The 55,877-nt window shown below is 71.2% G+C and carries 51 protein-coding genes (1 of these 51 only partly in view); 22 read left to right on the top strand and 29 right to left on the bottom strand.

Going from position 1 to position 55,877, the window contains the following annotated elements; translation table 11 throughout:
- Positions 1–23 precede the first annotated feature (23 nt).
- The 6 genes from ACZ4Z4_RS11485 (at position 24) to ACZ4Z4_RS11460 (ending at position 5,925) form a co-directional block, all read left to right on the top strand.
- Positions 24–1,265, top strand: a complete 1,242-nt coding sequence (locus ACZ4Z4_RS11485) for an FAD binding domain-containing protein (RefSeq protein WP_468325808.1) — start codon at positions 24–26, stop codon at positions 1,263–1,265.
- A 145-nt stretch (positions 1,266–1,410) separates the two neighbouring features.
- Positions 1,411–2,709 (top strand): VWA domain-containing protein, encoded by a 1,299-nt coding sequence (locus ACZ4Z4_RS11480; RefSeq protein WP_468325478.1) that lies wholly within the window; start codon positions 1,411–1,413, stop codon positions 2,707–2,709.
- Positions 2,709–3,500, top strand: coding sequence for a hypothetical protein (locus tag ACZ4Z4_RS11475; protein WP_468325475.1), 792 nt, complete (start codon positions 2,709–2,711; stop codon positions 3,498–3,500). Before ACZ4Z4_RS11480 ends, ACZ4Z4_RS11475 begins: the two co-directional genes overlap by 1 nt.
- A gap of 110 nt (positions 3,501–3,610) precedes the next feature.
- Positions 3,611–4,216, top strand: a complete 606-nt coding sequence (locus ACZ4Z4_RS11470; protein WP_468325472.1) for a histidine phosphatase family protein — start codon at positions 3,611–3,613, stop codon at positions 4,214–4,216.
- A gap of 107 nt (positions 4,217–4,323) precedes the next feature.
- Positions 4,324–5,229, top strand: coding sequence for a TIGR03619 family F420-dependent LLM class oxidoreductase (locus tag ACZ4Z4_RS11465; protein ID WP_468325469.1), 906 nt, complete (start codon positions 4,324–4,326; stop codon positions 5,227–5,229).
- Between the two features lie 60 nt (positions 5,230–5,289).
- The gene (locus tag ACZ4Z4_RS11460; protein ID WP_468325466.1) at positions 5,290–5,925 is read left to right on the top strand and encodes a hypothetical protein; all 636 of its coding nucleotides are present in this window, start codon (positions 5,290–5,292) and stop codon (positions 5,923–5,925) included.
- Between the two features lie 260 nt (positions 5,926–6,185).
- On the opposite strand, the gene ACZ4Z4_RS11455 is transcribed toward ACZ4Z4_RS11460, so the two are convergent.
- The 6 genes from ACZ4Z4_RS11455 to ACZ4Z4_RS11430 all read right to left on the bottom strand — a co-directional run bounded on the left by ACZ4Z4_RS11455 (position 6,186) and on the right by ACZ4Z4_RS11430 (position 13,971).
- Complete coding sequence (locus tag ACZ4Z4_RS11455) at positions 6,186–7,784, bottom strand: class I adenylate-forming enzyme family protein (protein ID WP_468325463.1); 1,599 nt, start codon at positions 7,782–7,784, stop codon at positions 6,186–6,188.
- Positions 7,785–7,797: 13 nt separating this feature from the next.
- Positions 7,798–9,711 (bottom strand): anthranilate synthase family protein, encoded by a 1,914-nt coding sequence (locus ACZ4Z4_RS11450; RefSeq protein ID WP_468325460.1) that lies wholly within the window; start codon positions 9,709–9,711, stop codon positions 7,798–7,800.
- On the bottom strand, positions 9,708–10,331 hold the full coding sequence (locus ACZ4Z4_RS11445) for an isochorismatase family protein (RefSeq protein ID WP_468325457.1): 624 nt from the start codon (positions 10,329–10,331) through the stop codon (positions 9,708–9,710). Before ACZ4Z4_RS11445 ends, ACZ4Z4_RS11450 begins: the two co-directional genes overlap by 4 nt.
- A gap of 86 nt (positions 10,332–10,417) precedes the next feature.
- Positions 10,418–11,188 (bottom strand): 2,3-dihydro-2,3-dihydroxybenzoate dehydrogenase, encoded by a 771-nt coding sequence (locus tag ACZ4Z4_RS11440; RefSeq protein ID WP_468325455.1) that lies wholly within the window; start codon positions 11,186–11,188, stop codon positions 10,418–10,420.
- A 29-nt stretch (positions 11,189–11,217) separates the two neighbouring features.
- Positions 11,218–12,372 (bottom strand): 3-deoxy-7-phosphoheptulonate synthase, encoded by a 1,155-nt coding sequence (locus ACZ4Z4_RS11435; protein ID WP_468325805.1) that lies wholly within the window; start codon positions 12,370–12,372, stop codon positions 11,218–11,220.
- A 144-nt stretch (positions 12,373–12,516) separates the two neighbouring features.
- Positions 12,517–13,971 carry an MFS transporter gene (locus tag ACZ4Z4_RS11430; RefSeq protein WP_468325453.1) on the bottom strand — a complete coding sequence of 485 codons (1,455 nt, stop codon included), beginning with the start codon at positions 13,969–13,971 and terminating at the stop codon, positions 12,517–12,519.
- A gap of 285 nt (positions 13,972–14,256) precedes the next feature.
- On the opposite strand from ACZ4Z4_RS11430, the gene ACZ4Z4_RS11425 reads away from it, so the two are divergent.
- A complete protein-coding gene (locus ACZ4Z4_RS11425) occupies positions 14,257–16,110 on the top strand; it encodes a LuxR C-terminal-related transcriptional regulator (protein ID WP_468325450.1) in 1,854 nt (617 codons plus the stop codon).
- 39 nt (positions 16,111–16,149) lie between these two features.
- On the opposite strand, the gene ACZ4Z4_RS11420 is transcribed toward ACZ4Z4_RS11425, so the two are convergent.
- From ACZ4Z4_RS11420 to ACZ4Z4_RS11410, 3 genes are read right to left on the bottom strand one after another with little or no spacing between them, the layout of a single operon-like run.
- Positions 16,150–16,398 carry a hypothetical protein gene (locus ACZ4Z4_RS11420; RefSeq protein WP_468325447.1) on the bottom strand — a complete coding sequence of 83 codons (249 nt, stop codon included), beginning with the start codon at positions 16,396–16,398 and terminating at the stop codon, positions 16,150–16,152.
- On the bottom strand, positions 16,395–16,967 hold the full coding sequence (locus ACZ4Z4_RS11415) for a sigma-70 family RNA polymerase sigma factor (protein ID WP_468325444.1): 573 nt from the start codon (positions 16,965–16,967) through the stop codon (positions 16,395–16,397). Before ACZ4Z4_RS11415 ends, ACZ4Z4_RS11420 begins: the two co-directional genes overlap by 4 nt.
- Positions 16,968–17,025: 58 nt before the next feature.
- Entirely contained in the window at positions 17,026–18,597 is a 1,572-nt protein-coding gene (locus tag ACZ4Z4_RS11410) for a sodium:solute symporter family transporter (protein ID WP_468325441.1), read from the bottom strand.
- 173 nt (positions 18,598–18,770) lie between these two features.
- Here ACZ4Z4_RS11410 and ACZ4Z4_RS11405 point away from each other — a divergent pair, with 173 nt between their 5' ends.
- Both ACZ4Z4_RS11405 and ACZ4Z4_RS11400 read left to right on the top strand, forming a co-directional pair.
- Positions 18,771–19,193 (top strand): acyl-CoA thioesterase, encoded by a 423-nt coding sequence (locus ACZ4Z4_RS11405; RefSeq protein ID WP_468325438.1) that lies wholly within the window; start codon positions 18,771–18,773, stop codon positions 19,191–19,193.
- Between the two features lie 199 nt (positions 19,194–19,392).
- Positions 19,393–20,202 (top strand): endonuclease I family protein, encoded by an 810-nt coding sequence (locus ACZ4Z4_RS11400; protein ID WP_468325435.1) that lies wholly within the window; start codon positions 19,393–19,395, stop codon positions 20,200–20,202.
- Here ACZ4Z4_RS11400 and ACZ4Z4_RS11395 read toward each other — a convergent pair.
- Positions 20,165–21,094, bottom strand: coding sequence for an aldo/keto reductase (locus ACZ4Z4_RS11395; RefSeq protein WP_468325802.1), 930 nt, complete (start codon positions 21,092–21,094; stop codon positions 20,165–20,167). The genes ACZ4Z4_RS11400 and ACZ4Z4_RS11395 overlap by 38 nt on opposite strands.
- A 155-nt stretch (positions 21,095–21,249) precedes the next feature.
- Here ACZ4Z4_RS11395 and ACZ4Z4_RS11390 point away from each other — a divergent pair, with 155 nt between their 5' ends.
- Both ACZ4Z4_RS11390 and ACZ4Z4_RS11385 read left to right on the top strand, forming a co-directional pair.
- Positions 21,250–21,927 (top strand): helix-turn-helix transcriptional regulator, encoded by a 678-nt coding sequence (locus tag ACZ4Z4_RS11390; RefSeq protein ID WP_468325432.1) that lies wholly within the window; start codon positions 21,250–21,252, stop codon positions 21,925–21,927.
- 68 nt (positions 21,928–21,995) lie between these two features.
- Positions 21,996–22,808, top strand: a complete 813-nt coding sequence (locus tag ACZ4Z4_RS11385; RefSeq protein WP_468325429.1) for an SAM-dependent methyltransferase — start codon at positions 21,996–21,998, stop codon at positions 22,806–22,808.
- A gap of 22 nt (positions 22,809–22,830) precedes the next feature.
- Here the strand turns inward: ACZ4Z4_RS11385 and ACZ4Z4_RS11380 are convergent, their stop codons facing one another.
- The 5 genes from ACZ4Z4_RS11380 to ACZ4Z4_RS11360 all read right to left on the bottom strand — a co-directional run bounded on the left by ACZ4Z4_RS11380 (position 22,831) and on the right by ACZ4Z4_RS11360 (position 29,863).
- Positions 22,831–23,457: a hypothetical protein gene (locus ACZ4Z4_RS11380; protein WP_468325426.1), complete on the bottom strand. Its 627-nt coding sequence runs from the start codon at positions 23,455–23,457 to the stop codon at positions 22,831–22,833.
- A gap of 18 nt (positions 23,458–23,475) precedes the next feature.
- Positions 23,476–23,943: an SMI1/KNR4 family protein gene (locus ACZ4Z4_RS11375; RefSeq protein ID WP_468325423.1), complete on the bottom strand. Its 468-nt coding sequence runs from the start codon at positions 23,941–23,943 to the stop codon at positions 23,476–23,478.
- Positions 23,933–28,279 (bottom strand): DUF6531 domain-containing protein, encoded by a 4,347-nt coding sequence (locus tag ACZ4Z4_RS11370; protein WP_468325799.1) that lies wholly within the window; start codon positions 28,277–28,279, stop codon positions 23,933–23,935. Before ACZ4Z4_RS11370 ends, ACZ4Z4_RS11375 begins: the two co-directional genes overlap by 11 nt.
- A gap of 49 nt (positions 28,280–28,328) precedes the next feature.
- On the bottom strand, positions 28,329–28,643 hold the full coding sequence (locus ACZ4Z4_RS11365; RefSeq protein ID WP_468325420.1) for a hypothetical protein: 315 nt from the start codon (positions 28,641–28,643) through the stop codon (positions 28,329–28,331).
- Between the two features lie 101 nt (positions 28,644–28,744).
- Positions 28,745–29,863, bottom strand: coding sequence for a serine hydrolase domain-containing protein (locus ACZ4Z4_RS11360; RefSeq protein WP_468325417.1), 1,119 nt, complete (start codon positions 29,861–29,863; stop codon positions 28,745–28,747).
- A 211-nt stretch (positions 29,864–30,074) separates the two neighbouring features.
- On the opposite strand from ACZ4Z4_RS11360, the gene ACZ4Z4_RS11355 reads away from it, so the two are divergent.
- Positions 30,075–31,049, top strand: a complete 975-nt coding sequence (locus ACZ4Z4_RS11355; RefSeq protein WP_468325414.1) for a GbsR/MarR family transcriptional regulator — start codon at positions 30,075–30,077, stop codon at positions 31,047–31,049.
- 59 nt (positions 31,050–31,108) lie between these two features.
- Here ACZ4Z4_RS11355 and ACZ4Z4_RS11350 read toward each other — a convergent pair whose 3' ends face one another.
- Positions 31,109–31,501: a winged helix-turn-helix transcriptional regulator gene (locus ACZ4Z4_RS11350; protein ID WP_468325411.1), complete on the bottom strand. Its 393-nt coding sequence runs from the start codon at positions 31,499–31,501 to the stop codon at positions 31,109–31,111.
- A gap of 103 nt (positions 31,502–31,604) precedes the next feature.
- Between ACZ4Z4_RS11350 and ACZ4Z4_RS11345 the strand changes: the two genes are divergently transcribed.
- On the top strand, positions 31,605–33,059 hold the full coding sequence (locus ACZ4Z4_RS11345) for an MFS transporter (RefSeq protein ID WP_468325408.1): 1,455 nt from the start codon (positions 31,605–31,607) through the stop codon (positions 33,057–33,059).
- On the opposite strand, the gene ACZ4Z4_RS11340 is transcribed toward ACZ4Z4_RS11345, so the two are convergent.
- Positions 32,963–33,478 carry an ATP-binding protein gene (locus tag ACZ4Z4_RS11340; RefSeq protein ID WP_468325405.1) on the bottom strand — a complete coding sequence of 172 codons (516 nt, stop codon included), beginning with the start codon at positions 33,476–33,478 and terminating at the stop codon, positions 32,963–32,965. The two genes, ACZ4Z4_RS11345 and ACZ4Z4_RS11340, sit on opposite strands and share 97 nt — an antisense overlap.
- A gap of 155 nt (positions 33,479–33,633) precedes the next feature.
- On the opposite strand from ACZ4Z4_RS11340, the gene ACZ4Z4_RS11335 reads away from it, so the two are divergent.
- Positions 33,634–34,464, top strand: a complete 831-nt coding sequence (locus tag ACZ4Z4_RS11335; RefSeq protein ID WP_468325402.1) for a helix-turn-helix domain-containing protein — start codon at positions 33,634–33,636, stop codon at positions 34,462–34,464.
- Positions 34,464–34,709, top strand: coding sequence for a DUF397 domain-containing protein (locus ACZ4Z4_RS11330; protein ID WP_468325398.1), 246 nt, complete (start codon positions 34,464–34,466; stop codon positions 34,707–34,709). Before ACZ4Z4_RS11335 ends, ACZ4Z4_RS11330 begins: the two co-directional genes overlap by 1 nt.
- A gap of 3 nt (positions 34,710–34,712) precedes the next feature.
- Here ACZ4Z4_RS11330 and ACZ4Z4_RS11325 read toward each other — a convergent pair whose 3' ends face one another.
- Both ACZ4Z4_RS11325 and proP read right to left on the bottom strand, forming a co-directional pair.
- Entirely contained in the window at positions 34,713–35,999 is a 1,287-nt protein-coding gene (locus tag ACZ4Z4_RS11325; protein ID WP_468325395.1) for a phytase, read from the bottom strand.
- 184 nt (positions 36,000–36,183) lie between these two features.
- Positions 36,184–37,653, bottom strand: a complete 1,470-nt coding sequence (gene proP, locus ACZ4Z4_RS11320) for a glycine betaine/L-proline transporter ProP (RefSeq protein WP_468325392.1) — start codon at positions 37,651–37,653, stop codon at positions 36,184–36,186.
- 380 nt (positions 37,654–38,033) lie between these two features.
- Between proP and ACZ4Z4_RS11315 the strand changes: the two genes are divergently transcribed.
- From ACZ4Z4_RS11315 to ACZ4Z4_RS11305, 3 genes are all read left to right on the top strand, one after another.
- Positions 38,034–40,250, top strand: a complete 2,217-nt coding sequence (locus ACZ4Z4_RS11315) for an alpha-N-acetylglucosaminidase (protein WP_468325796.1) — start codon at positions 38,034–38,036, stop codon at positions 40,248–40,250.
- A 252-nt stretch (positions 40,251–40,502) separates the two neighbouring features.
- On the top strand, positions 40,503–41,348 hold the full coding sequence (locus ACZ4Z4_RS11310; protein ID WP_468325389.1) for a chitosanase: 846 nt from the start codon (positions 40,503–40,505) through the stop codon (positions 41,346–41,348).
- Positions 41,349–41,490: 142 nt separating this feature from the next.
- A complete protein-coding gene (locus ACZ4Z4_RS11305; protein ID WP_468325387.1) occupies positions 41,491–42,417 on the top strand; it encodes a hypothetical protein in 927 nt (308 codons plus the stop codon).
- A 4-nt stretch (positions 42,418–42,421) separates the two neighbouring features.
- On the opposite strand, the gene ACZ4Z4_RS11300 is transcribed toward ACZ4Z4_RS11305, so the two are convergent.
- Entirely contained in the window at positions 42,422–42,871 is a 450-nt protein-coding gene (locus ACZ4Z4_RS11300) for an SgcJ/EcaC family oxidoreductase (RefSeq protein WP_468325384.1), read from the bottom strand.
- A 220-nt stretch (positions 42,872–43,091) separates the two neighbouring features.
- Here ACZ4Z4_RS11300 and ACZ4Z4_RS11295 point away from each other — a divergent pair, with 220 nt between their 5' ends.
- On the top strand, positions 43,092–44,030 hold the full coding sequence (locus ACZ4Z4_RS11295) for a scabin-related ADP-ribosyltransferase (RefSeq protein ID WP_468325381.1): 939 nt from the start codon (positions 43,092–43,094) through the stop codon (positions 44,028–44,030).
- An 85-nt stretch (positions 44,031–44,115) separates the two neighbouring features.
- On the opposite strand, the gene ACZ4Z4_RS11290 is transcribed toward ACZ4Z4_RS11295, so the two are convergent.
- From ACZ4Z4_RS11290 to ACZ4Z4_RS11255, 8 genes are all read right to left on the bottom strand, one after another.
- Positions 44,116–45,567 (bottom strand): nucleobase:cation symporter-2 family protein, encoded by a 1,452-nt coding sequence (locus tag ACZ4Z4_RS11290; RefSeq protein WP_468325378.1) that lies wholly within the window; start codon positions 45,565–45,567, stop codon positions 44,116–44,118.
- Positions 45,568–45,810: 243 nt separating this feature from the next.
- Positions 45,811–47,196 (bottom strand): 8-oxoguanine deaminase, encoded by a 1,386-nt coding sequence (locus ACZ4Z4_RS11285; RefSeq protein ID WP_468325375.1) that lies wholly within the window; start codon positions 47,194–47,196, stop codon positions 45,811–45,813.
- 45 nt (positions 47,197–47,241) lie between these two features.
- Entirely contained in the window at positions 47,242–48,660 is a 1,419-nt protein-coding gene (locus tag ACZ4Z4_RS11280; protein WP_468325372.1) for a nucleobase:cation symporter-2 family protein, read from the bottom strand.
- A 70-nt stretch (positions 48,661–48,730) separates the two neighbouring features.
- Complete coding sequence (pucL, locus tag ACZ4Z4_RS11275) at positions 48,731–49,663, bottom strand: factor-independent urate hydroxylase (protein WP_398309376.1); 933 nt, start codon at positions 49,661–49,663, stop codon at positions 48,731–48,733.
- 5 nt (positions 49,664–49,668) lie between these two features.
- Positions 49,669–50,076, bottom strand: a complete 408-nt coding sequence (uraH, locus tag ACZ4Z4_RS11270; RefSeq protein WP_468325369.1) for a hydroxyisourate hydrolase — start codon at positions 50,074–50,076, stop codon at positions 49,669–49,671.
- A complete protein-coding gene (gene uraD, locus ACZ4Z4_RS11265) occupies positions 50,073–50,585 on the bottom strand; it encodes a 2-oxo-4-hydroxy-4-carboxy-5-ureidoimidazoline decarboxylase (protein WP_468325366.1) in 513 nt (170 codons plus the stop codon). The genes uraH and uraD overlap by 4 nt, the downstream gene beginning before the upstream one ends.
- Positions 50,586–50,751: 166 nt before the next feature.
- Positions 50,752–51,129 (bottom strand): helix-turn-helix domain-containing protein, encoded by a 378-nt coding sequence (locus ACZ4Z4_RS11260; RefSeq protein ID WP_468325364.1) that lies wholly within the window; start codon positions 51,127–51,129, stop codon positions 50,752–50,754.
- Positions 51,126–51,404, bottom strand: coding sequence for a YkoF family thiamine-binding protein (locus ACZ4Z4_RS11255; protein WP_468325361.1), 279 nt, complete (start codon positions 51,402–51,404; stop codon positions 51,126–51,128). The genes ACZ4Z4_RS11260 and ACZ4Z4_RS11255 overlap by 4 nt, the downstream gene beginning before the upstream one ends.
- A 125-nt stretch (positions 51,405–51,529) precedes the next feature.
- On the opposite strand from ACZ4Z4_RS11255, the gene ACZ4Z4_RS11250 reads away from it, so the two are divergent.
- The 3 genes from ACZ4Z4_RS11250 (at position 51,530) to ACZ4Z4_RS11240 (ending at position 54,926) form a co-directional block, all read left to right on the top strand.
- Positions 51,530–52,354: a TIM barrel protein gene (locus tag ACZ4Z4_RS11250; protein WP_468325358.1), complete on the top strand. Its 825-nt coding sequence runs from the start codon at positions 51,530–51,532 to the stop codon at positions 52,352–52,354.
- Positions 52,355–52,402: 48 nt separating this feature from the next.
- Positions 52,403–53,293 carry a 2-hydroxy-3-oxopropionate reductase gene (locus tag ACZ4Z4_RS11245; RefSeq protein ID WP_468325355.1) on the top strand — a complete coding sequence of 297 codons (891 nt, stop codon included), beginning with the start codon at positions 52,403–52,405 and terminating at the stop codon, positions 53,291–53,293.
- A 175-nt stretch (positions 53,294–53,468) separates the two neighbouring features.
- Positions 53,469–54,926, top strand: a complete 1,458-nt coding sequence (locus tag ACZ4Z4_RS11240; RefSeq protein ID WP_468325352.1) for a catalase — start codon at positions 53,469–53,471, stop codon at positions 54,924–54,926.
- 421 nt (positions 54,927–55,347) lie between these two features.
- Here ACZ4Z4_RS11240 and ACZ4Z4_RS11235 read toward each other — a convergent pair whose 3' ends face one another.
- On the bottom strand, positions 55,348–55,877 hold the 3' portion of the coding sequence (locus tag ACZ4Z4_RS11235; protein ID WP_468325349.1) for a YdeI/OmpD-associated family protein. The gene runs 49 nt beyond the window's last position; only the last 530 of its 579 coding nucleotides appear in the window; its start codon lies off the right edge, out of view — the gene reads right to left on this strand; the stop codon is at positions 55,348–55,350.

Raw genomic sequence — 55,877 nt, 5'->3', positions numbered from 1 at the left:
GGGGGTGCCAGGATGGCGGGATGATGCGTGGAGGCAGCGTCGCCGTCGTCGGGGGCAGCATCGGTGGGTGCGCCGCGGCGCTGGCCGCGCACCGCGGCGGCGCGGGCGAGATCACCGTGTACGAGCGGGCCGCCGGGGACCTCGCCGACCGTGGTGTGGGGCTCGCCGTGCACGACTCCCGTTATGCAGAGCTGGAGTCGGCCGGGTACCTGGACGCGCGCATGCCGTGGGTGCAGCTCGTGCGGCGGCGCTGGTACGTGCGGGACGGCTCGGCCGCGTCCCCGCTGGGCCGGGAGATCGCCGTGATGCCGTTCCCCTTCCGTACGTACAACTGGGGCCCGCTGTGGAGGGAGTTGCGGGGGCGCCTCCCCCGGAGCGTGGACTTTCGCGCGGGCGCGGCGGTGCGGGCCGTGCGACCCGGCGACGGGGGCGTCGAGGTGACCACCGACGCGGAAAGCGCGGAACACGACCTCGTCATCGGCGCCGACGGTTACCGCTCCGCCGTGCGCGCCGCCGGCTTCGGCGACGTACGTCCCGCGTACGCGGGGTATCTCGCCTGGCGCGGCGCCTTCCCCGAGGCACGGCTGGGCGATCCGGGGCCGTGGGCCGAGGAGGACTGCGTGTACGCCGTCTTCCCCGGCGGGCACGTGATCATCTACCGCATCCCCGACGGCGCGGGCGGCCACCGCGTCAACTGGGTCCTGTACACCGCGCCGCCCCCGGAGCTCGACCTCGGGCTCGGCCTCGACCTGCGGCTCACCGGTCCCACCAGTCTGCCGCCCGGCGGCCTCACGGAGGCGCTCGCCACCCACCTCGGGTACGTGGCGGACGAGCTTCTGCCGCCCTACTGGGGCGCGCTGCTGCGGCAGACGGCGCCCGGCGAGCTCTTCCTCCAGCCCATGTACGACTTCACCGCGCCGCGCTGCACCGCGGGCCGCGTCCTGCTGGTCGGTGACGCGGCGGCGGTGGCCCGGCCGCACACGGGCGCGGGCGCGGTCAAGGCGCTCCAGGACGCCACGGTCCTGGAGGCCGCCCTCACCTCGGCGGACACGTGGGCGGACGCCCTGGCCGCGTACGACGCCGACCGCACCGTCTCCGGCCGTTCGATGGTCGACCTGGGGCGGCGGCTCGGCGGGGCGCTCGTCCAGGCGACACCGGACTGGCGGGCCATGGACCAGGCGGCGATGGAGGCCTGGTGGAAGCAGGCGGACGGGAGCGGGGCGTTCGGCGGCCGGGGGCTCGGGCGCCACCGGCCCGCGGACTGACCCACGGTGCGCCCCGAGGACTGACCCACGGAGTGCCCCGAGGACTGACCCACGGAGTGCCCCGGGGACTGACCCACGGAGTGCCCCGCGCACCGGTTCCGGCGTCGTTTTGGGGATGCGCGCCGAAGATCAATAGTATCCGGCGATGATCACAAGACAACGGCCGGCGGCCTGGGTCATCGCCCTGCTCGCCGCCCTGACCGCCGGGCTCGTCACGGCAGGCCCCGCCGCCGCCGCCGATGACGACGACGAACCGGCACAGCCCGCCCCCAAGGTCGAGCTGGTCCTCGACGTCAGCGGCTCCATGCGGGCCCGCGACATCGACGGCAAGTCCCGGATGGCCGCCGCGAAGCAGGCCTTCAACGAGGTACTGGACGCGACCCCCGACGAGGTCGCGCTCGGCATCCGGACCCTCGGCGCCAACTACCGCGGCGACGACCGCAAGACGGGCTGCAAGGACACCGAGCTGCTCTACCCCGTGGAGCAGCTCGACAAGGCGGGCCGCACCGACGCCAAGACCGCCGTGGCGACGCTCGCGCCGACCGGCTGGACCCCGATCGGCCCGACGCTCCTCAAGGCCGCCGACGACCTGACGAAGGACGACGACGCCGAGCGCAGCCGCCGCATCGTGCTGATCTCCGACGGCGAGGACACGTGCCAGCCGCTCGACCCGTGCGTGGTCGCCCGGGAGATCTCCGCCAAGGGCATCCACCTCACCATCGACACGCTCGGCCTGGTCCCCGACGCCAAGACCCGCGACCAGCTGAGCTGCATCGCGGAGGCCACCGGCGGTACGTACACGTCGATCCGGCACACCGACGAACTCTCCGGCCGCGTCAAGCAGCTGGTGGACCGGGCGGCCGATCCGGTCGTCACGCCCGTGGCGGTGCAGGGCGCCGAGCAGTGCACCGAGGCGCCCGAGCTGAAGTCGGGCCTCTACACCGACCGTGAGAAGTTCGGCGAGCACCGCTGGTACCGCGTGGAGGTCCCGGCGGGCAAGGAGCTGCGCGCCTCCGTGAGCGTGGCCGCCGACCGGGCCGTCAACAAGGACTACGGCGTGCTGCTGCGCGCCGAGACGCCGCGGGGCCGCGAGCTCGTGCGGGGCCAGGAGTCCGGCGACGGGCGCACCGACGTGATCTCGACGGGCCTGCGCCACCCGCGGCCCGAGGCCGCCGACGAGGAGGACGAGGGCGCCGCGGAGACCGTCTGTCTGCGCGTCAGCAACTCGTTCTCCGCGCCGGCCTCCGTGAAGACCACGCCGGGCCTGCCGGTCGAGCTCGCCGTGGACCTGGTGGACTCCCCCGACGAGGCGTCGGACGTCGCCTCCTTCGGGCTCGGCCACGGCTGGTGGCTGCTCGGTGTGCTCGTCCTCGTCGGCTTCCTCGCCGGTCTGGTCTGGGGCTGGCTCTCGCGCTGGCGCTTCGCGGTCTGGAGGACCAACTGATGCGTACGACACGTGCAGCACAGCGCATCGCCGCCCTGACCGGTGCGGCTTCGCTCGTCCTCCTCGGCGCCGCGGGCCTGGCCGCCGCGGACGACGACAAGCCCGCCGAGGTGACGGAGGCGGGCACGTCCTTCCGTACGGCGACCGCGATACGCCCCGACCAGCGGGCCACGGCGGAGGCGTCCACGGGTGACTACCTGTACTGGGCGTTCCCCGTGGACACCGGGCAGCGCGCCACCGTCCACGCGACGGTGAAGCTGCCCGAGGCCGCGGCCCGGCACGCCGCGTCCACCTGGCAGGTCGACGTGTACGACGGGCTGCGGCGCCGCCAGGCCTGCCGGCTCGGCACGCCCACGAAGACGGCCGCCCAGGACGCCGCGTCGGTGTCGCTGTCCTGCACGCTGCGTACCGTCAGGGCCTGGTCGGAGCAGTGGGCGAACGACCCGCTGCCGGGCACCTACTACCTGCGGCTCACGGTCACCGACCTCAAGGCGGACGACCTGGGGCTGCCCGTGCGGGTTGAGGCGAAGGTCACCACGACCGACGCGGGCGGCGCGCAGGCGGTGGACGGGGCGCTCGCGGAACCGCTGGTGCCGGGCGCCGGTGCGGACGGCTCGGACGAGCGGCGGACCGCCGCCGCGGAGCCGGAGGACGGCTGGTCGGGCGGCTGGTGGTCCTCGCGCTGGCTCTGGACGGCGGCCGGCGGTGTCCTCGCGGCGCTCGCGGGCGTCGGCGGTTACGCGCTGACGCGTGGTGCGGGACGGCCCGCCCGGGTGCCGCAGGGCATGTAGTGCCCCGCTTGCCGGGTCCCGCCGGGCGCGGGATCCGGGCGGCGTGGCAGGCTCGGTGGTGGCGGTGCCGGACGGCCCGCCACCACCGGGAGAACAGGAACGGCGCGACCATGGGTGATCTGCTGCTCGTCCGGCACGGCGAGACGGAGTGGTCCCTCTCGGGACAGCACACCAGCTGGACGGACATCCCCCTGACGGACAACGGCAGGGAGCAGGCCCGCTCGCTGGCCCCCCTCATCAGCAGGTTCCGGATCGGGGCGGCGTTCACCAGCCCGCGGCAGCGCTCGCGGGAGACGGCGGAGCTCGCCGGGTTCGGGGACGCGCGGGTGGACCCGGACCTGAGCGAGTGGGAGTACGGCGCGTACGAGGGCGTCACGACCGTCGAGATCCACCGCACCCGGCCGGACTGGTACCTCTTCACGGACGGTGTCGCGCCGGGTCCGCCGGAGCATCCCGGCGAGAGCCCGGAGCAGGTGGGCGAGCGGGCCGACCGCATGCTGGCGAAGGTGGACGCGGCGCTCGCCGACAACGAGGGCAGCGTCGTCCTCTTCGCCCACAGCCACTTCCTGCGCGTCCTCGCGGCCCGCCGCCTGGGCCTGCCCGCGTCCGGCGGTTCGATGTTCCTGCTCGCGACCGGCACCGTGAGCCGGCTGAGCACGGAGCACCGGCGGCATGTGGTGGCGAGCTGGAACCTCCGCCCGCAACTGCTGAAGTGACATCACGTGATCCGCCATCACGTGATCCGCCATCACGTGATCCGCCGTCACGCGCGTCTGCTCCGCGGCATTCGACAGGCCCGATGATGATCATCAAGACTGCGGTCATGCGATACGGCGTGAATCTCCTCAACTTCGGCTCCGGCACCACCCCCGACTCGCTCGTGCGGCAGGCGACCGACGCCCGTGAACTCGGCTTCGAGTTCGCGATGATCTCCGACCACATCGCGGTCACCCCCGACGTGCACGAGGTCTATCCGGCGCCGTTCTACGACCAGTTCGTGCTCGCCGCACACCTCGCGGGGCGTGTGCCGGGGCTGCGGCTCGGCACGACGATCACCGTGATCCCCTACCGGCACCCGCTCCAGACGGCGCGCCTCGCCGCGAACATCGACCGGCTGAACGCCGCGGGCTTCATCCTCGGCGCCGGGGTGGGCTGGTCCGCCACCGAGTACGAGACGCTGGGTGTGTCCTTCCGCGAGCGCGGCGCGATCACCGACGAGTACCTCACCGCGATCCGCGCCGCGTGGCGCGAGGACCCGACGTCCTTCCACGGCACGTACGTGGCGTACGACGGTGTCCGCACCGCGCCCGCCCCCGCGACCAGCCCCTGCCTCCCCGTCTGGGTCGGCGGCAACTCCCCCGCGGCGCAGCGCCGCGCGGCCCGTCTGGGCGAGGGCTGGCACCCGTTCATGCCGACGCTGCCGCTGTTGGCCGAGGCGCTGCCCCGCATCGCGGCGGAGGCGGAGGCCGCGGGCCGCCCCGCGCCGGACCTGGTGCCGCGCCTCCAGATCCGGCTCGGCCATCAGCAGGACATTCCGGAGCGGCCGCTCGGCCACGGCAGCGCCGACCAGATCCGGGGCGACTTGGAGGCGCTGGCGGAGCTGGGCGCGACGGACGTACTTCTGGACACGTACCCCGGCAGCCCGGCGGAACGGGCGGACGCGGCCGACGACCGCCGCGTTCTGGAGCTCCTGATGTCAGTGGCACAGGGCACCATCGACAGCAGGTGATGGTTGACGGGGTCGGCCGGTGAGCGGGGTCCGGCCGGGTGTGGGGAAGGAGTGCGTGCGGTGAAGCCTTTGACAGCCGCTCAGCGACGGATCGTCGAGGCCGCGGATCCGGAGACCGGGCGTCTGTCCGGCACCGAGGCCCAGTTGGCGGCCCTGGTGCGGGCGCGCCTCGCCTTCCGCCATCCCCGGCCGCCGCACGCGTGTTTCCTGACCCCCGCCGGTCATCGCGTACGCGACGGGGGCGCCCCGGACGCCGCCGCTCCGGAGCCGTCGCCGCCCCCCGCGGCCTCGGCGGGGTTCGCCGCCCGCACCGGCGCGGAGACGGCACCGCCCGCCGTCGAGGGTCCCGCCCGCGCGCGCGAGGTGCGCAGCGCGTGGGAGGGCCTGATCGAGCTGCGCCGCATGACGAACCCCGACGGGGCCACGGACCGCCCCTGCGCGTGGGAGCGCACGCACCTCGTGCGCGCGGCGGCGCTGGCCCTGGAGGCGGCGGGCTGCCGCCCCGCGGGCCCCGGCCACGAGGGCTACCGGGTCGACCCGACACCACAGCCGGAGGCGGTCGCCGTGCGGGAACCGACGCAGGAGGGGCTGCGGGCGTGCGCGGCCGCCCTGGAGCGGGCCGGCTGGCAGGTCGGCGAACACGCGGAGCCGCGCGGCGGCGGCCGCTATGCGCTGGCGTCCCCGCGGAGGACGTGACCGGGGACTCCGGGCAGCCCCGGCCCCCGGGTCGGGCACCGCGTCGTCGCGGCCGCTGAGTTCGGTGGCGTCCTCGGCCGGCGCCAGGGCGGCGCGCCCGGCGCCACCGACGGCGCCCGTGCCGTCGCCCCCCGCAGCGTCGACGTCCGCCCCGACGTCGCCCGTACCGACGCCCCCCGCACTGTCGTCACCCGCACCCTCTCCGCCCGCACCCTCGCCACCCGCACCGACAGTCCCGGTGCCCTCAGCCCGCCTTGCCCTCAGCCCGCCTTGCCCGCCTTGCCCGCCGCGGGCCGGTCTCCCGTGGTCAGCAGTCTGGCCAGTTCCAGTCTCTTGATCTTTGTGGTGGCCGTCTGCGGGAGGTCTTCCAGGCGCCACTGCACGGGACGCGCCATCGGGGCGAGTGTCGCCGCGGCCGCGTCCCAGGCGGCGTGGTCCAGCGGCGCGTTGCCCTTCGTGCAGACCACCGGCACCGCCGTGCCGTCCGCGCCCCGCACGATGATGACCTCGGCCAGCTGGTCGAGCCGGCCGATGAGGGTGTCCTCCGCGGCCAGGGTGCTGCCGAACCCCTCGATGAGGTCGACCTCGCGGTCCAGGAGGTGGACGCAGCCCCACGCGGTGCGGTAGCCCACGTCGCCCATGCGCCACCAGCCGTCGTGGGAGACCTGCTGGTCGTAGCGGTCCTGCTCGCCGAGGTAGGTGAGGATGCGGCCGTCGCTGCGTACTTCGATGTGTCCGGGGTTGGTCGCGGAGACCGGGTTCCCGTCGCGGCTGACGACCCGTACGTCCGTCATGCCGGGGAACGGCATGCCGACACAGCGCCCGTCGTCGTCCAGGGTGCGCCGCCTGGTGAAGGCCCGCACCACCGCGGGGCCGACCTCGCTCTGGCCGTAGAGCTGGCCGAAGAGCGGGGCCCTGCGCCGCGTGGCGTGCAGGAGACGGTGCACGGTACGGGGATGGATCGCGTCGAACGTGCTGCTGAACAGCTTGACGTTGGCCAGGGGCCGCCTCGGGTCGTCCGCCAGCTCCTCCCACTCCATGAACGAGTTGGGGTGGGCCTCCAGAATTCCGGGGCGCAGCCGGGCGAAGAGGTCGGCGACCTGCCGCGGGTCGGACTCGGCGAGCACGAGGACGGGGAAGCCGCGCAGCAGTGAGATGGCGAGGGCGGTGAAGAGCCTGGAGTGCACGAACGAGACGTGCAGGGCTGTCGTCTCCCGCTTCGGCACGAGCGGCGCGAGGGCCGCGGCCTGCGGCCGGTAGCGGGCCTGGAGGGTCCGTCCCGTGTGGACGGCCAGCTTCGGGGTGCCTGTCGTCCCCGAGGTGTGGGTGATCAGCGCCGGCTGCCCGGCGGGCATGGTGACCGGGGGGACACGCTCGGCCCCGGCCAACGAGGTGAGCGACAGGGCGGATTCGTGGTCCCCCGAGACGAGCAGCACCCGCTGGGCCGCGTCGAAGACGGCGGCGGGCAGCTCCCTCGCGAGTTTGGCCTCGTCCGTGATCAGGAACGGCCGGCCGGCCCTGGCGACCAGTTCGGCGACGGTCCCGCCGTCCAGCGTCGGCGACAGCAGCACCGGCACCGCGCCGACGCGGGCCACCGCGCAGGCCAGGAGGGTGATGTCGAAGCTGTTCGACTTGTGGACGACGACGCGTTCGCCGGGGCGGACCCGCGCGGCCCACAGCCGGGCGGCGAAGTCGTCCACGAGGTCCGCGATCTCGGCGACGGTGGCCCTGCGGCCGAGGCCGGGCGCGATGTCCAGGTCGTGGTCGAGGATCAGGACGTTCGTGGGGTGCCGGGACGCCGCTCGTTCGAAGAGCGTGCCCAGGCGGATACCTCGGTTGGCGAGGCGTTGGAGCAGCATGTCGTACTCCTCATCAGGAGAGGGAGAGGGGGGCGGGGGTGGCGGCGGGGGTGAGGAGTGCGCCGAGCAGCGCGCCCATGATGCGCGGGCCGTCCTTCGTCAGGACCGATTCGGCGTGGAATTGCAGGGACGCGAAGTGCTCACCGCGCAGGGCGTGGATCTCGCCCGTCACCGGGTCCCTGCTCACCTGGACCCGGCCCGCGCCGCCGCACTCCGCCTCGTCGACCGGGCTCCGCGCGGCGAACGTGTTGTAGAACCCGACCAGTTCGGTGGCGCCGAAGAGATCGATCTCCCGCTGCACGCCCTGGTTCGGGACGCTTCTGCGCCCGAGGTCGAATCCGAGTTCCGCGCTGAGCACCTGGTGGCTCAGGCAGACCGCCAGGAACGGTGTGCGCCGCGCCAGCAGCTGCCGCACCCCGGCCCGCAGGCTGTCGATCTTCGGGTGCCGGATGTCGCGCGGGTCGCCGGGCCCCGGCCCCATCACCACCAGGTCGTAACGGTCGAAGGCGTACGTCTCGTCGAAGCGACGGACCGTCACCTCCAGGCCGAGCGACCGGAGTTGGTGTCCGATCATGGCGGTGAAGGTGTCCTCGGCGTCGACGACCAGGACCCGGCTTCCCATGAGGAGCGCGTCGTCCCTGCGCCGTTCGCTCTCCGCGGCGAGCCAGAAGTCGGCGATGCCGTCGTTGCGCCGCTCCAGTGCCGCGCGGATGCTCGGGTGGGAGCCGAGGTGTCCCGGGCGGCTGCCGCTGAGCGCGTCGATGAGGCCGGCCGCCTTGGCGCGGGTCTCCGCCGCCTCCGCCGCCGGGTCGGAGTGGCGCACGAGGGTGGCTCCCACGCCGATTTCCAGCCTGCCCGTGCTGTCGATGTCGGCCGTGCGGATCAGGATCGCCGAGTCGAGCGTGCGGCCGCCCTGTCCGTCCCTGCCGATGAGTGCGGCGATCCCGCTGTAGAAGCCGCGCCCGGCGGGCTCGTGGCGTCCGATGACGCGGCAGGCGCTCTCCAGCGGGCTGCCGGTGACGGTGGGGGCGAACATCGTCTCGCGCAGGATCTCGCGGGGGTCCCTGGTGCTCTCGCCCTCGATGAAGTACTCGGTGTGGGCGAGCCGTGCCATCTCCTTGAGGAACGGGCCGACCACGCGGCCGCCCCCGTCGCAGATCCGCGCCATCATCTTGAGCTCTTCGTCCACGACCATGTAGAGCTCGTCGGCCTCCTTGCGGTCGGCGAGGAAGGCCATGGCTCCGCTCAGCGTGGGCCCGGATCGGGGGAAGCGGTAGGTGCCGCTGATGGGGTTCATCACCGCGGTGCCGCCCTGGAGGCTGACGTGCCGTTCGGGTGAGGCTCCGACGAAGGCGCGCTCCCCGGTGTGGATGAGGAACGTCCAGTACGCGCCGGACTCCCGCTCCAGGAGGCGCCGGAAGACCGCGAGGGCGCTGTGCGGGCCGTAGTCGGTGATGTCCGCGACGAACGCGCGCTTGATGACGAAGTTGGCGCCCTGTCCGGTGCCGATCTCGTCGGCGACGACGCGGCGCACCGTCTCCGCGTACGCCTCGTCGTCCACGTCGAAGTGCCCGTCGGACAGTTCGACCGAGGTGTCCGGGATCCGGGCGAGCACCTCGGCGACCGGCAGCGTGTGCTGGCCGGTGACGGACAGGGCGATGAGCGGCGAGCCGTCGTCGGCGCAGGTGAACCCGCGTTCGGCGAGCTGCCGGTAGGGCACGACCGTGAGCACTTCGTGGCGGGGCCGGCCGGTTCCCGGCGCTGCCTCGTCCTCGCGGAGGGGGAGGTCGAGCAGCGAGGCGGGGAACGAGACGGTGCCGAAGAGGAGATCGAGCACTTCGGGGCCCGTTCTCTCGGGCCGGTGCAGGAGGGCGAAGGGAGGCGTGCCGGGCGCGAGTACGCGGGTCAGGGGGTCGGTGTCGCTCATGCGAGGGTCTCCTTGGCGGTGGTGACCACGGCGCAGCATCTGGCCGCGTGGGCGAGGGCCTGCCGGTGGAGGTCCTCGGCGAAGTCGGCGACGGCGTCGGCCACCAGGAACGTCTCGATGTCGTGGCTGTACGCCTCGACCGCCGTGGTCAGGACCCCCACGTGCGCGTACACGCCGCAGACGACGAGCTGGTCCCGTCCTTCGGCGCGCATGCGCTCCAGGAGGTCGGTACGGAAGAACGCGCTGTAGCGCCACTTGGTGAGCCGCCAGTCCCCGGCGGCCGGGGCGAGTGGCCCGACGACTTCGCGGTCGGCGGGGTCGACGCGCATGCCGGGCCCCCAGAAGTCCTTGAGCAGGCCTCGCTGCGCGTCCGTCATGCCTCCGGGCTGGGCCGTGTAGGCGACCCGGACGCCCTGTCGGCGGGCCCGCTCGCGCAGCAGCGTCACATTGCGTACGAGTTCCTCGCGCAGTCCCTCGGGCAGGGGGTGAAGGAAGTACCGCTGCATGTCGTGGATGAGCAGGACCGCGCGGTGCGGGGCCACGGTCCACTCGGGGACACCGGCGGGCAGCTCACCTGCCGTCGGCATGGGGTAGGGCGCGATGGGCGGTATGCCGGCCATGGCTCTCCTCGGCTCTCCTGATGGGTGGGGGGCGTCTTGCCGCTGGGTCGTCGTGCCGCTGGGGGGCGCGTCGTCGCCGGGCGCCGTCAGGCGCCGAGCGTCGCGCCGCCGTCGACGGTGAGCTCGTGCAGGGTGATGTGGGCCGCCCGGTCGGACAGCAGGAAGACGACGGCTTCGGCGACGTCGCGCGGCTGCGCGATCCTGCCGAGCGGGATGCCCAGTCGGAACGCCTCGGGCCGGCCTTCGATGGTCGCCCGGGGGCCGGTGTCGTCGTGCCACATCGAGCGGAGCATGGGGGTGTCGGTCGATCCGGGTGCCACGACGTTGCTGCGGATGCCGTGTGCGGAGACTTCGAGGCCCAGCGATTTGGTGAACATCGCGGCGGCGGCCTTCGACGCGGCGTAGGCGGCCATCCCGGCGCGCGGGGTGGAGGCGGCGTTGGAGGCCACGGTGACCAGCGCGCCGCGGCCGCGGGGCGCCATGCGGGCGGTCACGGCCCGGGAGACCTGGAACACGCCGGTCACGTTGACGGCGAAGGTGGCGTGCCAGTCCTCGTCGGTGAGGTCCGCGACCGGTCCCTGCCGCAGGACGCCCGCGGCGTTGACCAGGTGGGCGATGGGCCCCAGGCGGCGCTCGACCCCGTCGACCAGTGCCCGCACGGCCGCGCGGTCCGTGACGTCGGCGGGGAAGGCCTCGACGGCAAGACCGTCCGCCGTCAGTTTCTCCACGGCTTCGTCGAGCCGTCCGGCGTCCCTGTCGACGGCGGCGACGACCACGCCGCGTTCTCCCAGTGCCCGTGCCACGGCGGCGCCGATGCCGCCCGCCGCTCCGGTGACGAGAGCGATGGTGTGCTCCATGGGGGTCTCCTCGCTTCGGTTGGGGTGCGTCAGTGCTGCCAGGCGGCGACCACCGTCAGCGCCTGGGCCGGGTTGAGGCGCGGGTCGCACAGCGTCGTGCAGCGCTCCGCCGCCCGGTCGGTGCGGGTGGGGTCGGCCAGGCACTCGTGCACGTCGTCCGGTGTGGTCTCCAGGTGCAGGCCGCCGGCGACGCCGCCCGCTTCCCGTACCGCGCGCCGGAAGGCCGTGACCTCGCGCGCGGCGGTGGTCACGAACCGGGTCTTGCGCCCGTCGGGGGCGGTGACGGTGTTGCCGTGCATCGGGTCGCAGAGCCAGCTGACCGGGTGTCCCGCCGAGCGGACCGCCGCGACCAGGCCGGGCAGCAGGTCGGGCGCCGCGTCCGCGCCCATGCGGGCGATGAGCGTGAGCCGGCCGGGCTCCCTGCCGGGGTCGAGGCGTTCGCAGAGGGCGAGCAGCCCGTCGGCCGTCATGGTCGGGCCGACCTTGCACGCGACGGGGTTGGCCACCCGGGCCAGCAGGGCGACATGGGCGCCGTCCAGCTGCCGGGTGCGTTCGCCGATCCATGGCCAGTGGGTGGAGGACAGGAACAGCGTGCCCTCTTCGTCGTGGCGCAGCATCGGCACCTCGTAGTCGAGGAGCAGCGCTTCATGGCTGGTCCAGACGACCGGGTCGAGGCGGGCGGTCCGGGCCGCGGCCGCACGCCACCCGAGGTGGTCCGTGACGTCGCTCGCGGCCATGTAGCCGGTGAGGATGCGCAGCGGGTCCGGGCGTCGGCTCTCGGCGTCGGGTTCGGGGCCGTTGACCATGTGCCCGCGGAACACGGGGAGTTCCTCGCCGTCGAGGAACTCGGTCGTGTTCGAGCGGGGCTTGGCGAACTGGCCGGCGATGCGGCCCACGCGCAGGACGGGTTTGTGGGTGGCCAGTTTCAGGGTGCCTGCGAGGATCTCCAGCAGGGCGGCCTTGCGGGCCACGTGGGACGGCGCGCACTCGTCCGGGTCCTCGGCGCAGTCACCCGCCTGAAGCACGTGGGCCTCTCCCGCGGCGACACGGGCCAGTTGGGTGCGCAGCGTGCGGACGTCGTCCGCCCGTACCAGCGCGGGACGGCCCGCCAGTTCCTGCCGCACCCGCAGCACCTGCGAGGGGTCCTCCCACAGTGGCTGCTGGAGCGCTGGTTCCGCGCCCATGACACCGGGCCGTGCGGTGCCGGGCCATGCGGTGCCGGGCAATATGTCGTCGGGCAACGTGCCGTCCATCGAATTCTCCTGTTCCATTCCGGAAAATGGCATGGGGGTGCCGCGGGACGTACGGATGAAGCATCTGCAAATGCGTCAGGCGCGCGCGGATTCGGTGATGCGTTTGATGACCCAGCACATGCACATGACGGCGATCACGAGCACCAGGTCGATCAGCGCGGAACTCGCCATGGCGCGTGTGTAATCCGCCGCGGAGGGCTTCTCGCCGAGCAGCGCGAAGAACGTGGCGCCGACGAGGGCGACGCCCGCCGAACTCGCGAACTGCTGGGTGGTGGTGAGTACTCCGGAGGCCGCGCCGGCCTTCTCCGGCCGCACCTTGACCAGGGCGGCACCGATCAGGGCGGGCAGTACGAGGCCGTTCCCGAAACCGATGAGGCAGAGGCACGCCACGACCGGCGGCACCCCGACGTCCCGCCCGGACGTGTGGAGCAGGACGGCCAGGAGCAGCAGCCCGGTCCCCGTCACCGCGCTCCCGGCGACGAGGACCTTCGTGCCGAACCGGTCCGCGAGCCCGCGGCCCAGCAAGGAGCTGCCCGCGAAGAGCACTCCCATGGGGGCGAAGACGAGGCCGGCGCCGAGCGGGCCGAGGCCGAGCCCGGACTGGAGCAGCATGGTGAGGGTGAACATGAAGCTGCCGAAGTAGAGCTGGAACGCGATGCCAGCGATCATTCCGGAGCTGAAGGACGAGCTGCGGAACAGGGTCAGGTCGAGGACGGGGCTGCCCGATCGGCGGGTCAGCGCGCGCTCCCGCAGCAGAGTGCCGGCCGCCACCGGCACGGCCGCGCCCAGGCAGATCCACGACCAGGCGGGCCAGCCCTCGGTCCTGCCCAGGGAGAGCGGCAGCAGTACGAGGACGAGCGCGAGGGACACACCGGCCGCGCCCGCCGGGTCGAGCCCGACGTCCCGGCGGGGTCCCGGGGCCGGGGCCGGCAGCCGGCGCGCGGCGAGCAGGGCGGCGACCGCGCAGACCGGCACGTTGATCAGGAAGATCAGCCGCCAGCCGGGCACGAAGAGGTGCAGCTCAAGGAGCCCGCCGCCGAGCACCTGCCCCGCGATGGAACCCAGGCCGCTCGCCATTCCGTAGCCGGCGAGCGCCCGCGGCTTGGCGGCGGCCGGGAAGTGGGCGGTGATGACGGCCAGCACCGGCGGGACCATCAGCGCGCCCGCAGCGCCCTGCACGAGGCGTGCGGCGACCAGCTGTCCGGGTGTGGCCGTGATGCCGCACAGCAGGGAGGAGAGGCCGAAGGCGGTCATGCCGATGACGAAGAGGCGGCGGTGTCCGTAGATGTCGCCGAGCCTGCCGCCCGTGATCATTCCGCTGGCGAAGGCGAAGGCGTATCCGCCCACGACGAGTTCCAGCATTCCCGCACTGGCGTGCAGGTCGCTCTCCAGCGAGGGCGCGGCCACATTGACGACGAAAAAGTCGAACTGGACGATGAACATCGCCGAGAGCAGCACTCCGAGGACGAGTCCACCGCTGGGTTCCGACGATTTCCTTCCCGATCCGGTGACGGAGTGTAGGTCAGTCAATGTGGCTCCTTGGAATATCTCCGGTACGCGTTCCCGCATGTCTCCGTCGGCAACTCCCTGCGGCTTGAAACTATCTGCCGCCGGGCGTTCGCGTAACTACTCGACCGAGTAGTCCGGGCGCCCGGACCAGCCACTCGGACGGTCTCGTGGCTCACGTCACACGAGTCGGCGGTGTCCGGCGGTAAACCGTTCCGCCCGGCCGGGCAACCAAGGGGGACCGCCGGACCGGCGGGCGGCCCCCGTCCGTCGGCCCGGTGTCAACCAGCCGACGCTGATGGGTACTTCATGTTCAAGAACGAAACATGGGCCGCCGCACACACCGGTCTCGGTGAACTGTCGGAAGGGGCCCGGCAGTTCGTGCGGGGCGCGGCCCTGGTCGGGGAGACCTTCGTGCTGCACGACGTGGCGCAGGTGCTCTCGGTGACGACCCTTTCGCTCCTGCCCGCGCTCGACGAGGCCGTCGCCGCCTCCCTGATCCGGTTCGCCGGGGACCGGCTGGCCTTCCGGTCGGCCTGCCTGCGCAGACGGCTGAGTGAGGACATCCCGGCCCCGCTGCGGGAGATGCTGCGGCCCGAGCCGCCCCTGGCGCCCTTCCTCCTCCTGGCACAGGAGAGCCCTTCCGGCCCGCTCCCCTCGCCGACGAGGGCTCGCCTGCGGGACGCGCTCGGCGCGGCGCTGCCCTCCCGTCCAGCCGATGCCGACCGGATCCTCGGGCTGTTCCTGGTCGACGAACGGGGGCGGCGGGAGCGGGCGCGGGCCGTCCTCGCCGGGCAGGGCAGCGGCCCCGCGGCCGTCGTCGCGGCGACGGTCCTGTCCCACCTCGAATGGGTGGCGGGCCGCCTGGACGCGGGGTTGCTGTGGGGGCGTATGGCTGTCCGCATGGCCGAAGGCTCACTGCCGGCCGGGCGCTCGCTGCCGGCCGAAGGCTCACTGCCGGCCGAGGGCCCACCGCCGGCCGACGGTTCGCTGCCGGCCGACGGTTCACCGTCGAGCGACGGTTCGCTGCCGGCCGACGGTTCACCGTCGAGCGACGGTTCGCTGCCGGCCGACTGGCGGCCGTATCCACGGCTGGCCCTGTCCGTCAAGCTGATCCAGGCGGGACGTGTCGGCGAGGGGCGGGCGGAGCTGGCACGGCTGCGGGTGGAGGCGGAGCGGGCAGGCAACCGGCAGGCGATCGCCGACTCGACGATCGAGCACGGCCGGCTGCTGCTCGGCACGGGCCGGCTGGCGGAGGCCGAGACGGACCTGGCGCGAGGGGTCGCCCTGGCCGGCCGGCTCGGCGTCGGCACGACGGTCTCGGAAGGCCTCTCGCTCCTTGCCGTGGCGGCGCTGCGGCGCGGGGCGGTGGACGAGGCGAGGGCACACATGCGCCGAGCCCGCGATGAACTGGCCGCCGAGCAGGCCGAGTTCCCCTCCCCTCCCTCACTGCGGCACGTCTGGGCCGACTTCCTCGTGGCGACGGCGGGGGCGGATCCGCGCAGTGCCGGACAGCTGCTGGCCGGACGGCACGACGTACTCGTGAGGCCCTCGCTGTTCCTGCGGGATCCCGGAGCGGCGGCGCGGCTGGTCCGTCTGGCTCGGGCCGCCGGGAACCCGTCCCTCGCCTCCGCCGTCGTGCGCGAGGCGGAAGGCCTCGCGGCACGGAACGCGGCGCAGCCCGCGCTGTCCGCCACGGTCGCGCACGTGCGGGGGCTGTTGCACGGCGACGCGGCGGCACTTGAGCACGCGGCGCGCGAGCACGGCGACCCGTGGGCCGCCGCCCTGGCCAGTGAGGACCTGGGGATGCTGGGGACGGGAGACCCCGTCGAGGCGCGGCGGTGGTTGCGAGCGGCCCGCGAGCGCTACTCCGGCATCGGGGCGTGGGCGGACGCCACACGGGTCGAGAATCACCTGCGCACCCTCGGGGACGCGGGCGACCCGCCCCCCGAGGCGTCGCCCTCCCCCGAACCGGCGCTCACGGAGGCGGAGTTGCGCATCGCGCGCCTGGTGGCCGAAGGGCTGACCAACCAGCAGGTGGCCAAGCAGGTGGCGCGCTCGCCGCACACGGTCAACTACCACCTGCGCCAGATCTACCGGAAGCTCGGCGTGGGCTCACGGGTCGAGCTGGCGCGGACCTTCACCGCGCCGCGGTCGGCCTGAGTGCCCGCCTTTGCGCCCCCGCCTGCGCCCCGAAGCGCGTCACCGGCCGCCGCCCCGCTCCTGGAAGATCACATGCTCGGCCGGGGAGGCACCGGAGAGCGCCCACACGCCGGCCGCGCAGGCGAGGGCGACCAGGACGAGGACGACCGTGACCGTGACGGTCCGGCGCCTCGTCTCCAGACGCCGCCAGTGGCGCTGTGCCCGCTGGTACGCGTCGGGGGCTTCGTCGACCGTCTCCGCGACGTCCGAGAGCGCGGCCCGCAGCCGGTCCTCGGCGGAGGTGTTCACGCCTCGGCCCCTTTCATGACGCGGCCCAGTTTCGCCATCCCCCTGGCGGCGTGGGACTTCACCGCGCCGGTCGAGATACCCATGGTCTCGGCGATCTCGGACTCCTTGAGGTCGAGCCAGTAGCGCAGCACGAGCACCTGATGCTGACGGACGGGCAGCGAGCGCAGCGCCCGTACCACCGAACGGTGTTCGTCGCGCAGGATGGCCTGCTGTTCGGCGGAGGGTTCCACTCTGTCGACGTGGCGCTGCGCGTGCCTTCGCACCACGCGGAGGTGGCGCAGGCGCATGCGGACCAGATTGCAGACCGTGCCTCTGAGATAGCCGAGCGCCCCCTTCGGCGTGTCCAACCGGTGCCACCTGCGGTGCAGTTGGTAGAACGCCTCGGCCACGACGTCCTCCGCGTCCCCGTCGGCGCCCAGCAGGAAGGCGAGCCGCAGCAGGCCCTGGTGGTGCGCGACGAAGAGCCGGGCGATGGCGTCGTCCCGGTCGGCCCGTCCCGGGCCGGCACCGTCCCGCGCCGCGGCGTTCTCGCCGTCCGCGCCGCACCGCACATCTTTGGTGGTGGTCATGCTCTTCGCCTCCTTCACGCGCCCTTCGTCTCCCGCGGCGATTCCGTGCGGCGGGCCGTCAGTCGACGCGCACGGTGAACCGGGAGCCTCTGCGCGGCACGGGGGCGTGGCCGGCGACGGCGTCGAACCTCCGCCGCGCCCCCGCCCTGTCGAGCAGCACGGTCAGGGAGGCGGCCAGGGCGAGATTCACCGTGAGGGCGGTGACGGCGACGTAGACGGGGAGGTGGAGCGGGCCGAACCCGACGTCGACCACTGAGGAGAATCCTCGGCTCACGGTCAGGACCGTCCCCAGGGCCATGCCCGCCGCCCATCCCACGAGCAGTGCGCGGTGGTGTAGCCACCGTGTGAACGCCGAGAGGCCCACCGCCGGCAAGGTCTGCAATATCCACACGCCGCCCAGCAGGTGCAGGTTGACCGCGTCCTGCGGATGGAGGCCGAGCGCGAAGGCGACCGCTCCCACCGTGGCCGTCACCGCGGCGAACCGCGCCACCCGGACCTCGTGCTTGGGTGTGGCCGTGGGGTTGAAGTACTCGCTGTAGATGTTGCGCGTCACCAGGGCGGCCACGCCGAGGGCGATCACCACCGCGGGCAGCAGCACGGTGACCGCGAGCGCCCCGAGCAGCAGCCCGCCCAGCCAGGGCGCGCCGAGCCGGTGGAGCAGGAGGGGCACGGCCTGCTCGGCGTGTCCCGTCGGCGTCTCGATCCCCAGGGCGAGGGCGACGAAGCCCAGATAGGCGAAGAGGCCGAGAGCGAACGTCCAGAGCGGCAGCGCGACGACGGCGCGTCGCACGACGTCGGGGCCGCGGGCCGCGAGCACGGTGAGGAGCGTCTGCGGATACAGCAGCTGCGCGAGAGCGGAACCGAGGGCGAGCGTGATGTACGCGGAGTACGCCCCGTGGGGCATCGGCAGGGGAAGGTGCTCGACGGCCAGCGCGCGGCCGGCCGCGGCGAAGACCTGCCGGGGGGAGCCCGCGTGCCTGCCCGCCAGGACGAGGGCCGTGGCCAGCAGGGCGACGAGAAACACCGCTTTGTAGCGCGCCAGTTCGGCGCAGGCGCGCAACCCGCCCGGCACCAGCGCGGCGACGAGCACCACGAACACCGCGCACGCTCCGGCCGAGCCGCGCGGGCCGATCCCCATGGCCCCCAAGGCGGCTTCGAGCCCCAGTACTTGCAGGGCGAGGTAGGGCATCGCGGCGAGGATTCCGGTGAGCGCCACGGCGAGGGCGAGCGCGTGCGACCCGTGTCTGGCGTGCGTGAAGTCCGCCGTCGTCACGAGGTCGCGCCGCTCGGCGAGCTCTCGCATCCGGGGCAGGAAGACGAGCGCCACCGGGGTGAGGAGCAGGGTGTACGTCAGGGCGTAGAGCCCGAACCCTCCGGTGGCGTGGGCGAGTCCGGGTGCCGCGGTGACCGCGTACGCGGTGTACGTGGTGCCGCCGAGGAGCACCGCCGCGGTGCCCGTGCCGAGCCCTCGGCCGGCCAGCGCCCAGCCGGCCGGTGCGGGGAGCTCCCGCGGGGCGGAACGCCGCGTGAGGCCCCACGCGGCGGCGGTCGTCGCGGTCACGAGCACGGAGAAGGTCAGGAACGAACCGCTGTCGGCCATCGGCCGCCCCACCCCCGTCTCTCTCGCCACGGCCGGACGTCAGCACGCTAGACGGACTACATGCCTCACGCAACCATTTTCGGAAATAGTTTTCCACACTTCGGAAATGTGTCACCTGTGGAGCCGCTACTGGAATGCCGTACGTCGTGCCCTGGTTGAAGGCACCGAGCACCGGCCGAAGACCACCGAAGGGACCGAACCCCGTGACCGACCCCTACTCCGTGAGCGTCGGCGTCCGTGGATACGAGACGGACACCCAGGGCCACTTGAACCAGGCCGTCTACCTTCAGTACGCCGAGCACGCCCGCTGGTCGCTGCTGCGCGAGGCCGGCATCGAGCAGACCGACCTCCTCGACAAAGGCGTGGGCCCGGTGGTCCTGGAGACCACCGTCCGCTACCGCAGCGAGCTGCGCGCCGGGGACGAGACGGCGGTGACCTGCGCCTTCGTATGGGGCGAGCGGAAGACCTTCGGTGTCGAGCAGACGATCACCAAGGCGGACGGCACGGTCGCCGCGACCGTCTCCTCCGTCGGCGGGCTGCTCGACCTCAAGGAGCGGCGCCTGGTGGCGGATCCGCGCGAGTACTTCAGGGCGTTGGCGACGGACCCGGCGGCGCTCGGGCTCTGACCGCACCCGTGGCGGCGACCACGGGCCGCACCCTCACGCCGTGTGCATGACATCGTTACCGGACCGACCCACGGCGTTCACACAGTCGTACGCACATTCGTGCCACTCTCCCGGTTGTTGATTGGTCAACTCGCGTAGACCCCGCGCCCCTTGGACGGGTGCGTGGCGTGCGAGACCTCCGGGAAAGGACACCCCCCACATGCCCGTCCCGCGTGTACACCGCTGGAAACCCCTCGCCGTGACCGCCGCGGCGCTGCTCGCCGGCCTCACCGTGCCGGCGACCGCCGCCACCCCGGCTCCCGCGTCCCCCGCCGTCGGCGCCTACGACGACACGTACTACAAGGACGCGCTCGGCAAGACGGGCCCCGAGCTCAAGTCCGCGCTGCACACCATCGTCAGCGAGCAGACGAAGCTCTCGTACGACAAGGTCTGGGACGCCCTCAAGGTCACCGACGAGGACCCGGCGAACAGCTCGAACGTGATCCTGCTGTACACCGGCACCTCCCGCAGCAAGAGCAGCAGCGGCGGCGACCAGGGCGACTGGAACCGCGAGCACGTGTGGGCCAAGTCCCACGGCGACTTCGGCACGGCGACCGGCCCCGGTACCGACATCCACCACCTGCGCCCCGAGGACGTCACGGTCAACAGCATCCGTGGCAACAAGGACTTCGACAACGGCGGCGGCGCGGTGGCCGGAGCGCCCGGCAACCTCACCGACGGCGACTCCTTCGAGCCCCGCGACGCCGTCAAGGGCGATGTGGCCCGCATGATCCTCTACATGGCGGTCCGCTACGACGGCGAGAACGGCTTCCCCGACCTGGAGCCCAACGACCGCGTCAACAACGGCAGCGCACCCGCCATCGGCCGCCTGTCGGTGCTGAAGAAGTGGAGCGCCGAGGACCCGCCGGACGCGTTCGAGAAGAACCGCAACCAGGTCATATTCGACAGGTTCCAGCACAACCGGAACCCGTTCATCGACCACCCGGAGTGGGTGGAAGAGGTCTGGTGACCCGGGCGAGTCCGGCCAGGTCGGCCAGGTCTTCGGTGCCGAGCCGGAGCGCGGCCGCCGCCACGTTCTCCGCCAAGTGGTCCGGCGACGACGTCCCCGGGATCGCCAGCATCGTCGGGGAGGTGGCGAGCAGCCACGCCAGGGTGACCTGGGCGGGTGTGGCCCCGTGGCGGTCGGCGACGCGGTGGAGCGCCGACAGGTCGGGGGCTCCGGCGCCGCCGAAGGGGAAGTACGGGACGTACGCGATGTCCCGCGCCGCGCACAGGTCGACCAGCTCGGCGTGTTCGCGCGTCAGCGGGCTGTACCTGTTCTGCACGGCGGCGACGGGCGCGATCTCCTCGGCCTCGGCGAACTGTTCGGGCGTGGCGCTGCTGACGCCGAGGTGGCGGATCAGGCCCTCGTCGCGCAGGGCGGCCAGCGTGGCGAAGCGGTCCTCGCCGGGGCCGTCGGTGCGCAGGAAGCGGAGGTAGACCAGGTCGAGGTGGTCCCGGCCCAGCTCGCGGAGGTTGCGGTGGACGGCCGCGCGCAGCTCCGCCGGGTCGGCGGGGTTCATCCAGCTGCCGTCCGGGAAGCGGCCGGGGCCGACCTTGGTGGCGATGACCAGGTCGTCGGGGTAGGGGTGCAGGGCCTTGCGGATGAGGTCGTTGGCCGCGATGTCCTCGTAGAAGTAGAAGGCCGCCGTGTCGATGTGGTTCACGCCGAGCTCGACCGCGCGGCGCAGCACGGCGATACCGCGGTCGGGGTCGTGCGCCGGGCCGTCCCAGCTCGCGGAGGGCAGCCGCATCGCGCCGAAGCCCAAGCGGTGGACGGGGAGTTCGCCGCCGATGAGGTACTGCCCGGCCGCGGCGGCGCCGTCGGCCGAAGTGCTGTCCGTGATCGTCATGCGCCGCATCTTCTGCCGCCCGCCCGTCGCGCGCGAACAGGTGGCCACTTGCTGCCACCGTTGACCCCTTGCGTATGGCGCCACAGACTGTCGCCACTATGGCAAGCACACAGAGCACAGGCAGCACAGACCAAGTCGTATCTCTGCGGGGGGAACGCGAACTCGTGCGCCGGGCCGGCGACCTGTTCACCGGCGCCCGTGAGGAGTTCCTGTGTGCGGCGGCGGACCTGGTGACCTTCTCGCCGGGGGTGAACGCCGCGTTCGCCGGGGGCAGGCGCCCGCCGCTCGTGCCGGCCGGCCTGGTGATGCGGAAGTTGTACACGCCGCGCGCGCTCGCGGACCCCGAGTCGGAGGCGCGGCTCGTCCGGATCGCCGACTCCGGGGCGCAGGTGCGTATCTCGACGGCGCCGCTCGCCCATGAGGCGATCGTCATCGACCGGCGGGTGGCGATCCTCGCCGGGGCGCCGGTGCAGGGGGTGCGGACGTTCACGGTGATCCGCACGCCGGTCGCCGTCGAGGGGGTCAGGGCGCTGGTGTACGCGGCCTGGGAGACGGCCACCGACCTCGACGAGTTCCGCAGGGCGCGGCCTCCCGTGCTGAGTGAGGAGGCGCGCCGGATCGTGCGGGCGCTGGGCGCGGGGCAGACCGACGAGGTGACGGCGCGCGAGCTGGGCATGTCGCTGCGTACGTACCGCAGGCGGGTGGCGGAGGTCATGGCGACGCTCGGTGCGACGTCCCGATTCCAAGCGGGTCTGCGGGCGCGGGAGTTGGATTTCGGTATCTGGGGCGGGGTGGGCGACGGGGCGTACTCGGGGCGGTCTAGATTGTCGCTTGATCGTTGAACGCTTGATCGTCGGACCGTCCGGTGCGGCGACGGGTGAAGGTACGTTGACGTGGCCAGGAGGCTCCCGTGTCAGATCACGACCCCCAGCTCGGCTCAGCCGCCGACATACGCGCGCGCATCGACACCAGCACGCCGCATTCGGCGCGTTTCTGGAACTACTTCGTGGGTGGCAAGGACAACTACGAGAAGGACCGGGAGCTCGGGGACCACATCAAGGAGATCTTTCCCGGCCTGGTCGACGTGGCGCGCACCAGCCGCCTCTTCCTGGGCCGCGCGGTGCGCCACCTGGCCACGGAGCGTGGTGTGCGGCAGTTCCTGGACATCGGCACGGGGCTGCCGACGGCGGACAACACGCACGAGGTCGCGCAGCGGGCCGCCCCCGACGCGCGCATCGTCTACGTCGACAACGACCCGCTGGTCCTGGCCCACGCGCGGGCCCTGCTGACCAGCACGCCCGAGGGCGAGACGGCGTACATCGACGCGAACCTCTACGAGCCCGAGGCGATCCTGGCGGAGGCCGCGAAGACCCTCGACCTCTCGCAGCCGGTCGCGCTCATCATCCTCAACACGCTGGGCCACGTCGCCGACTACGACCAGGCACGCGACCTGGTGTCCCGCCTCATGTCGGGCCTGTCATCCGGCAGTTACCTGGTCATCAGCGACTCCACGGCGACCAGCGAGGGCATGATCGCGGCGTCGAACGAGTACAACAAGAGCGGCGCGATCCCCTACCACGTCCGCGACGTCAAGGAGATCGCCGGCTTCTTCACCGGCCTCGACCTGCTGGACCCGGGAGTCGCCCAGGTCACGCGGTGGCGCCCGGAGACGGAGGACGCGACGGCGGTCGACGCGTATGGGGCGGTGGGCCGCAAGCCCTGACGGGAGCCCGGGGCGTCGCGCTTCATCCGTCGGCAGCGGCTGAACGCGGCGTCCCTGGCCCATGGCACGCCACGCCGAGGGCGACCCCGTCGTCTTCCCCGACCGCCTCGTGCCACCTCTCGGCCTTGGCAAGATGCGGCCCGCTCACTGCTACGGAACCCGCGACATGGGCGAGCCAACGCAGTTCGTCGCAGGCGAAGAAGGACTCGCCCCAGGTGTCGACCCAGATCCGGGCCGCGCCATCGTCCTCCGAATACGTCAGGTCCCACCACGCCCAGCCCCGGCTCTCGGAGTCGGGGTCGAACTCGTGGAGCCAGGTGTGCAGTTCCCAGGCCCCGCCCCGGATCGCCGCGGCGTACCGCTCCCTGCCCCGCCGTGCGTACCCCGGTGCCTCCGCGAAGCGAGGGCCACTCACGGCGGCGAACCACTCCGGCACGGATTCCGTGGGCAGCTCCTCATCGCCGAAGTCCGCGGAGAGCGCCAGTCCCAGGGCGACGTCGAGTACCGCCCGCAGACGGGCCGCGTACGCGCGGACGGGCACCGTCGGAGTGACGTCGAACCAGCACAGCACCGGGGGCGCGTCCTGGGCGGAGGGCCGCCGCGCGACACGGAGCCTTTCCTGCTCGATGTCCTCGGCCTCGTGCATCATGTCGCCCCCTCGCCCCGGTCAGGCCTCTCGCAATCCACGACGCGCCAGATCGAGGGCGACCGTGCCGAAATCCGTCCCAACGTGTTCGAGTTCGGTCGGGCTGTTGGCGCCCGAGCCCCATACGTACACCGGTGCCTCACCCTCCGGGGTCACGCGGCTCGTGTCGAGGACGAAGTATCCGCCCATCCCGTCGGGGCGGAACGCCACCAGAGGGGAAGGCAGACCTGCGGAATCCCTGAGGTCAAGGGTCTCCGTGACGGCTCCCAGGAGCTGCCCGTCACGGCGAACGATCCCGTAGAACTCGTCACCGGCCACGTCGCAGTCTCCGAGCTCACGCAAGAAGAACTTGTACGACTCGGGAAAGGCCACACCCAGACGCCGCTCCGCCTCCGCGATGTCACCTTCCGAGCAGCCTCCGGCGAAGATCGACTCCTCCGGATGGTCCCGTACGAGCCGCACGAACTGCTCTGCTTCTCTAATTCCCATCACGGCTCTCCACGTAGGCTCTCGCTCGGTCTTTCCAGTACTGCTTGCGCCAGAGGTCGAATTCTTCCCGGTTGATCCCGGAGGGTATCTTCGTCCCTGACTTCCAGTGCAATTGATGATAGTTACCGAAGTGCATGGCCTGCGTCAGCTCTGCCATCGGTCCGTCTTCGGTCTGCAGCATGTGGTGCACATTCATCGGTCTGCCATCAGGGCCCAGAGGTGCGAGACCCTGCTGCATGCGCTTGAGGTTGGATCGCCCGTATCTGTCGCGTGCCTGTATCGCTTCAGGGTTGTTCAGTACGAGGTCATCGCGCTGATAAACGCGCTGGCCGCGATAGTCCACGAGGTTCCAGAACTTGCACGAGGGCGCCAGCCCCAGGTGGTCGGTCCATATGTGCGGGTTGTGGACGTAGGTCGAAGGGTTCGGCGCAGGTGAGAGGCCGAGGGGGTCGAGCGAGGTGTAGCGGCCCGTCTCCGGGTCATAGTGTCGGAAGTAGTTGTAGTTGAGTTCGGTTTCGGGGTCGTAGTACTGGCCCGGGAACCGCAGCGGAGTGCAAGCGGACCCATCCGTCTCCCACGACGTGACACCCCACAGAGTGGTCTGCGCCTGCCACGCGATGTCGCCGTTTTCGTCAAGGAGCTCAGTCGGCGTACCGACCAGGTCGGTGACGATGGCGAAGAACCGGGAGTCGATCTCGTGCTGAGGTGTCTCGGCGGCACAGATGCGTTCCGTTTGCGTGATCGGGCTCAGATCCCGGTGATCCCAGGTGAGGGTGGTCCGGTTCGGGGACTGTCGGGCAGTCGTGGTCTGCTCGCACAGGAGTGTCCCGTCCCAAGTGAACCCGACCCTCTCGACCACGGACTCACCGTCGGCCGAGAGGCGCGCCTTCGCAATGCGCCGACCGAGAGGGTCGTAGGTGTAATGCCACCGAGTACCGTCCGGGGTGATGACCGATGTGAGCCGGTCTTCCGCGTCCCACGCAAACCGCCACGTGTCAGGCTTCTGCGATATCCGAGTCTTCTGCCTGAGCACGAGGCGGCCGGCGGCGTCGTATTGGTACCGGACACGGCCGGCCCGCAGCAAAGTGGTTCCGGCGTACTCACGCCGCCCCTGCGCCTCGTGTCCGACGTGAGCCGCGGGCCATGAGGCAGCCGTCTGTCCGCCTGCCGCGTCGTATGCGTAGGTCTCGCTCCACTCCTCGGCCTGGACACGGTTGACGCGCCCTGCCGGGTCGAGGAGGAACTCCTTGTCGGCCCCTGCACGCTGCTCGATGCCGGTCAGGTAGCCGTCCGCACGGTAGCGGTAGGTACGCTCCTGAACGCGTCGCCCTCCTGCGCCCGTGACGGTCTGAGTCCTCGGGCGGCCCAGTACGTCGAGCGCATGGGCGATGGTCAGGTGATCACCGATGTGGCGGGCGACCTCCAGGCCCCCGGCGTCGTGCTCGAAGCCGAGACGCCTGCCCCCTGCCAGCAGGCCGGAGCGGTTTCCTGCCGCGTCGTATGTCCAGACGCTCACCGCACCGGATGGGGTCCTGCGTTCCGATCGGCGACCCAACTCGTCGTAGGCATAGGAAACTGTGCTGCCATTGACAGTTTCGGAAAGCACCTGGCCGGTCGCGTCGCGCAGGATCTCCACCACTGCGTCCGGGGCGGCGGCACGGATCAATCGGCCTGCCAGGTCATAGGTGAAGTCGGTGATACGTCCGGCCGCATCCTTGCGCCGCACCAAGCCCAGGTCGTCGCGCTCGAAACGGATGACCTCACCCAGCGGTGTCACCCGCTCGATGAGCCGGCCCGCCGCGTCATGGTGATACGTCTGCCGTCGACCGTCAAAATCGACTTCCGCCACCAAACGGCCTGCCGCGTCGAAATCATAGTTCCAGGCCGCACCGAGTGGATTCAGTACCCGGACGAGGCGGAGCTCGCTGTCGTAGGTGAATTCGTGGCGCACGCCGTCCGGACCTGTGCTGGCGGACAGCAGGTCGAAGTGGGTGAACTCGAACAGGGAGGTACGTCGCATGGCATCCGTATGGGACGTGCAGTTGCCCTCGCCGTCATAGGTCCATGTCTCCTCCGAGCCATCGGCAGCAACCCGCCGGGCAAGATGGCCCTCGACGGTCCACTCCAAGAGGGTCTGCGCGCCCGTCGGGTCCCTCAGGAGCACCGGATTCCCCCAAGCGTCACGCTCGTAAGTGGTGACTGCTCCGAGAGCATCGGTCACTCTGATGGGCAGGCCGGCCTTGTCGTTGCGTACCCGGGTGCTGTGACCGAGAGCGTCGGTGATGCACTTCAGACCACCGGTTCTGTCACGGGTGAGGTGCGTGGTGCGGCCGACGGCGTCGGTGACGGCTACTGGATTACCGAAGCTGTCGTATTCCTGGGTCCAGCGCGACCCGTCGGCTTCCACCATCAGGGTCGGCAGGCCGAACTCGTTGTACTGAGCCGTGATTTCGCCGCCATCCGGCCGCACCACTCTCGTGACAAGGCCCCCCTCGTCGTACGTGTACCGAGTCACCCGCCCCAGCCCATCCCTCACCCCCACAAGCCGCAACTCCTCGTCCCACTCCTGCTCCACCACATGCCCCAGCGGATCCGTCTCCCGGATCAGGCGGTACGCGTCGTTGTGCTCGTAGATGCGGGCGTGGCCCAGTGAGTCCGTCACGCGTGTGGTGCGGGTCGCGTCGTCGTAGGTGAGTGTGGAGGCCAGGGCGTTGCCCGTGCCGCCGGTGGTGGTGACTCGGCCGTGGGAGTCGTACGTGTACCAGTACGTCGTGCCGTTGCGGTCGGTCCAGGAGGTGATGCGGCCCTCGGGGTCGTAGGTGTAACGCATCGGGAGGCCGGAGGGGTTGGTTTCCTCGGTGAGGTGGCCGGAGGTGTCGTAGCCGAAGGTGAGGAGTGTCGTGCCGGGGGCGGACGGCTCCGAGGGGTCGAGGAGGCGTAGAGCCGTGATGCGGGAGTCCGCCTCGTCGCGGTCCAGGGCGATGCGGTAGCCGCCGGAGTGGGTCACCGCCACCGGGATGTCGCCCTCGTCGTACTCGATGGTGATCCGGTTGCCGTTGCGGTCCTCGACGTACTGGAGCGGGACATCGACCGCTTCGCCGGCGGCGGCCGGGACCGGGCTGTGGAAGACCTGGACGAGGCCGCTGTCGGGGTCGGTGACGCATATCGCGCCGTCGAATCCGTCGGCCCAGGACAGGGTCAGGCGTGAGCCTGGGGTCTCGGGGCGGACCTCCTCGCCGCTCTCCGGGTCGGGCACGGGGAAGCAGAGCCGGGCACCGTCCGCGGCGGCGTAGACGAAACCGTTCTCGTCGGCCTGCACCCGCTGGTCCAGGGTGGAGGCCCAGGACGGGCCGAACCAGCCGCCGAAGCGGTAGGAGGAGAGGTGCGTGCGCTCCAGGAGGAGGGGCAGGACGCCGGGCAGGCGGACGTCGGTGCGGGTCAGCGCCATGTCGCCGGTCGCCACGTCGATCGGGTCGCGGACGAACTTCTTGAGCGCGTTGCGCACCGAGGCGGGCAGCTTGTCGAAGCCGGGGCGGAGGGAGAGGCGTTCGAAGGAGGCGCAGTTGAGCTTCATGGCGGCGCGCAGCCGGGACAGGTCCTTGGGCTTGAGTTTGCCGAGGCCCTTCCCGAGGAGTGTGCCGAGGCTGCCGACGCCCACGCCGAGTGCCGCGCCCAGCGCGAGCGTCTCCGCCAGCTTTCCGGGGTCCTTGAAGGTGGACGGGTCCTTGAGCAGGGTGTCCAGCGCGGCGAACTTCGCCCCCTCGCCCGCCATTCTGCCGACCCGCGCGATCGTCTTGATGTCCTTGAGGGCCTTCAGTGTCCGGCGCAGGCCGCGGATGACTTCGAGGACCGCGCGGATGGTGCGGGCCATCGCCGAGCCCGCGTGTTCGATGCGGGTGATCAGGGCCATGGCCTTCGCGAACCGCGCGCCCGCCGCGAGGTTGCCGACGACCGCGGAGGCGCCGCCGGTGAGGACGGAGAGCGCCAGGCCCGCCATCTCCACTTCGATGATCTCGACGATGATGACGTTGAGTTCGGTCAGCAGTTCGTGCGCGTCGTCGGCGTACTTGTCGAGGGCGTCGGCGCCGTCGCGCAACGAGTCCGCCATCTTCGTCGCCTGCGAACGGGTCTTCCTGGCCCGCTTGTCGAAGGCGGTGGCGGTCTTGCCCTCCCAGGTCACGTCCCGCAGCGCGGCTTCCGCGTCCTTGACGGAGGCGTCGACGGCCTTGGCGAGGGAGCGCCACTTCTTGGCGATCTCCCGGACCCCGTCCGGGTCCACCGCCGGGTCGGAGATACCCAGGAACTCCATCATGCTGGCCATGCTGTCGCCGGCCATGTGGTTGAACTTGTTGATGTAGTGGAGAGGGTTGAGGTCGACCACGGGCTCAGCCCTGCTTCTTGCCGCGTGCGGCGGCTTCGAGCAGGACGTCGAGGACGTCGAACGCCTCGGAGAGGTCGGTCATCAGCTTCGCCTCGCCGTGCCACTCGTCGACGAGGTCCGCGGCGACCTCCGCGAGCGTCTCCATGCCCTCGCGCACGTCGTCGGTCGCGCTCAGCAGGGCGCCGAGCGCGCCCAGCGCCGACAGGTCGTGCGAGGCCGCCTTGAAATCATGCAGCGGCTTTGCGATGTGATGCGGCGCCTTGCGCAGCAGCGGCGCCGCCTTCGCTATCGACTCCGAGTCCTTGCCCAGGTCTCCCACGGCCGCGCGTCCCCCGATACGTTCTGATCCTGCCCGTTGCAATGTGCACAAGCCAACGACAGACAGTAGCCGTCCCGGGTAAGCGGAATGTATTCACCCCGTCATGGCGCCGCAAAGCCGAGCGCGCACCCGTAGCTGAATTCGGCCTCCAGGAGGTCGGTGAAGATGCCGATGGGGTTCTGCCAGCGGCCCGTTGCCCAGTCGGCGTTGATGTTGACCGCGAGCATGTGTGTGCCGTCGCGGGTGCCGTAGACGTACGTCCAGGAGCCGAAGAGTGCGCCGCCCATGCCCCAGACCGCCGTGCCGGAGGGCAGGAGGAGGCGGGAGACGCCGCAGCCGTAGGTGGAGCGGGGTAACCAGTTCTCCGTTTGGACCATGGTGAGCAGTTCGCGCTGTTGTTCCGGGCGGAGGAGCTGGCCGCCGAGGAGGGCGCCGAAGAAGCGGGTGAGGTCGCCCACCGTGGAGATCATGCCGCCCGCCGCCCAGTACGGGCTCGGCTCCAGCTCCGTGGCGTCGTGGACCGGCGCGTCCGGGTCGGAGGAGAAGAGTTTGGTGTAGTGGCGTGCGTGGGGGGAAGGGAGCGTCGGGTCGGAAGCGAGCGGCAGGGACGTGCCGGTCAGGCGGAGCGGGCGGGCGATGCGGTCGGCGATCTCAGTGGTGAGCGTGCGGCCCGTCACGCGCTCGACGATCATTCCGGCGAGGATGTAGTTCGTGTTGGAGTATGCCCAGCCCGTCCCCGCCGGGAAGTCGGCCGGGTGCGACGTGGCTATCGCTACCAGGTCCTCCGGCGTGTAGCTCTCCTGGCTGCTCAGGGCCGCCTGGTCGTCCGTGTAGCTGAAGACCCCGCTCGTGTGGTCCAGGAGTTGTCGGACGGTGACCGTGGTGCCGTCGTTGCCGTTTGCCGTCAGTACGCCCGGCAGCCATCGCTCTACCGGGTCCTTCAGCGACACGCGGCCCTCCGCCGCCAGTTGCAGGACCACCGTCGCGGTGAAGGTCTTCGTGATGCTGCCGATCCGGAACCGGTCCTCCGGCCCCCGCTCCCGGCCCATCCGTGTGTCGGCGACTCCCGCCGTCCCCGTCCAGTGGCCGCCGCCGTCGCGGACCTGCGCGAGGATGCCCGGCACGCTGCCTTCCCGCACGGCCTCGTCGAGCACACGCTGGGCGGCGCCGTGGTCCCGGCGCCGGTGCGTGACGCGCGCCGTTGTCGCGGCGTCCTTCATCTGTTGTACCCCCTGATTCCCTCGGGTTACCTCTGGTACGTCTTTCGCGATACCTGAAAGCTACGTTGCGCATATGCCCGCGCGAACGGTTCAGATACAGGAACTCCCTGAAAGCCGTGGGTTTTTCGCGTCTTGTAGCGTCAGCTGTGACAGCTAACGCAACGCGCGGGTGCAGGCGCCACGGGTGCGGATATCCAGGACAGGGGGCGACATGGGTGGTGGGCGGCTGAGCGCCGAGGAGCGGAAGCGCATCGAGGCCGGGCTCGCCGAAGGATTGACGTACGCCGCCATCGCCCGCTGCCTCGGGCGGCCGACCTCCACCGTCAGCAGGGAGGTCGCCCGCAACAACGGCCCCTCCGGCTACCGCGCCGAGCACGCCGACCGTGCCGAGGCCTGGCGGCGGCGCAACCGCCCTCCCCGGCCACCCCGCCCCACACCGCCACCGGCCGTCACTCCCCACCCCGACGACGACGCCGAAGTCCCCGCCCCGCACGGGAGCGAAGCCGACGCCGTCCACGCCTATCTGGAACGCTTCACGGCCGTGCTGATCGCCACCGGACTCCCCCGCACCGCCGCCAAGGTGCTCGCCTGCCTGGTCACCACGCCCTCCGGCACGCGGACCGCCGCTGAGCTCGCCCGGCATCTTGGGGTCAGCCCGGCCTCGGTCTCCAAGGCCGTGGGGTACCTCGCCGGGCTCGACGTCCTCACCCGCGAGTACGAGCACGAGCCGGGCCGACGCCGCGAGCGTTACGTCATCGACGACGGCGTCTGGCTGCGTGCCTGGCTGACCAGCGCGGAGCAGAACGCGGTGTGGGCCGAGACCGCCCGGGAGGGCGCCGAGCTGTTCGGCCCCGACACCCCGACGGGTGCGCGGCTGGAGGCGATGCGCCGGTTCTTCGCGCAGGCGCACCGCGACATGACCGGTCCGTCGGCCACCGCGTATCTCGATGATGCGCTGACCGTGGTCGCCGCCCTGCTCCACGCGGACCGGCCCCTCACCACCGGCCAGCTCGCCGCCGCCCTCGGCTGGCCGCAGGCACGTGCCGCGACCGCCTTGGAGGTTGCCGCGCAACAGCCGGACGATGCCTGCCCCTTGAAGCTCCGGCGCACCCCCTCCGGCGCGTACCGGGTCACGCCCCACCCCGACCGGCTCACCCCCGCCCAGCGCGCGGCGCTGCGCCGATAGCGCTCAGGCGCTCAGGAGCACAGGCGCTCAGGCGCTCAGGCGCTCAGGCGCTCAGGCGCTCAGCCTGCGATCCCCCGCTCCTCGTCGTACGCCGCCCTCGACTCCGCGATCGTGACGCGGTGGCGTTCCGCCCAGCCGGTCAGGGAGAGCAGCGTGCCGTGCAGCTCCCGTGCCACCGGCGTCAGTTCGTACTCCACCTTCGGCGGGACCGTCGGGTGCACCGTCCGCTCCAGCAGCCCGTCGCGCTCAAGATTGCGCAGGGTCAGCGTCAGCATGCGGCGGCTGATGCCCTCGATGGCGCGCTCCAGTTCGGTGAAGCGGATCGGGCCGTGGGCGGCCGCGATGATGATCGGGACGCTCCACTTGCCCACGACCCTGTCAATAACCTCGCGGACCGGGCACGCCTCCGCGTTCACCACCTGCGAGGTAACACCGGTGTTCCCCTGGGACATGAAAGTGCCTCCTTCTGCCCGCTCTCGCGGCCGTCCACGATGAGCCCCGTTACAAGTCGTGCACCTTTGCAGCTCAGAGGCGCCCCGTACGGAGGTTGTCACCATGTCCCAAGCCGTGTCCGAGGTCAACATTCCCGCAACTGCCAAGTCCCCATCGGCCTCCCCGTGGGCGTCCCTCGCCGTGCTCTCCTCCGGGCTCCTGATGACCATCATCGACGGCAACATCGTGACCGTCGCGATGCCGTCCATCCAGAGCGATCTCGGCTTCTCCCCCGCCGGTCTCGCCTGGGTGGTCAATGCCTATCTCATCGCCTTCGGCGGGCTGCTGCTCCTCGTCGGACGGCTCGGCGATCTCGTGGGCCGCAAGCGGATGTTCGTGTCCGGGCTCGCGCTCTTCACCGCCGCGTCCGTCCTGTGCGGCGTCGCCACCGGCCAGGGCGTGCTCGTCGCGGCCCGCGCCCTCCAGGGTGTCGGCGGCGCGATGACCTCCGCCGTCGTCCTCGGCATGCTCGTCGCCCTCTTCCCCGAGCCGCGCGAACAGGCCAAGGCCATCGCGGTGTTCAGCGCGGTCGGCGCGGCGGGCGGTGCGCTCGGCACGTTCCTCGGCGGGGCGCTCACCGAGGCCCTGAACTGGCACTGGATCTTCCTGATCAACCTGCCGATCGGCGTCGTCGCCCTCGTCGCGGCCGTACGCGTGCTCGACGACGACAGGGAGAACCACCGCGGCGCGGGGCGCGGCGGCGCCGACTACCCGGGCGCCGCCCTCATCACCGGCGCGCTGATGCTCACCGTCTACACCATCGTCACGACCGCCGAGCACAGCGCCTCCGCGACCCTCTCCCTCGCCGCAGGTTCCCTCCTTCTGTACGTCGCCTTCGCCGTCCGGCAGAGCCGCGCCGCCCGCCCCCTGCTGCGGCTGCGCCTCTTCCGCTCGCGTCTCCTGACCGGCGCCAACGCCGTGCAGATGCTGATGATCGCGGGGATGTACGGCTTCCAGTACATCGGCGCGCTCTACCTTCAGCGGGTCCTCGGCCACGGCGAGCTGCTGACCGGCGTCGCCTTCCTGCCCGCGCCCGTCACCATCGGCGTCCTGATGCTCGGCCTCTCCGCGAAGGTCATCGGCCGCTTCGGCGCCCACCGCACGCTCCTCGCGGGCCTCGCCCTGATCACGGCGGGCCTCGCCCTCCTCGGCCGGCTGCCCTCCGACGGTTCGTACGCCCTCGACGTCCTGCCCGGCATGCTGCTGCTCAGCGCCGGTTTCGCCGCCGCGATGCCCGCGGTGACGGGCCTCGCGATGGGCGGCGCGTCGGAGGAGGACGCGGGCCTCGCCTCCGGCCTCTTCAACACCACGCAGGTCGTGGGCGGTTCGCTCGGCCTCGCGGTCCTGACGACCCTGGCGGCGGGCCGCGCCGAATCCCTCACGGCCGACGGTACGTCCGCCGTCGCCGCCGCGGCCGACGGCTACCGGCTCGCCTTCTGGGTGGCGTCCGGCATCGCGGCAGCAGGCCTCGCCCTGGCCGCGACCGTGCTGCGGCCCGCCTCGGGCAAGGTCAGTTGAGCCCAGACCGTCTTGCCGACCGCCCGGCCCGACACACCCCACTCCGCCGCCAGCGCCGCCACGATCACGAGCCCTCGGCCCGACTCCCCGTCGGGCGCCGGGGGCTCCGGCGTCTGCGGCGGCATACGTTCGGCACGCGTGTCGGCGACCTCGATACGCAACATGTCCCCGTACAGCGTCAGGGCGAGCTCGAAGTCCCGCCCCTCCACCCGCCCGTGGGTCACGGCGTTCGTGGCGAGCTCGGCGACGATCGCCTCGGCCGCGTCCGACAGCTCGGTGTCGTACGCGATGCCCCAGCCGTCCAGGTGGTACCTGGCCAGCCTCCTTGCCAGGCGGGCACCCCGGGGCGTGGCACTGAGGCGCTGCACGAAGGTGTGGAGGACGGGGGCGGTCGCGGGCGACTTGGTTCGGGTCGGCATGCGCCCACCGTGGCCGCACGAAGAGGTCGTCACCAGCCCCGAAACTCGTACGCTGCGTAACTGTACGAGTACGAACTGTGGACAGTACGCGTAACCGAACGTGACCATGGGCGGGTTGACGGGGAACGGTAAGCGAGCGTCAGGGGATACCCGTGATGTCGTCAAGTACGCAGGGCAGTAATGAGCCCGAACCGACCGACGGGCTCAGGGCCTTCGGCGCGGTCCTGAAGAGTTTCCGCAAACGCGCCGGCTACACGCAGGAGGCCCTCGCACACGAGATCGGCTACTCCGTGCACTTCCTCGCCTCCATCGAGCAGGGCAGACGCTTTCCGCCGGCCCGGTTCGTCGACCAGTGCGAGGTCACACTCGACGCGTTCGGCACGTTGCGGCTGGCGGCCAATCAGCTGTCCCGGCAGCGGGGGCTGGCTTCGTGGTTCCGCAGGTGGGCCCAGCTGGAACAGGAGGCAGTGGCCCTCTCGACGTACGAGTGCCGGTTGATCCCGGGCTTGTTGCAGACGGAGGCGTATGCGCGGACGTTGTTCATCAACCAGTTGCCTCCGCAGGGCGATGAACAGATCGAGGCCCTGCTGACGGCACGCGTCGAGCGTCAGCTGCTCCTCACGGAACGGCCGAACACCGCGTACAGCTTCATCCTTGAGGAACATCTGTTCCTGCGCGGCATGGGCGGGCATGAAGTCACCATGGAACTCATCGACCATGTCCTGGGGCTCGCCGAGCGCCGGAACATCGAGTTGCAGATCATGCCGGTGGCGAGGACGAGTCATGCCGGGTTGGACGGCCCCATGCAGTTGTTGGAGACCCCGGAGAACAAGTGGTACGCCTATACGGAGGGACAGGAAAGCGGCCAGCTCCTCTCCGACGCGAAAGTCGTCAGCATGCTCCAGATGCGGTATGCCAGGATGCGCGCACAGGCTCTCTCGTTCGATGACTCGGTGAGCCTGCTGGAGCGGATGCGAGGAGCGTAATGACCACCCCTGAACTGGCCTGGTTTAAGAGCAGCTACAGCAGTGGCGGCTCAGGCGACTGCCTTGAAGTCGCCCTCTCCTGGCGCAAGTCCAGCTACAGCAGTGGCGGCGACGGCGACTGCATAGAGGTCGCCCCCTGCCCCACCACCATCCACGTCCGCGACTCCAAGCGTTCCGAGGGTCCCCAGCTCGCCCTGGAGCCGCGCACATGGGCGGAGTTCGTCGCGTACGCCGCTCGCGGCTGAACCTCAGTCGTCCAGGCTCTTCATGACCTTGCCGAGGTCGACGAACTTGAAGTTCGTGGCGGGGCGGTCACCGTCGCCGGGTGCGTCGTGGCCGTCCTGGACGACCAGCAGGCCGTTCGGGTACTTGGGGCCGAGCGGCTCGTTCAGCGCGGCCGCGCCGTCGCACTCCTCGGAGCCGTCGAGCGTGCCGCCCGCGGGGGTGACGCGGAAGCCTCCCTCGTACTCGTTGTCGTCGCCCAGCTCGCGGTCGTACGCGGCGAAGGTGTTGTCGCCCTGGCTGGAGGCGAGAAGGTAGCCGTCGCCGTCTGCCTCCTTGACGAGGGTGAGGCCCTCGACGTCGGCCGAGATCCGCTCGCCGCCGAAGCCGGGGTCGGTGCCCGGGGTGCACTCCTCGGTCTCCTCGTCGTACACGCCGGGGACGCCGTACTCGCGGACCTTGTCGACCAGCTCGGGCGTGCCGGTCAGGTCGGCGCGCATGCGCCAGATGCCGACGTCCTCCTGGCCCGCGTACAGCGTGCCGTTGGCCGGGTCGACGACCATGCCCTCGACCTGCGGGAGCTCACCGGGCTCGCCGCACGGCGCCCACGAGGCGCCGTTCGGCAGGCGGAACGAGGACGGCAGGTCCAGCGTGCGGACCTTGCGGTACGAGACCTTGCCGCTCTGCGTCGGGGTGAGTTCGAGGAGGGCGACGCTGGTGCGCTCGCGCCGGCTGACCAGGGCGTAGGAGCGGCCGGTGGCCTTGTCCTGCCAGGTGGCGAGGCCGTACGCGGTGCGCTGGTCGTTGATCTCGTCCTGGTCGGCGGAGAAGACGGGCGGCGCCGCGGGGTCCGTGACGTCGGTGAGCGGGCCGCCGGGGCGGTCGCGGTCGATGCGGTAAAAGCGCAGCCGGTCGTGGCCGCGGTCGCTGGTGACGGCGAGGTCGGCGGGGCCGGAGGAGAGCTTCAGGCCGTGCACGAGGTCGACGTTGTTGAAGCGGCCCGGCGCGTCGTCGGGTCCCGCGGGCGGCGGGGCGGCGACCGACTGGAGGGGGCGCGCGTCGAGGTCGTAGGCGCGTAGCCCGCCCTCCTTGGCGGTGGCTATCACGAGGCTGCGGGCCGGGTTGGCGGCGTCGCGCCAGATCGCGGGGTCGTCGGCGTCGGCGTTGCCGCCCGCTTCGTCGTCGTGGAGCACGGGGGTCTCGGCGCGGGGCGTGAGGGCGGGCAGCGGGTCGGCGGCGGTGGCCGTGGTCGCCGTGGCGCCCGTGAGGACGGTGGCGAGGGCGAGGGCGACCGAGCCGATCGTGCGGCGCATGCGGCGCGTTCGAGCGGTCGGACAATGTCTGGTCACGCGGGGTCTCCTCGTTCCGGGAACGGATGGATCTTGCGTGAGACTGGGGCCTCTCCGTGTCGCTCCGGCATACGCCGTGCGTCGGGTAACACCCCGCCCGAATGTACACAGGGTGAACCGGGGCGGGGTGCGTCAACTCGACCGTGTGTCAGCCGCGTTGGGACTCCACGAGCTCCCGCGCCTCCTCGTCCGTCGCCACCGACGGCGGCGAACCCTCCAGCGGCTTGCGGGCGGTCTCCTTCATCGCGGCCACCGCGACGATGCCGACGAGTCCGGCGAGCATCGTGTAGAAGGCGGGCATCAGGTCGTTGCCGGTCGCGCCGATCAGGGCCGCGACGACCAGCGGGGTCGTACCGCCGAAGAGCGAGACCGAGATGTTGAAGCCGATGGACAGGGAGCCGTAGCGGACGTCCGTCGGGAAGAGGGCGGGGAGCGAGGACGACATGGCGCCGAGGTAGCAGACGAGGGCGAGTCCGAGGATGAGCAGGCCCGCGAAGACCGGCAGCGTGCCACCCTGCTTGATGAGGAGGAACGCGGGGAGGGCGAGGACGAAGAAGCCGACCGAGCCCGCCATCAGGACCGGCTTGCGGCCGATGCGGTCGGAGAGGCGGCCGACGGAGTTGATGAGGGCCATCAGGATCAGCATCACGACGACGATGGACATCAGGCCGCCGGTCTCACCGAAGCCGAGCTGGGTGAGGTAGGTCGGCATGTACGACAGCAGCATGTAGTCGGTGACGTTGAACGCCGCGACCAGCGCGATGCAGAGCAGCATCGCGCGCCACTGGCCGAAGAAGGACTCCCTGAGCGACTTCTTCTGGCGCTCGGCGGCGGGCCCGTCGCCCTCCTCCATCTTCTGGAAGGCGGGCGACTCGTCGAGCTTCATCCGCAGGTAGAGGCCGATGAGGCCGAGCGGCGCCGCCACCATGAACGGAACGCGCCAGCCCCACGACTGCATGGCGTCGTCGCTGAGGCACGCGGTCAGCGTGGTGACGAGGACGGCGGCGACCGTGTAGCCGATGAGGGTGCCGAACTCCAGGAAGGACCCCCAGAACCCGCGGCGCTTGTCCGGCGCGTACTCGGCGATGAACGTCGCCGCACCCCCGTACTCGCCGCCCGTGGAGAAGCCCTGCACCATGCGGCAGAGGACGAGGAGGGCCGGCGCCCAGAAGCCGATCGAGGCGTAGCTCGGGATCAGGCCGATCGCCAGCGTCGCCGTCGACATCATGATCATGGTGAGCGCGAGGATCTTCTTGCGGCCGACCCGGTCCCCGAGCGGGCCGAAGAACATGCCGCCGATGGGACGCACCAGGAAGGCGGCGGCGAAGGTCGCCAGGGAGGAGAGGGTCTGCGCGGTCTCGTTCCCCGAGGGGAAGAACTCCTTGCCGATGATGACGGCGAGGTAGGCGTAGACCCCGAAGTCGTACCACTCCATGGCGTTGCCCAGCGCGGTCGCCTTCACCGCCCGCTTGACCTGCGCCTCCTCGGTGACGGTGATGTCCGACTGGCGCAGCCGGGGGTGCTTGCGGCGGTGGATCGCCCGGAAGAGCGCGCGGTGCCGCGCCACCGCCTCGGGAGCGGGCGGTGCCGGTGTTTCGGGGGCTTCGGGCGCGCTCACGGGGCTGTCACTCTCTCTGTCGGCGGGGCGGTCGACGGGTCGACGGTCAACATTGCCCATCGGTGGAGTTTCAGTGCCCTGCGATGGTCCTTGCGCCCACGGTCCGAAGTCCTCCGGAGAAAGGACTTCGGTCCCGTTTGGACGATCTCCGGTCCGCCGGGGCGCACACCCCAGTGGCTCACCTCCTTCCGGGTGAGCCACCGCGCTTCGAGCAGCCGGTCGGCGGACGGAACCACACCGCCGTAGATCATGGCGGGGACCGCCGCGTCCGCTCACCGAGACGCACCACTTGAGCCCGGGGCCGCCGGGGAAAGAGACCCTTCGGCACCCACCGCACCGCGCACCCGCACCCCCGCCCGACCGACGGAGTCCGTATGCCGCTGCCCCTCCACCGCCGCACCTTCCTCGCCGGTCTCGCCGGCACGGCCGGTGTCGCCGCCGTCGCCTGCTCCGGCTCCCCCGCCGGCGGCGCCACCCCCGACGACGCGCGCGGCGCGCGCCGGACCGCCGCCGCCGAGGCCGCCCGGCGCCTGCTCCCCCACCACTGGGACCAGCTCACCTTCGAGTCCGTGCCGAGGAAGGCGGGCGCCGAGGACTCCTTCCAGGTGACCGGGCGACGCGGCCGCATCACCATCACCGGGACCACCCCGGCCACCCAACTGGCCGGGCTGCGGCATTACTTGAAACACGTCACGCACGCCAACATCACCTGGGCGGGCAGCCGGACCGACCACCTCCCGAAGCGGCTCCCCGCCCCCGCCGGACCCCTCACGCGCACCGCCAACGTCCCGCACCGCTTCGTCCTGAACGACACCAACGACGGCTACACGGGCGCGTACCACGACTGGGCGTACTGGGAGCGCGAGATCGACGTGCTCGCGCTGCACGGCTACAACGAAGTCCTCGTGTACGCGGGCGCGGACGCCGTCTACCACCGCGCCTTCCAGGAGTTCGGGTACTCGGACGTCGAGCTGCGCGCCTGGGTGCCCGCCCCCGCCCACCAGCCGTGGTGGCTCCTCCAGAACATGTCGTCGTTCCCGCACCCGGTCTCCCGGCAGCTGATCGACGCGCGCGCCCGCCTGGGCCGCCGCATCTGCGACCGGCTCCGCGACCTCGGCATGACGCCCGTCCTGCCGGGCTACTTCGGCACCGTGCCGCCCGGCTTCGCACAGAAGAACCCGGGCGCGAGAACCGTCCCGCAGGGCGACTGGGTGGGCTTCGCGCGACCGGACTGGCTGGATCCGCGAACCGGCCAGTTCGCGCGTGTCGCCGCCGCGTTCTACCGCGCGCAGGACGAACTGTTCGGCCCGACCACGATGTACAAGATGGACCTCCTCCACGAGGGCGGGAAGCCCGGCGACGTGCCCGTCGGCGACGCCGCCCGGGGTGTCGAGAAGGCCCTGCGGACCGCGCACCCCGGCGCCATCTGGGCGATTCTCGGCTGGCAGCACAACCCGCCGAAGGCCATCCCCGACGCCGTCGACAAAGAGCGCATGCTCGTCGTCGACGGCCTCTCCGACCGCTTCCCCAACATCACCGACCGCGAGGCCGACTGGGGCGACACGCCCTACACCTTCGGCTCCATCTGGAACTTCGGCGGCCACACGACGCTCGGCGCCAACACGCCCGACTGGGCCGAGCTGTACGACAAGTGGCGCACGAGAAAAGGCAGCACCCTGCGCGGCATCTCACTCATGCCGGAGGCCGCCGACAACAACCCCGCCGCGTTCGAGCTCTTCTCGGAACTGGCGTGGCGCGAGGGCGACCTGGACCTGAAGGCGTGGTTCGCCGAGTGGTCGACCGTCCGGTACGGAGCCGCCGACCGGCACGCCGCGGCCGCCTGGGACGTGCTGCGCCGCACCGCCTACGGCACGACGCGCGCCGACCGGTGGGCCGAAGGCGCCGACGGCCTCTTCGGCGCGCGGCCCAGCCTCGCGGCGCGGTCGGCGGCGTCCTGGTCGCCCAAGGCGCTGCGCTACGCGCCGGAGAAGTTCGAGCCCGCCCTCGACGAACTGCTGCGCGTGCGACCCGGGTTGCGGCGGTCCTCCGCGTACCGGTACGACCTCCTCGACGTCGCCCGGCAGGCCCTGTCCAACCGCAGCCGCGTCCTGCTGCCGCGCATCAAGAAGGCGTACGACGCCGGGGACACCCGGCGCTTCGACCGGCTGACGCGCGAGTGGCTCGGCCTGCTGGACCTGCTCGACCGGCTCCTCGCCACCGACTCCCGCCATCTGCTGGGGCGTTGGATCGCCGAGGCCCGCGCGTGGGGTGCCGACGCGGCGGAACGGGACCGGCTCGCGTACGACCAGCTCTCCCTGCTGACCGTGTGGGGCACCCGCTCGGGGGCCGACGCCGGGCTGCGCGACTACGCCAACCGGGAGTGGGCGGGGCTTGTGGGCGGTCTGTACCGGTTGCGCTGGGAACGGTATTTCGCGGAGCTGCGCTCCGCGCTCTCCGAGAACCGGGTTCCCGAGAAGATCGACTGGTTCGCGGTGGAGGAGGGGTGGATTCGCGACCCCGGGCCGCTGAGGGTACGCCCCACGGGGGACGTGTATGAGATCGCTACGCGGGTTCGGGACCGGTTGGGGACGTCTTAGGCCTGCGGCCCACGGGGTGGGGGGCTGGTGTGTTTTGACGGCTCTGCGGGTGGGATGTGGCTGAGCGCGCAGTTCCCCGCGCCCCTTACGGGGCGCTGCCGCAGGCTGGCTCAGGGCTCCACCCCCGGTGGAGGTCGGACTTGCTTGACGGGTATACGTCATGGGGAATCTCTGGTAGGAAACCTTCCTAACAGTACGCGGAACCAAGCAGTCCCCCGTCCGTACGGTGAACTCCCCTGCCTGGAGGCCCTCATGGAGACCCCCCACTCACGCGCCCTCACCTCCCGCCGCACGCTGCTCGCCTTCGCAGGCGCCGCGGCCGTGGCGGGCCCGCTGCTCGCCACCCAGTCGGCGGGCGCGGCCCAGAGCTCCCTCCGGATCACGGCCGGCGGGCTCGACGACCCGGCGAAGAAGGAGATCGCGATGCAGATCGTGTGCAGCGCGGAGAACTCCTCGCTGGAGTGGAAGAAGCAGTACCGCTACATCGAGGACATCGACGACGGCCGCGGCTACACCGCGGGCATCATCGGCTTCTGCTCCGGCACCGGCGACATGCTCGACCTGGTCGAGCTCTACACCCAGCGCAAGCCGGGCAACGTCCTCGCCAAGTACCTGCCCGCCCTGCGCAGGGTCGACGGCACCGACTCGCACGAGGGCCTGGACCCGAACTTCACCCGCGACTGGGAGCGGGCCGCCGACACCGACGCGGCCTTCCGCAAGGCGCAGGACGACGAGCGCGACCGCGTCTACTTCAACCCGTCGGTCAAGCAGGGCAAGGCGGACGGCATCGGCGTCCTCGGCCAGTTCTGTTACTACGACGCGATCGTCATGCACGGCGACGGCAGCGACTCCACCAGCTTCCGCAACATACGCAAGCGCGCCCTGCGTTCGGCCAAGCCGCCGGCCCAGGGCGGCGACGAGGTGACGTACCTGAACGCGTTCCTCGACGCGCGGGTCTGGGCGATGAAGCAGGAGGAGGCCCACGAGGACACCAGCCGGGTCGACACCGCGCAGCGGGTCTTCCTGAAGAAGCGGAACCTCAACCTGGACCCGCCGCTGGACTGGAAGGTCTACGGGGACCCGTACCACATCGGCTGACCCGTGCCCGGCCGGTGGCAGCCGGCCCTCCCCGGCTGCCACCGCGCACGCACACCTCTTGCCTCCGAGTGGTTGAAGTGGGTACGGTCCCGGCCAACTCCCCATCTACGCGCGTCAACCAGCACCGAGGTGAAAGATCCACATGTTCCTCCGTACGACCGTGCTCGCCACCGCGGCCGCCACCGCCGCCACGCTCCTCACGACGGCCGCCGCCCCGGCGCCCGCGGCCCCCGGCGGCTGGCAGCGGGCCGGTGACAGCATCACCTCGGGCGTCAGCGGCCTCGCCCTCACCGGCCGGGCGGACGGCGCGACGCACGCGCTCGTCGTACGCGACAACAAGAAGCCCGGCCAGAACCGCGTCGCCGCCCTCACCTACCACCCCGGCCGCTCCGCCACGGTCGAACCCCTCACCTGGAAGGGCACCGCCGAGCCGATAGACCTGGAAGCGGTCGAGACCGTCCCCGGCACCTCCGACGAGTACGTCGCCCTGGCGAGCCGCGGCCTCGTCTACCACCTGAAGGTGACGGGAGGCGAAGCCGCGGTCCTGGACACCTCCCCGCTCCCCGCCATAGCCGACGGCGACGACTACGAGAGCTTCGCGCTGACCTCGCGGCACGGGAAGCTGGCGGCGGTCTGGGCCGACCGGGGCGCGGGCGAGGACCGCCCGGCGACCCTGCACGCGGCTCCCTTCTCCTTCAACGCGTACGGCGAGGCCGACTTCGGCCCGGTCACCACGGCCCGCCTCCGCGCCCCCTACCCCACCGGCAACGTCCGCCACGCCTCGGACATCTCCGTCACCCCGACGGGCCGCCTCCGGATCAGCTCGGCCTCCGACGCGGGCGACGACGGCCCCTTCGACTCGGCGGTCATGGACGCGGGCGCCCTCACGGTGTCCCGCTCCGGCAAGGTGCACCTCACCGTCGCCAAGCACCCCGACGTACTGCGGAAGTTCAAGGGCCACAAGATCGAGGCGATCGAGTGCGTGCCGGGCTCCGGAGACGCGGTGCTCGGCACGGACGACGAGAACGCGGGCGGGTACGTCAACTCCGCCGCTCTGTGCGGTAAGTAACCGCTCAGCCCAGGATCGGTGTCGTCTGGGAAGAAGTGATCCGCCAGTCGTCGCCCTCCTTCACCAGGACGTGGGTGAGCCGCCCCGACGAGGCGGGCAGCGGTGCCACCGGTTCGCCGTCGGCGCCCGGCTGTCTGCGGTCGGAGACGTGTTTGACGCTCGCGACCATCGCCACGTCGGGACGGAGGAAGCGGATGCTCTCCTCCTCGACCGTGGTGATCACGTCGGCCAGCGGGGACGCCAGCGCCGCACGCATCGCCTCGGCCAGCGCGTCCCGGCCGGCCACCCGGCGCCCGCCGAAGTTCACGACCGTGGCGTCGGCCGTGAAGAGCGGGATGAACCGCTCCACGTCGTTCTGGAACTCGGCGGCGTCCGCGACGACCCGGCGGATGGCGGCGACCTCGGCGGCGACGGCGGCGTCGGTGGTCTCGGCGGTGATCGACTCGGTGCTCATGACGGCTCCCTTACAGGTGGCTGAGTGGTTGGACCCGGGGGCCGGGCCCCTGCCACGATCCTCGAACATCAAGTCCACTTGAGGTCAAGCCGCTTCGGCCCACGCCCGGGCGGAAGGCCTCGCGGACCACGAGGAGTGCCCCCGGGGCTGCCCTTCGGTGCCTGGCCCCGCAGGCCGCCGTCGGACGAGGGTGGGTGGCTCTGTGAACGAGGAGTCTGTCTTGCGCGAACACGACCACACCGGAAAGCACGACGCCGCGGCAGCGCGGACCGCGGCCCGCAGACCCGCGACGGCCGGCGCCGAGGACGCCCCGCTCCAGCGGCTCCTCGCGCTCCAGGGAAGGGCGGGGAACGCCGCCGTCGTGCAGATGCTGCGGCAGTCCGGACACGCCGCGGAGCAGGAGCGGCACCGGCACGGCGCCGGCTGTGGTCATCAGCAGGGTGAGCGGCCCGTGGTGCAGCGGGCGGCCGACCCGGACGCCATGGACGTCGACCGGCTGGACTTCTCCGACGCCGAGGAGCTGTCGGACGGGGGCGCCGACTCGGAGGCGGGCGAGTACGACTTCCCGTCGTTCATGGCGGAGCGCGACAAGTATCCGCGTGCCACGACGCCGACCCCCCAGCCCGCGGCGGGTTTCGGCGAGAGCACGTACGGCGTCGACCCCGGCAAGGTGAAGTCGATGCGCGAGGACAGGAAACAGGGGCGCGCCGTGCCCCCGCTGCGCTACCGCAAGGACAACGAACCCCTGTACCGGTGGGACGGCAGGACGCCCGACCAGATCCTCGGCAAGGGGTTCAAGCCCTGGAACGAGAAGCTGCCCGCGAGCCTCCGGCACTACCAGAAGCTGTTGCAGAAGAGCGGCTTCGTCAGCACCACCCGCTCCCCGGGCGGATATGTGCCGGAGTGGGCGCGGCAGGCGGACGGCAGCGGCTGGCGCTACGTCATCCACGCGCCCGGCGGCATCGACCTGGTGGACACGCTGGGGACCACGGCCTTCGCCCAGCAGCAGGAAGTCATCTTCTGGAAGGGCATCCAGGCCGGGTACGTCGTCCGCGCGGAGCTGTGCGACAAGAACGGCCGCGTCATCAAGGTCGTGACCGACGCCGCGGGCGCCGCGGCGGGTCAGGCGGCGGACCCGAACGCGATGGACCTCAGCTGAGCAGCCGCCCCTCGCGCGGGTCCGACCGCGCGAGGGGCGAGCGAGCCGCCGTGGCGGCGGGTGGACGGAGTGCGTAACCGGTGACTCAGTGCGCCACCGCCTGGCCCGGCACGCGCGACTGGGCGATCTCCCCGCCCGGCTCCATCGGCGCCGTCACGTCGTCCTCGTCGCGGCCCTTGCCGATGTGGTTGAAGACCAGGTTCAGGAGCACGGCCGCCACACAGCCCGTCGAGATGCCCGAGTCCAGGATGATCTTCGCGGTCTCCGGGAACGCGTGGTAGAACTCCGGCGCCGCGATCGGGATGAGGCCGACGGCCAGCGAGACCGCCACGATCAGGACGTTGTTGTCCTTCTCCAGGTTCGCCTTGACCAGCGTCTGGATGCCGCTCGCCGCGACCGAGCCGAAGAGGACCACGCCCGCGCCGCCGAGCACCGGGCGCGGCACGACCGCGATCAGCGAGGCGGCGATGGGGCAGAGACCCATCAGGACGAGGAAGCCGCCGCCCGCGGCGACCACGAACCGGCTGCGGATCTTCGTCATCGCGACCAGGCCGATGTTCTGTGCGAAGGCGCTGCACATGAAGCCGTTGAAGAGCGGGCTGACCGCCGAGCCGAGACAGTCGGCGCGCAGGCCCGCCGCGATGGTCTTCTCGTCGGCGGGGCGCTCCACGATCTCACCGAGGGCGAGCATGTCGGCCGTCGACTCCGTCATGGAGACGACCATGACGACGCAGAGCGAGACGATCGCGGCGGCCGCGAACTGCGGCGCCCCGAAGTGGAACGGCGTCGGGAAGCCCACGATGTCCGCCTCGCCGACCGGCCCGAAGTCCGTGGCGTCGAAGGGGATCGCGACGACCGTGCCGATGACCAGGCCGAGCAGGACCGCGATCTGCTTGACGAAGCCGGTGGTGAAGCGGCGCAGCAGCAGGACGATGACGAGCGTGATGCCGGCCAGGCCCAGGTTCTTCATCGAGCCGTAGTCGTCGGCGCCGGGGACGGGTCCCTGCGCCCAGCCGAAGGCGACCGGCATCAGCGAGATGCCGATGAGGGTGATGACCGTGCCGGTCACGACCGGCGGGAAGAAGCGGATCATCTTCGAGAAGAACGGGGCGGCGATGAAGCCCAGCACGCCCGCGACGATCACCGCGCCGAAGATGATCGGCAGGGCGTCGTCCTTGTCCTTGGTCGAGTCGACGACGGCGAGCATGGGCGCGACACCGGCGAAGGTGACGCCGTTCACGAACGGCAGCCGGGCGCCGATCTTCCAGATGCCGAGGGTCTGGAGGAAGGTCGCGAGGCCCGCGGTGAAGAGGCAGGCGCCGGTGAGGAAGGTGAGTTCCTTGGCGGAGAGGCCGATGGCGGCGCCCACGATCAGCGGCGGTGCGACGACTCCCGCGTACATGGCGGCCACGTGCTGGAGGCCGGTCGTCGCCATCTTGAGCGGGGGGAGCTTCTCGTCGACGGGATGTATGGACCCTTCGCCGGTCTCCGGGTCCGGGGTGGTGCCTTGCTTGGTGAACCTGGGCTGAGTGGCCACTGTGGCTCCTCCGGTTGTTTTCCGGTCCCGGCTGGGCGCCGGCACTTTTCGCTTCTGGGAGGTGGGGGGGTGGTGCGTGGTGCAAGGACTTGCTCGGTATGCGGTTGTGGAAATGCGCCCAGGTAGTACTGACCGCCCCGGGAACGCGAAGCTTTGGGCCGCGTTCCGGGGCGGCATTTGAGCAGCCCGCTCGGCTGCTCAAGTCCGGTCGGGGGCCGTCCCCCCCGACCGGAGTTCTTGGGTTCAGCTCCCGGCGGCGATCCGCGCGAGGCGCTGCGCCTGATCCCGCGTGGAGCGGGCGATGGCGTCCTCGTCGGCGTGGAGCAGACGGCCGTTCTCGACGACCGGCCTGCCGTTGACGAGGGAGAGGGTGACCGGCGCCGCCGCGCCGAAGACGATGGCGGTCACCGGGTCGGCGATCGAGGCGTGCCCGAGGCCGTCGATCTTCCAGAGCACCAGGTCGGCGAGTTTGCCCGCCTCCAGGGAGCCGATCTGCGTGGCGCGGCCGAGGACCTGCGCGCCGCCGTAGGTGCCGAGGCGCAGCGCCTGACGGGCGTTGAGGGCGGCCTCGCGGTGGGCGCCGAGGCGGTTGATGAGGAGGGCGTTGCGCAGCTCGGTGTGGAGCTCGCCGGACTCGTTGGACGCGGTGCCGTCGACGCCGAGGCCGACGGGGACGCCCGCCTTCAGCATGTCGGGGACGCGGGCGATGCCGGCGGCGAGGCGGGCGTTGGAGGACGGGCAGTGCGCGACGCCCGTGCCGGTGCGGGCGAACGCGGCGATGTCGGAGTCGTTCATGTGGACGCAGTGGGCCATCCACACGTCGTCACCGAGCCAGCCGGTCGACTCGAAGTAGTCGGTGGGGCCCATGCCGAAGAGCTCGTGGCAGAACTTCTCCTCCTCGACCGTCTCGCTGCCGTGGGTGTGCAGACGTACGCCGAGGCCACGCGCCAACTCCGCGCCCTGCCGCATGAGTTCGGTCGACACGGAGAACGGCGAGCAGGGCGCGACGGCGACCTGCGTCATCGCGTCGAAGGAGGCGTCGTGGTGCTTCCTGACGGTCTCCTCGGTGGCGGCGAGCGCGCCCTCCAGGGTCTCGACGGCGAAGTCCGGCGGCAGGCCGCCGTCCTTCTCGCTGCGGTCCATGGAGCCGCGGGCCAGGGTGAAGCGGACGCCCATCTCGGAGGCGGCGCGGATGATCGACCCGGAGAGGTCGCCGGAGCCCCGCGGGAAGACGTAGTGGTGGTCCATGGCGGTGGTGACACCGCCGCGGGCCATCATGCCGAGGGAGCCCTGGGCGGCCGCGTACGTCATCTCCTCGTCGATGCGGGCCCACGTCGGGTAGAGCGCCACCAGCCAGTTGAACAGGTTGTGGTCGGTGGCCAGGCCCCTGGTGATCCACTGGTAGAAGTGGTGGTGCGTGTTGACCAGGCCGGGCGTGGCGAGGTGCCCCGTGCCGTCGACGCGGCGCACGACGTTCTCCAGGCCCTCGGGCGCCTTGCCCGCGCCGATGGACTCGATCTTGTTGCCCGCGACGACGATGTACCCCGATGCGTACTCGGTGTCGTTGGCGTCGACCGTCGCGATGGCGACGTTCTCGATGACGATGCGGTCTGCCGAAGAAGGTGCCATGGTGCTTCCTTCACAGGTGAGTGGCGATGTGGGCACGGCATGACCCTAGGGAGATTTGAGTGCCGCGGCGGTGGAGCCACGGGTGCCGAGATGGTGGAAGAACAGATTGAGCGTGACCGCGACGAGCGCGCCGGCGCTGATGCCGGAGCCGAGCACGGTCTGGGCCCAGGCGGGGAACTCCGCATAGAAGGTGGGCGCGGCGAGCGGGATGATGCCCGCTCCGAGCGCGACGGCCACCAGGATGATGTTGGAGCTGTCGTCGAGGCCCGCCTCGGAGAGCGTACGGATGCCGCTGACCGCGATGGAGCCGAAGAGGACGATGCCCGCGCCGCCGAGGACCGGCATGGGGACCACGTTGACGACCGCGCCGAGCACGGGGAAGGCGCCGAGCACGATGAGCGTGGCGCCCGCGACGGCGACGACGTAGCGGCTGCGTACGCGGGTCAGGGAGACCACGCCGACGTTCTGCGCGAAGGCGGAGGTCGGGAAGCCGCCGAAGACGGGGCCCACCAGGGTGGCGATGCCGTCGGTGCGCAGGCCGCGGGTGATGGTCTTCCCGTCGGTCTTGCGCTCGCAGATCTCACCGAGGGCGAGCATCCCGGCGGCGGACTCGGTCATCAGGACTAGCATCACGATGCAGAGCGAGAGGATCGCGGCGGGCTGGAAGATCGGGGCGCCGGCGGCGAAGGGCGTGGGCAGCGCGGCGAGCGGGGCGGTCTGCACCGAGGTGAAGTCGGCGAGGCCGAACGGGATCGCGGCGAGCGTGCCGATGAACATGCCCGCGAGCAGGGCGACTTGCTTGAGGAAGCCGCGGCCGAACCGCTGGAAGCAGAGGATCACGACGAGGGTGAACGCGGCGAGCGCCAGGTACTTCATGTCGCCGAACGTCGGGTCGGTGTCGTCGCCGCCCTGCGCCCACTTCACGGGCACGGGCATCAGCGTGACGCCGATGAGGGTGATGACGACGCCGGTGACCAGCGGCGGGAAGAAGCGGAGCAGCCGGCCGAAGAAGGGTCCGACGGCGAGGCAGAAGACGCCCGCGACCATCACCGCGCCGTAGATGGCGGGGAGTTGGTCGCCCTTGGCGTTGGTCTCGGCGATGGCGAGGATGGGCGCGATGCCCGCCGAGGACGCGGCGTTGACGAAGGGCAGGCGGTTGCCGACGAAGCCCTTGACGCCGAGGGTCTGGAGGATGGTGGCGAGACCGGCGATCAGGAGGCCGGCGGCGATGAGCCGGGTCTGCGCCACGGTGTCCAGGCCGCAGGCCTGGCCGATGATGAGCGGAGGGGTGACCACACCCGCGTACATGGCGGCGATGTGCTGGAGTGCGGCGGGGACGAGCCGCGAGGGGTGGAGCTTCTCATCCACCGGGTGGCAGTCGGGAGTTGACTCACCGACGGCTTTCTCCGATGGGGTGGAACATGGGCCTTCGGCTGCTGCCGGCCCCTTTGCAGGCTGTGCCATTGCGGATGTTCCCTCCGGTGTGGCGCGCCCCCCGCCCACTGCGGGCGGGACGGGGGGCGCGCATCCCGCGTCAGAGGTTGGTCATGTCGACCGGGATCTTCGGCTCGACGCCGTCCCGCAGAATCGTGGCCTCGATGAGGCCGTAGGGGCGGTCGGCGGCGTAGTAGACGGCTCCGTCCTTGGCTTCGTTGTCGAGGCCGAAGGGCGAGAGGTCCTGACGGAAGTGGTGCTTGTTGGGCGCGGAGAAGCGGATCTCGTCGATCTCGCTGCGGTTGTTGATGACCCGCGAACCCATCTGGTAGAGCGTCTGCTGGAGCGACAGCGAGTAGGTCTCCACGAAGGCGTGCAGGATGTGCTTCTTCGCCTGCTCGTAACTCCGCTCCCAGCTCGGCATGCGCTGCTCGTCGCTGGTCCAGTTGTGCCGCCACCAGGTGGACAGGGAGGTGGCGAGGATGCGGTCGTAGTCTTCCTGGAGGGTCGTGTACTTGTCCTTGATGAAGCCCCAGAACTCGGAGTTCGTGGAGTTCATCACGGTCAGGTCCTTCAGACCGCTCAGGACCTCGAACTTCTCGCCGTCGTACGTGATCTGGGCGAGCCGCGTCTCCTGGCCCTTGCGGACGAAGGAGTGGTTGACCTCGTCGGCGCCGATGAACTTGGCGTTGCTGTCGGAGCCGCCGATGCGCTCCCAGGCGTACTCCTCGATCCGGATCCGCGCGCGGTGGATCGAGGGCTGGCTGTCCACGAAGTGCCGGGCGAGGTGGATGCCGTACTGCTCGGCGGACTCGATGCCGTACTCCTTGGCGAACGCGAAGCAGGTGTTCTTCGTCGTGTCCGTCGGCAGGCAGTTGGCGTTCGAGCCGTTGTAGTGGACGTCGTCCAGGTCGCCGGAGAGGGCGACGGAGACGTTCAGGTCCTTGATGTGGTGGGTGTCGCCGTCCCGCGTGATCTTTACGACCCGGTTCTCAGCCTTGCCGTACTGGTTCTGTCCCAGAATGGTGGGCATGTCTGCTAGCTCCCTCGGTAAACGGAGTAGCCGAACGGGTTGAGCAGCAGCGGTACGTGGTAGTGCTCGCCCGGCACGACGGCGAACGTGATCGCCACCTCCGGGAAGAACGCGCCACTCGCACCGCTGTCCCGATTCGCGGGGGCGTCCTGCTGCGCCTCGGCTTGCTGGTTGTTCTTGCTCAGGAAGTACGCCTCGGTCTCGAAGTCGAGACGTACGTGCGTGGTTCCCTCCGGCAGGGCCGGCAGGTCCTTGCAGCGCCCGTCCGCGTCGGTCGCGCTGCCGCCGAGCGCCTGCCACGCCGCGTCCGCGCCGCTGCGGGCGGACAGGGAGATGGCGACGCCCTCGGCGGGGCGTCCGACGCTGGTGTCCAGGATGTGCGTGGACACCGAGGCGGTGGTTTCCGTGCTCATGCGGTCTGCTCCTCCAGGAGGCGGGTCAGGCGGATGCGGTTGATCTTGCCCAGTTCGGTGCGGACGATTTCCCGCTCCTGCTCGGGCGAGTTGCCGATCCGTTCCTTGACCGCGTCCCGCATCTGCTCACCGGTGCGGCCGGTGGCGCAGATCAGGAAGACGTGCCCGAACTTCTCCTGGTAGGCCAGGTTCAGTTCGAGCATCTCGGCCTTGAGTTCCTCGGAGGCGCCCGCCATGCCCCGCTGTTCGCGGGACGAGGTCGGGTCGCCGGGCTTCGGGCGGCCGATCGGCGGGTGCCCCGCCATCGCCTCGGCCAGATCGTCCGCGGTGAGCTCGGCCATGGCGGCGTCGCTCGCGGCGAAGAGGTCTTCGGCGGTGGCGTAGGGGCGCTGGGAGAGCAGCCTGCTCCCCCACGCCGCAGAGGCACAGGCCTCGTGGAGCGCGGCGGTGGCCGCGGCCTCCTCCAAGGCGTTGAACCGGGCAATGTCCGGTGTCGTACTCGAAGTCACGGGAGCCTCCGTGGCCTTGTGCTGGACGGGCTGCGGAACAGCTAAGACCTTGAACAACGCAGCGTCAACACTTTGTTGAAATAACTTGAACAAAGAAGCCGCCACCCGCGGAACGGGTGACGGCTCGGCTGCGTACCGTGAGGGAGGCGCGTACGGTGCGGGAGGTTCACTCGCCTTTCGCGGCGTTCTCCCGGTTCAGGTAGTTGTAGACGGTGAAGCGGCTGACGCCGAGGGCGCCGGCCACGGTCTCCACCCCGTGCCGCACGGAGAACGCGCCGCGCGCCTCAAGGACCCGTACGACCTCCTGCTTGGACTTGCGGTCCAGCTCGGAGAGGGGCTTGCCCTGCTTGCGCTCCAGGGCGAGCAGGATGTGGTCGAGGGAGTCGGCGAGCTGGGGCAGCCGCACGGCCACCACGTCCACGCCCTCCCAGGCGAGGACCACGTCGTCGACGCCCGCCAGGTCGGGTGGCATCATCTCGCCGCCCATGGCGTCCACCAGCGGCTTCACCGCGGTGACGAAGGGGTCGTCCCCGATACCGGTCACTTATCCGCCTCCCCCGGGTCCGCCGGCCCGCCCGGCTCGCCGATCACGTTGACCTGGAGCGACACCCGGGTGGCGCCGGCCCCCAGGGACCTGCGCAGCATCGCGTCGACCGCGGTCAGCACCGCGTCGACACCGCCCTCGGCCGTATTGCCGAACGGACCTACGTCCACGGCGTCCAGCGGGGCCCCCTGAATGACCTCACGGGCCACCAGCGCGTGCGCCGGGGCCTCGTCGAGATCGAAGGGTTCGGTCGTGAACTCCACTCTCAATCGCACGTCCACAACCTAATGCCGCTCTTCGATTTTTCGGCAGCCCCCTCTTGACAGCTTCCGCAGATCGGAGGCAGTCTTCCACCAGACAGAAATGAACTTCCGCAATACGGAAGGAGCGCGGAAGCCCCATGGGATACTCCGACCAGCGCTTCAATGTGAACCTGTCGATCCTCTTCACCGAGCTCCCGCTCCTGGAGCGCCCCGCGGCCGCCGCGAAGGCCGGCTTCAGCGCGGTCGAGCTGTGGTGGCCCTGGGTCGACGCCCCCACCCCCGAGCGGTCCGAGCTCGACGCCCTGAAGAAGGCGATCGAGGACGCGGGCGTGCAGCTGGTGGGCCTGAACTTCTACGCCGGGCAGCTGCCGGGCCCCGACCGGGGCGCCCTGTCGGTCCCCGGCGAGGAGAGCGAGAAGTTCCGCGCGAACCTCGCGGTGGCGGCGGACTTCGCGCAGTCGCTCGGCTGCAAGGCGCTGAACGCCCTGTACGGCAACCGCGTCGACGGCGTGGACCCGGCCGTCCAGGACGAACTCGCCCTGGAGAACCTGGTGCTCGCCGCCCGCGAGGCCGACCGCGTCGGCGCGATCCTGCTGATCGAGGCGCTGAACAAGCCGGAGTCGCCGCTCTGCCCGATCGTGAGCGCGCCCAAGGCGATCGAGATCGTGGACAAGGTGAACGCGGCCACGGGACTCGGCAACGCGAAGTTCCTCATGGACCTGTACCACCTGTCCATGAACGGCGAGGACCTGCCGTACGTCATCGCCGATTACGCGGACAAGACGGGGCACGTCCAGATCGCCGACAACCCGGGCCGCGGCGCCCCCGGGACGGGGTCGCTGCCGCTCGAAGAGCTGCTGGATCAGCTCAAGCAGGCGGGATACGACGGCTGGGTCGGCCTGGAGTACAAGCCGGGCGACCGCCCGAGCGCCGAGGCGTTCGGCTGGCTGCCGAGGGCCTGAACCTCCCATCCGTTCACCGCAGTTGCAGTTGTCAGAAAGGCACCCTCAATGAGCAACCTCCCCAAGATCGCGTGGATCGGCCTCGGCATCATGGGCTCCCCCATGTCCGAGAACCTGATCAAGGCGGGTTACTCCGTCACCGGCTACACCCTGGAGCAGGACAAGCTGGACCGCCTGGCCGCGGCCGGCGGCACCGCCGCGAAGTCCATCGCCGAGGCCGTCAAGGACGCCGACGTCGTCGTGACGATGGTGCCCGCTTCCCCGCAGGTCGAGGCCATCGCGTACGGTCCCGACGGCATCCTGGAGAACGCGAAGTCGGGCGCGCTGATCGTCGACATGTCGTCGATCACCCCGCAGACCTCCGTGGACCTCGCCAAGGCCGCCAAGGAGAAGGGCCTGCGCGTCCTGGACGCCCCGGTCTCCGGCGGCGAGGCGGGCGCCATCGAGGCCGTGCTCTCCATCATGGTCGGCGGCGAGCAGGCCGACTTCGACGAGGCCAAGCCGCTCCTCGAAGCCCTCGGCAAGACCATCGTGCTGTGCGGTCCGCACGGCTCGGGCCAGACCGTGAAGGCCGCCAACCAGCTCATCGTCGCCGTCAACATCCAGGCGTGCGCCGAGGCCGTGGTCTTCCTGGAGAAGTCCGGCGTGGACCTCAAGGCCGCGCTCGACGTCCTCAACGGCGGCCTCGCCGGCTCCACCGTGCTGACCCGCAAGAAGGACAACTTCCTGAACCGGGACTTCAAGCCCGGCTTCCGGATCGACCTGCACCACAAGGACATGGGCATCGTCACCGACGCCGCCCGCAACGTCGGTGCCGCCCTGCCGGTCGGCGCGGTCGTCGCCCAGCTGGTCGCCTCGCTGCGCGCCCAGGGCGACGGCGGCCTGGACCACTCCGCCCTGCTGCGCTCCGTCGAGCGCCTGTCGGGCGCCGAGCTCTAGTCCTTCCAGAGCTCCCTCGAACTTCCGGGCCGCGGTGGCGCTGACACCTGTCCTGTCGCGCCCAGGCGTCGCCGCGGTCCGGAACCTCATCATCAACTTCAACAAACTGTTGACGTAGCAGTTCAGGGGTCCTTACGCTCCGAACACCTCAGCAGTCACAGCACGGAAGGTCACGATGTCGAAGCGCGTGCTTACGACCGAGTCCGGCGCCCCCGTCGCCGACAACCAGAACTCCGCCACCGCCGGCGTCGGTGGCCCGATCCTCCTTCAGGACCAGCACCTGCTGGAGAAGCTCGCCCGCTTCAACCGTGAGCGCATCCCGGAGCGTGTCGTGCACGCCCGCGGCTCGGGTGCGTACGGCTACTTCGAGGTGACCGACGACGTCACCGGCTTCACCCACGCCGACTTCCTGAGCGAGATCGGCAAGCGCACCGAGGTCTTCCTGCGCTTCTCGACCGTGGCCGACAACCTCGGTGGCGCGGACGCGGTCCGTGACCCCCGTGGCTTCGCGCTGAAGTTCTACACCGAAGAGGGCAACTACGACCTCGTCGGCAACAACACGCCGGTCTTCTTCATCAAGGACCCGCTGAAGTTCCCCGACTTCATCCACTCCCAGAAGCGCGACCCCTTCACGGGCAAGCAGGAGCCGGACAACGTCTGGGACTTCTGGGCGCACGCCCCCGAGGCGACGCACCAGATCACCTGGCTGATGGGCGACCGCGGCATCCCCGCCTCGTACCGCCACATGAACGGCTACGGCTCGCACACCTACCAGTGGACGAACGCCAAGGGCGAGGCCTTCTTCGTCAAGTACCACTTCAAGACGAACCAGGGCATCCGCTCCCTCTCCTCCGAGCAGGCCGCCGAGATCGCGGGCAAGGACCCGAACTCGCACCAGACCGACCTGCTCCAGGCCATCGAGCGGGGCGTGAACCCGTCCTGGACGCTGCACGTGCAGATCATGCCCGCGTCCGAGGCGGCGGACTACCGCTTCAACCCGTTCGACCTCACCAAGGTGTGGCCGCACAAGGACTACCCGCTTCAGCGCGTGGGCCGCCTGGTCCTCGACCGCAACCCGGACAACGTCTTCGCCGAGGTCGAGCAGGCCGCCTTCTCCCCGAACAACTTCGTTCCGGGCATCGGCCCCTCCCCCGACAAGATGCTCCAGGGCCGCCTCTTCGCGTACGCGGACGCGCACCGCTACCGCCTGGGCGTCAACCACACCCAGCTCGCGGTGAACGCCCCCAAGGCGACGAAGGCCGACAACTACGGCCGCGACGGCCTGATGGCGTCCAACGCGTACGGCCGCGACCGCAAGAACTACGAGCCCAACTCGTACGACGGCCCGGCCGAGACCGGCCAGCCGCTGTCGGCGCCGCTCGCCATCGCCGGCTACACCGGCACGCACGCCGCCCCGACCCACACCAAGGACGACGACTTCTTCCAGGCGGGCGAGCTCTACCGCCTCATGTCGGAGGACGAGAAGTCCCGTCTGGTGGCGAACATCGCCGGCGGCCTCTCGCAGGTCTCCCGCGACGACGTCATCGAGAAGAACCTCGCCCACTTCCACGCCGCCGACGCCGACTACGGCAAGCGCGTCGAGGAAGCGGTCCGCGCCCTGCGCGAGGACTGAGGTCCGCTGTAACTCCCAGGCTGCGCCGGCGGGTTGACGGGAGGTCGACCCGCCGGCGCTGAGCCCGCGCCGACGTCACGGACCCGGATGAGGGGTGGTACGTGACGCGGCCGGGCAGGCACGGTCCGCGGCGGCTCTGCGAGCCAGTGCGGTGGTCAAGGTCCGGCGGATTCCCTCTCGACCTGAGGGAGGGGAATCCCCGGTCCATCGCAACCGCCGCGGTCCCGTGCGTCCCCTCCGGGGGCCCACGAACTCCGTCCGGCAGCGCGTATGCATGTTCCGCCAGTCGCGCGCCGTCGGACGGGCACAACTCCCCATGTCGCACGGCCGGAGCGCCGGGTACGGACGGTCCCGTACCCGGCGCTTCTCCGTGCCACCGGACCTCCGTGTCACCGGACCTCCGTGCCACCGGACCTCCGTGTCACCGGACCTTCTCGCCCGCCGCCAGGGTCGCGATCATCCGCTCCAGGCGGGCCGCGCGGGTGGCGGGCTTCTTCGCCGTCATCAGGCGGTGCAGGACCGTGTACCGGTCGGACCTGCCGAGCGCCTCGAAGGTCCGCCGCGCCGCCGGACTGGCCGCCAGAGCGGCGCTCAGGTCGTCCGGCACGGTGGCGGTGCGCTGCGACGCGTACGCCGCCTCCCAGCGGCCGTCCGCGCGGGCCGCGGCGACCTCGGCGAGGCCCGGCGCGCGCATCCGGCCCTCGGCGGTGAGCTCAGCGACGCGGTCGATGTTCACCTGCGACCACAGGCTCCGCGGGCGGCGGGGCGTGATCTTCTGGAGATAGTGGACGTCGTCGTACGCCTTCCGGTGGCCGGTGATCCAACCGTGGCAGAGCGCCGCGTCGTTGACCTCCGCGGCCGTCACGGAGGCCACCCCCGTCCCCTTCTTGGCGAGCTTCACCCAGACCCCCGGTGAGTCGCCGTGATGCTGCTCCAGCCAGGCCGCCAACT

Source organism: Streptomyces sp. NPDC030245, from assembly GCF_055572995.1.
The sequence above is the reverse complement of the archived record's forward strand: the minus strand, read 5'-3'. Positions and strand labels throughout refer to the sequence as shown.

What these genes read in the sequence shown, in the direction of transcription:
- ACZ4Z4_RS11485 (WP_468325808.1), top strand. Translation starts at nt 24, where the DNA reads ATGCGTGGAGGCAGCGTCGCCGTCGTCGGGGGCAGCATCGGTGGGTGC.
- ACZ4Z4_RS11480 (WP_468325478.1), top strand. Translation starts at nt 1,411, where the DNA reads ATGATCACAAGACAACGGCCGGCGGCCTGGGTCATCGCCCTGCTCGCC.
- ACZ4Z4_RS11475 (WP_468325475.1), top strand. Translation starts at nt 2,709, where the DNA reads ATGCGTACGACACGTGCAGCACAGCGCATCGCCGCCCTGACCGGTGCG.
- ACZ4Z4_RS11470 (WP_468325472.1), top strand. Translation starts at nt 3,611, where the DNA reads ATGGGTGATCTGCTGCTCGTCCGGCACGGCGAGACGGAGTGGTCCCTC.
- ACZ4Z4_RS11465 (WP_468325469.1), top strand. Translation starts at nt 4,324, where the DNA reads ATGCGATACGGCGTGAATCTCCTCAACTTCGGCTCCGGCACCACCCCC.
- ACZ4Z4_RS11455 (WP_468325463.1), bottom strand. Translation starts at nt 7,784, where the DNA reads ATGCTGCTCCAACGCCTCGCCAACCGAGGTATCCGCCTGGGCACGCTC.
- ACZ4Z4_RS11450 (WP_468325460.1), bottom strand. Translation starts at nt 9,711, where the DNA reads ATGAGCGACACCGACCCCCTGACCCGCGTACTCGCGCCCGGCACGCCT.
- ACZ4Z4_RS11445 (WP_468325457.1), bottom strand. Translation starts at nt 10,331, where the DNA reads ATGGCCGGCATACCGCCCATCGCGCCCTACCCCATGCCGACGGCAGGT.
- ACZ4Z4_RS11440 (WP_468325455.1), bottom strand. Translation starts at nt 11,188, where the DNA reads ATGGAGCACACCATCGCTCTCGTCACCGGAGCGGCGGGCGGCATCGGC.
- ACZ4Z4_RS11435 (WP_468325805.1), bottom strand. Translation starts at nt 12,372, where the DNA reads ATGGGCGCGGAACCAGCGCTCCAGCAGCCACTGTGGGAGGACCCCTCG.
- ACZ4Z4_RS11425 (WP_468325450.1), top strand. Translation starts at nt 14,257, where the DNA reads ATGTTCAAGAACGAAACATGGGCCGCCGCACACACCGGTCTCGGTGAA.
- ACZ4Z4_RS11415 (WP_468325444.1), bottom strand. Translation starts at nt 16,967, where the DNA reads ATGACCACCACCAAAGATGTGCGGTGCGGCGCGGACGGCGAGAACGCC.
- ACZ4Z4_RS11400 (WP_468325435.1), top strand. Translation starts at nt 19,393, where the DNA reads ATGCCCGTCCCGCGTGTACACCGCTGGAAACCCCTCGCCGTGACCGCC.
- ACZ4Z4_RS11395 (WP_468325802.1), bottom strand. Translation starts at nt 21,094, where the DNA reads ATGCGGCGCATGACGATCACGGACAGCACTTCGGCCGACGGCGCCGCC.
- ACZ4Z4_RS11380 (WP_468325426.1), bottom strand. Translation starts at nt 23,457, where the DNA reads ATGATGCACGAGGCCGAGGACATCGAGCAGGAAAGGCTCCGTGTCGCG.
- ACZ4Z4_RS11375 (WP_468325423.1), bottom strand. Translation starts at nt 23,943, where the DNA reads ATGGGAATTAGAGAAGCAGAGCAGTTCGTGCGGCTCGTACGGGACCAT.
- ACZ4Z4_RS11370 (WP_468325799.1), bottom strand. Translation starts at nt 28,279, where the DNA reads ATGGCCGGCGACAGCATGGCCAGCATGATGGAGTTCCTGGGTATCTCC.
- ACZ4Z4_RS11360 (WP_468325417.1), bottom strand. Translation starts at nt 29,863, where the DNA reads ATGAAGGACGCCGCGACAACGGCGCGCGTCACGCACCGGCGCCGGGAC.
- ACZ4Z4_RS11355 (WP_468325414.1), top strand. Translation starts at nt 30,075, where the DNA reads ATGGGTGGTGGGCGGCTGAGCGCCGAGGAGCGGAAGCGCATCGAGGCC.
- ACZ4Z4_RS11350 (WP_468325411.1), bottom strand. Translation starts at nt 31,501, where the DNA reads ATGTCCCAGGGGAACACCGGTGTTACCTCGCAGGTGGTGAACGCGGAG.
- ACZ4Z4_RS11345 (WP_468325408.1), top strand. Translation starts at nt 31,605, where the DNA reads ATGTCCCAAGCCGTGTCCGAGGTCAACATTCCCGCAACTGCCAAGTCC.
- ACZ4Z4_RS11340 (WP_468325405.1), bottom strand. Translation starts at nt 33,478, where the DNA reads ATGCCGACCCGAACCAAGTCGCCCGCGACCGCCCCCGTCCTCCACACC.
- ACZ4Z4_RS11335 (WP_468325402.1), top strand. Translation starts at nt 33,634, where the DNA reads ATGTCGTCAAGTACGCAGGGCAGTAATGAGCCCGAACCGACCGACGGG.
- ACZ4Z4_RS11330 (WP_468325398.1), top strand. Translation starts at nt 34,464, where the DNA reads ATGACCACCCCTGAACTGGCCTGGTTTAAGAGCAGCTACAGCAGTGGC.
- ACZ4Z4_RS11325 (WP_468325395.1), bottom strand. Translation starts at nt 35,999, where the DNA reads ATGCGCCGCACGATCGGCTCGGTCGCCCTCGCCCTCGCCACCGTCCTC.
- ACZ4Z4_RS11310 (WP_468325389.1), top strand. Translation starts at nt 40,503, where the DNA reads ATGGAGACCCCCCACTCACGCGCCCTCACCTCCCGCCGCACGCTGCTC.
- ACZ4Z4_RS11305 (WP_468325387.1), top strand. Translation starts at nt 41,491, where the DNA reads ATGTTCCTCCGTACGACCGTGCTCGCCACCGCGGCCGCCACCGCCGCC.
- ACZ4Z4_RS11300 (WP_468325384.1), bottom strand. Translation starts at nt 42,871, where the DNA reads ATGAGCACCGAGTCGATCACCGCCGAGACCACCGACGCCGCCGTCGCC.
- ACZ4Z4_RS11285 (WP_468325375.1), bottom strand. Translation starts at nt 47,196, where the DNA reads ATGGCACCTTCTTCGGCAGACCGCATCGTCATCGAGAACGTCGCCATC.
- ACZ4Z4_RS11280 (WP_468325372.1), bottom strand. Translation starts at nt 48,660, where the DNA reads ATGGCACAGCCTGCAAAGGGGCCGGCAGCAGCCGAAGGCCCATGTTCC.
- pucL (WP_398309376.1), bottom strand. Translation starts at nt 49,663, where the DNA reads ATGCCCACCATTCTGGGACAGAACCAGTACGGCAAGGCTGAGAACCGG.
- uraH (WP_468325369.1), bottom strand. Translation starts at nt 50,076, where the DNA reads ATGAGCACGGAAACCACCGCCTCGGTGTCCACGCACATCCTGGACACC.
- ACZ4Z4_RS11250 (WP_468325358.1), top strand. Translation starts at nt 51,530, where the DNA reads ATGGGATACTCCGACCAGCGCTTCAATGTGAACCTGTCGATCCTCTTC.
- ACZ4Z4_RS11245 (WP_468325355.1), top strand. Translation starts at nt 52,403, where the DNA reads ATGAGCAACCTCCCCAAGATCGCGTGGATCGGCCTCGGCATCATGGGC.
- ACZ4Z4_RS11240 (WP_468325352.1), top strand. Translation starts at nt 53,469, where the DNA reads ATGTCGAAGCGCGTGCTTACGACCGAGTCCGGCGCCCCCGTCGCCGAC.